Raw genomic sequence first — 46,778 nt, 5'->3', positions numbered from 1 at the left:
AACACCCAATCCTTTTCGATGCGCTTTTCTGTCAACATAGCGTCAAAAAGCGTATCGAAAGTGACACGATTCGGGATTTACGGCAACAATAGGGGTCAAGCCGTCGCGGCCGGCCGAGTTGGCCGCGGCCAACTCCCTGCCCTGCCCTTGCGGGCGGCCGTGTTTTTGGGCAAGACCGCTTGGACTCACGGGGAAGATCCGCTTGAAGCATATCAATATAATTGGAATCGGCACGGGCAATCCAGAACACGTCACCATACAGGCGATCAACGCCATGAACGCTGCCGACGTGATCTTCCTGCCGCTCAAGGGCGCCGGCAAGGAAGAGCTCGCCGAGATCAGGCGGGAGATCTGCGAGCTCTATATCACTCGGCCAGCTGTCCGGATCGCGGAATTCGAGCTACCGGAAAGACAGGCCGCAGACAGAAGCTACTCGCAAAGCGTCGATGCCTGGCACGGCGAGATCGCCAATATCTATGGAGAATTGATCTCGGGCCTCCCGGACGGCGGCACCGGCGCCTTTCTCGTCTGGGGTGATCCCAGTCTTTACGACAGCACGATCCGCATCATCGAACGAGTGCGGAAAGCAAACAGCATTGATTTCGATTACTGCGTCGTTCCAGGCATCACCAGTATCCAGGCTCTGGCCGCCAGCCACAAAATCCCGCTCAACCTCGTCGGCAAGCCGGTTGAGATCACCACCGGGCGGCGGCTGGCGCGGGATGGATTTCGAGGCGGCAGCGTGGTCATCATGCTCGATGGCGAACAGGCTTTTACGAAGATCGACGATCCTGACGCCGAGATCTTCTGGGGCGCCTATCTCGGCACCGCGGACGAAATCATCCGGTCGGGACGGCTCGCAGACATCGCGTCCGACATTCAGGCGCTCCGGACCGAGGCCAGACAGCGGCACGGCTGGATCATGGACATATATCTGCTGCGTAAGGGACGCGACTTCGAGGAATAGCCGTCGCCGTCATGTTTTGCCGCACCGGCCGCGATCATGTAAGAGATGATCAGAGGATTGAGAATGGGCACGAAGGCCGCCAAGGCAATCGACAGGACAGGCGAGGCGGATCTCGATGATCGGCCGACGGCGAAGCCACGCCCGCGCGGCGCCTGCCCGGCCCTTGCCGCACCGATGCCGACCGGCGATGGTTTGCTCGTAAGGCTGCGTCCGGCCGGTGGCGCCTTGACGCTAGCGCAATTCTCAGCGCTTGCCCGCTCGGCTGCAGAGCATGGAAACGGCATCTTGGAAATCACCGCCCGCGGCAACCTGCAGATCCGCGGACTGCGGGCTGAAACCGTCAAGCGGCTCGCCGCCGATATCGATGCCGCCGGGATCGCCGTGCCGGACGGGCCGGCAATCGAACTATCGCCACTGCACGGTATCGATCCTGAGGAGACAGGCGATCCGGCAGCACTGGAAAAGACCATGCGCAGCAAGCTCGCACAGTTGCTCGCCTCGCCGCGGCTCGCGCCAAAACTCTCCCTCATTGTCGACGGCGGCGGAGCATTCGGTTTGTCGGCGCTCTCGGCCGATATCCGTATCGTCGCACAGCCCGGCGCACAATGGCTCGTTGCGATCAACGGCGACGGCGAGACGGCAACGCCTGTCGCGAAGGGTGCAGCAGAAGCGGCGATATCGTCCGTTGGCGAGATTCTCGATCTGCTGGCGGTCAGGCAGAGCCTGCGAGCGAGAGATATCGATCCGGCCCTTCTGCGGGCGCGCTTTCCCGCTATGGACATCATCCGATTTCTTCCGCCACATCAAAGACAGACGCCGCTTTCCGGCTTGCACCGGCTGAAGGACGGAAAACACGTGCTTGGTGTGCGGCCGGAATTCGGCCAGATGCGGGCCCCCGATTTGACCGCCCTGCTCGACGACGCGACAGCTCACGGCGCAACAGCTATCCGACTTGCGCCCGGCCGCGGCTTCTTCTTCACCGGCTTTCCGGCAGGGACCGCGCCGGCTCTGCAGATAACTTCGAGCAAACATGGCTTCACCGTGCAACCCGGCGAGAAAAGCGAATATGTCGCTGCCTGCGCCGGCGCCGGCGCCTGCGGCTCCGCTTTCTACGAGACGAGAGCCCTGGCGCACCGCCTCATTACCGCAGCACCCGTTCTCTTCGACGGATCTCTGACGATCCATTTCTCCGGCTGTTCGAAAGGCTGCGCCCATCCCGGGCCGGCGCTGACGCTGACCGGATCGGCGGATGGTTTCGGTCTCATTCTCAACGGGCTTGCTTCAGATCTGCCGGATGAACGGATCGCTGGCGGTCGGATCGATTTCGCTATAGAGAGGCTCGCCCAGTCCATCGAAGACAACAGGAACGCTGGCGAATCGGCCGCCGCCTGCCTTACACGGCTTGGCGCAACCAGCGTTTCGAAGGCGCCGCGACAGGAATAGCAATGCCAGACTACGATTACATCCGCAGCGGCGACGCGATCTACGAGCGTTCCTTTGCGATCATCCGCGCCGAGGCCGATCTTTCGCCTTTCACCGAAGACGAGGCTGAAATTGCCGTTCGCATGATTCATGCTTGCGGGCTCGTGGAAGCGGCGAAGAATTTCCTCTTTTCCACCGGTTTCGTCAGCACCGCACGCGATGCGCTGAAGGCCGGCGCGCCGATCTTCTGCGATGCGGAAATGGTGTCGCATGGCGTCACGCGGGCGCGGCTGCCGGCGCTGAACGAGGTGATCTGCACGTTGCGCGATCCCGCAACGCCGGAGCTCGCACGCGAGATCGGCAATACACGCTCGGCCGCTGCCATGCATCTCTGGCTCGATCGGCTCGGCGGGAGCATTGTCGCGATCGGTAACGCGCCGACCGCGCTCTTCCATCTGCTCGAACTCCTGCGCGACGGCGCCCCGAAACCCGCGGCGATCCTCGGCATGCCCGTCGGGTTCGTCGGCGCAGCCGAATCGAAGGATGCACTGGCAGAAAATTCCTATGGCGTTCCCTTCGCCATCGTGCGCGGCCGGCTCGGCGGCAGCGCCATGACGGCTGCCGCCATTAATGCGCTGGCGAGGCCGGGCCTATGACGACCCCAGGCCGTCTCATCGGCGTCGGCACGGGTCCCGGCGATCCCGAGCTTCTGACCCTCAAGGCCGTGCGCGCCATCGAACGCGCGGATGTCATCGCATACTTTGCCAAGCAGGGCAGGGGCGGTAACGGCAAGGCGATCGTCGAGCCGCTGCTGAAACCTTGGGTCACTCTGCTGCCGCTCTACTATCCCGTCACCACCGAGATCGACAAGAATGACGAACGCTATCAGAGCCTGATCACCGAGTTCTACGACCGGTCTGCAAGAGATATCGCCGGGCATCTCGACGCCGGACGGACTGTCGCCGTTCTCAGCGAAGGCGACCCGCTCTTCTACGGCTCCTATATGCACCTGCATGTCAGACTTTCCACGCACTACCCCACCGAAGTGATCCCCGGCATCAGCGCCATGTCGGGCTGCTGGTCGCTGGCCGGCATGCCGATTGTCCAGGGCGACGACGTGCTTTCCGTACTGCCCGGTACGATGGCCGAGGGCGAACTGACGCGGCGCCTTGTCGATACGCAAGCTGCGGTCATCATGAAGGTCGGCCGCAATCTGCCGAAAATCCGCCGGGCGCTTTCGGCAGCCGGCCGGCTTGCGGACGCCCTCTATGTCGAGCGCGGCACCATGGCGAACGCGGCGATGGAAAAGCTTGCCGACAGGAGCGACGGCGATGCGCCCTATTTCTCGCTCGTGCTGGTGCCGGGCTGGGAGGGCAGCCGATGAGTGGCAGGCTTTTCGTCATCGGCACCGGTCCCGGCAATCCCGAGCAGATGACGCCGGAAGCGCTGGCCGCCGTCGATGCGGCGACGGATTTCTTCGGCTACGGACCTTATCTTGACCGGTTGCAGCTCCGCTCCGATCAGCTGCGGCATGCGTCGGACAATCGCGAGGAGCTCGACAGGGCAGGGACGGCGCTTTCCATGGCAGCGGATGGCGCCAATGTCTGCATCGTCTCCGGCGGCGATCCCGGTGTCTTCGCCATGGCTGCTGCCGTCTGCGAGGCGATCGAGAACGGGCCGGCGGCGTGGCGCGCCGTCGATCTCACCGTGCTTCCCGGCGTCACGGCGATGCTGGCGGTGGCAGCAAGAGCCGGGGCGCCGCTTGGGCACGATTTCTGCGCAATATCGCTATCAGATAACCTAAAGCCTTGGAACATCATCGAAACACGGCTTGAACTGGCGGCAAAGGCGGGCTTCGTCATCGCGCTCTATAATCCGATCAGCCGGGCGCGGCCGTGGCAACTCGGCGAGGCTTTCAAGCTGCTGCGCGACCATCTGCCGGCAACAACCCCGGTGATTTTCGGGCGCGCGGCCGGGCGGGCAAACGAGCACATCGCGGTGCAGCCACTATCGCAAGCGGATGCATCGATCGCCGATATGGCGACCTGCATCATCATCGGCTCCGCCGAAACGCGGATCGTCGCGCGTTCCGGCAAGCCCGACCTGGTCTACACGCCGCGTTTCATGGCGGGAGGAAAGAGGTGATCGACCGCCGCAAGCGCCGCCTCGACGGTTTCGACCGATGTGATGATCGGCGACGGCGCGCGCGCCACCATCATCACCTCGATGCCGAGCAGGCGCGCCGCCTCGATCTTCGCATAGGTGGCGGTGCCGCCGCTGTTCTTGGCAATGATGACATCGATATGATGCCGCCTCAGCAAAGTGCATTCGCTTTCCAGCGTGAAGGGGCCGCGATCGAGGATGTAGTCGACATTCGCAAGCCTAAGCGGCCGTTCGGCGGGGTCGACGCTGCGGATGAGATAGTGATGTTGCGGCGCCGCTTCCGCATGGTGAGCGCCCTGCCGGCCCGTCGCCAGGAAGACATGGCGGGGAGATTGGCCGAGTGCCGCGATGGCCGCCGGGATGCTCTGCACGTCCCGCCAGCGATCGCCCGGCAGGCTTTGCCATTCGGGGCGGCGCAGAGCGATCGCAGCGAGAGGGGCGGCCGCGGACGCGATGGCGGCGTTTTCGGAAATTCGTTCGGCGAAAGGGTGCGTGGCGTCGATAAGCAGCCCGTAGCCGCCGGCTTTCAAAAAGTCGGCCAGCGCCATGGCACCGCCGAAACCACCGATACGGACCGGAACAGGCTGCTCAGCCGGTTTCTCGGTGCGTCCGGCAAGCGACAGCAGAACATCGCAATCATCACGCGCCGCGAGCGCCCCGGCGAGCAGGCGCGCCTCGCTGGTGCCGCCGAGAATCAGGATGCGAAGTCTTCCCATGTCTGATGTCTTTCCCACTTGCAGCAAGCGCTGGCTGACTATTATCGGCATCGGCGAAGATGGTCCAGCAGGGCTGGGCGAGGAAGCGAAGATGCTGATCGCCACCGCACCCGCGGTGTTCGGCGGAGCGCGGCACCATGCGCTTGCCGCATCGCTGATATCGGGCGAGAAACTTGCCTGGCAGAGCCCGTTCGAGCGCTCGGTCGATGCCGTCCTTGAACGGCGCGGCACGCCTGTCGTCGTGCTCGCTTCCGGCGATCCATTTCTCTATGGCGTCGGCGCAACCCTCTGCCGCCGTGTCGCGGCGGAAGAGATGCGCGTCATTCCCGCGCCCTCGGCCTTCAGCCTTGCCGCCTCCCGGCTCGGCTGGCCGCAGCAGGACGTGACGACGATCTCGCTGCATGGGCGTCCGCTCGGCCTCGTTCGACCGTATCTGCACCCCGGGCGGCGGATCATTGCTCTGACCTCTGATGAAAATGGACCTGGCGAACTCGCTGCCTTGCTTGTCGCCATCGGCTTCGGTCAGTCGAGACTTACCGTACTCGAAGCGTTGGGCGGTGCGCGGGAACGACAGAGACACGCCGTGGCGTCGGATTTCGATCTCACTGACATCGATCCCCTGAACGTCTGCGCGCTCGAGGTTACGGCAGGGGAGGGGGCTCGCATCCTGCCTTTTGCCGCAGGTCTCGAGGATGATTTGTTCGAGCATGACGGTCAGATCACCAAACGGGAGATCCGGGCGATGACGCTTTCGGCGCTTGCGCCACGTCACGGCGAACTGCTCTGGGATATCGGCGCCGGCTCGGGATCAGTCGGCATCGAATGGATGCTGGCCGATCCATCGCTGAAGGCGATCGCCGTCGAGCAATCGCCGGAGCGGGCGGCGCGGATTGCCCGCAACGCAACCGCCCTCGGCGTGCCGCATCTGGCCGTTGTCGAGGGTTCAGCGCCCGATGCGCTGAGAGGCCTGCCGGAACCGGATGCGATCTTCCTCGGCGGCGGCGGCAGCGAACCTGATGTCATCGACACTGCCATCACTGCGCTGAAGCGGGGAGGGCGGCTCCTCGCCAATGGCGTGACGCTTGACATGGAGGCGGCATTGATCCGCGAACATGGCAAACGCGGAGGCTCCCTCACGCGGATCGAAATATCGCGCGCCGCGCCGCTCGGCAGCATGAGCGGCTGGCGGCCGGCGATGCCGGTGACGCAATGGCGCTGGACGAAAGGATAACGGGATGACGGTGCATTTCATTGGAGCGGGGCCGGGCGCCGCGGATCTGATCACAGTGCGTGGCCGCGATCTCGTCGCCCGCTGCCCGGTCTGCCTCTATGCCGGCTCGATCGTCTCGCCGGAACTGCTGCAATATTGCCCGCCTGGCGCGCGCATTATCGATACTGCCCCGATGTCGCTCGATGAGATCGAGGCGGAATATCTCCGCGCCGCTGCCGCCGGCCAGGATGTCGCCCGGCTGCACTCCGGCGACCTCTCCGTCTGGAGTGCCGTGGCCGAACAGGTGCGCCGACTGCAGAAGCACGGAATCGCCTATACGATGACACCGGGCGTTCCAGCCTTTGCGGCCGCGGCCGCGGCACTCGGACGAGAACTGACGATCCCGGCCGTCGCCCAAAGCCTGGTGCTCACCCGCGTTTCCGGCCGCGCCTCGCCGATGCCGAAAGACGAGACGCTGGCGAAATTCGGCGCGACGGGCGCCACACTCGCGATCCATCTGGCAATCCATGCGCTGAAGCAGGTCGTGGAGGAACTGACACCGCTCTACGGCGCCGATTGCCCGGTCGTCATCGTCGTCAAGGCCTCCTGGGCGGACGAGCGCATCCTGCGCGGTACGCTGTCCGATATCGAAGCAAAGGTTGCGGCCGAACCGATCGAACGCACGGCGATCATCTTCGTCGGACCGTCGCTCGCGGCGGCAGATTTTCGCGAGAGCTCGCTCTATGATCCGGCCTATCAGCGCCGATTCAGAAGCCGGGAATAGTGGCTTACGATCGACCGCTCGCCGGCGGCCGATCGTGAAGAGAAGCGTGCGTCGGGCCTCAGACCCGCGTGGTCAGATAATCCATGCTGGCGCGCAGCGCAGCGGCCGGGTCCTTGACCGCATGAACTTCCGCAGCAAAGGGTTCGAAGGAGAACGGACCCTTATAGCCCGCCTGCAGCAGCGCCTTGATCTGCCCGGCATTGTCGAGCCGGTCGTCGCCGTCCACGAGCACGCGATGGGAGTCACGCATATCGGCAATGGAAACCGAGGGATCGCTGACGCCGGAAATATGCACGAGACCGGCCAGTTCGGGGAAGGTCGCGGCTTCGCCGGCAAGGTGATGGTGGAAAGTGTCGTGAACGAGCTTGAAGGTCGATTGCGCGCCGAGCTCCTTGATCGCCTCGGCCGCCTCGGTCTTTGAGCGCAGCGAGCAGATCTCGAAACCGAGCGGCTCGACGAGGCCGATAATGCCGGCCTTATCCAGCATCGGCTTTAGTGCGGACAGAGCCTCGCGCAGATTCGCCTGGCGTTCGCTGTCGGCGCAGCCTGTGCCGTCGTTCTTCGGAACGAGGACGAGCGCCTTAGCGCCCGATGCGCTGGCATAGTCGATCAATTGCTGCGCTTCCCTGGCGCGCGTTTCATTCCATTCGTTAAAGCGCTGCAGGGCGTTGATCGAAATGATCGTCAGGCCGTGGCGGGCGGCGGCTTCTCTGATCGCTTCGGGCTTGGTGCCGTCGAGAATGGCATTGCCGGAAAGGTCGTTACGGATCTCGACCGAGTCGATGCCGAGCGACTTTGCCAGCGCGAAGAAATCATCGATAGCGAGGGACGGCGCAGCCATATGGTTCAGCGCAAAACGGATCGAAGTCATGACGGATATCTCCTCCTCATCTCCGCGACATAAGCGGAGCGGTATTCGTGAATGGGCGAGCGAATCTCTATCTCAATTTGTCGGGCAAACCATCCGTCATCGCCGGCGCTCGCCCTCATTGCTGAAAGAATTTCAGCCGAGATGAGAGAATTCCATCACTCCTCAGATATTCTCGGAAATGTAGATATCGAAAGGCAGGAAGGATTGGCCGGGAACGGCGGCCTCACCGTTCTCTATCGCGCCGAGCATCAGCGATAAAAGCTCCTTGCAGAGAGCGGGCAGAGGAGTGGCGACCACCATGGTGACGATGTCGTCGGCGAGGCCAGCCTTGCTCTCCGGCGTCAACTCATTGACGACAAGCACCACCCGGCCGCCGACACCCTCTTCACGGAACGCCGAAATTGCCCCCTCCATGCCGCCGCCGCAGACATAAAGGCCGACGAGGTCGGGATGTTTCTGCAGCAGCGTCAGCGTTGCCTCATGGGTGATTTCGGCGGTCTCCAGGTTGATCAATGTTTCGACGACATCGAATTCCGGCGCGTTCTCCCGGAAATAGGAGCGGAAACCGATCTCCCGCAGTTCATGGCCGTGGAAGCGATGACTGCCGACAAAACAGGCGACCTTGCCTGGCCTGTGCGCCGTGCGCGCAATCATCCACGCGGCGGTGCGTCCCACCTTGCGGTTGTTGACGCCGACATAGGCGTCGCGCACGCCGGTGGCGAGATCGGAGAGCAGCGAGAAGACGGGAATACCGCGCTCCTTCAATTCCTCCACAGCGGTCGTCACCGCGGGGTAGTCGGGGCCGACGACGGCTACGGCCTGGTTGCGGGCGCCGAGCGACTTGATCTTCTCGTTGATGGCGGCAGGAGTCGTCGAAGACGGGTATTCGATCTGGACCTGAAGACGGGCGGTGGTGACGGCGCGCGCCGCTGCTTCGATTTCGCGGGCGAAGGTCTGATAGAAGGCCTGCGTCGGCTTCTGCAGCAGAAAGGCGAGCTTGTATTGCGGCAGATCTTCGAAGACGCGCTGCCGGATTAGGCCAACGGCGTGATAACCGATCTCCTGCGCCGCATCGTAGACCCGCCGCGCCGTCTCCTCGCGCACACGATGACGAGCGTTGAGAACGCGGTCGACGGTGGCGACGCTGACGCCGGAGGCGCGGGCGAGATCGGAGATGGTGGGGCGGCGCATGGTATTCCTGATGTATTCGCTCACGGATGCGAGCCATTCATGATGGCTTTTGATAGATTACATCAAGCCTGCATTGAGCGTCGCCCAAAGTCAACCTATTCTCCCGACAACAACATAGGAGGCGGATAATGGCGAGCCAGACAAAGAAGCGTGACTACGACCTGCTCGGGGAAAGCGGCCGCACCGCGGTGGAGACGGGACTAGCGGCTGCCGAATGGTATCACACGGAGATTCCGCGCAAGGAGATGAAGGCGCTGATGCAGCGCTCCGATGCGCCGGCGATCCGTGACACCGCCATCTGGCTCGGCAGCATGGTCGTCTTTGCCGGTCTCGGCATCTATTTCTGGGGTTCTTGGATCGCGCTGCCCTTCTTCCTCGCCTATGGCGTGCTCTATGGCTCGGCCTCCGACAGCCGCTGGCACGAATGCGGCCATGGCACCGCCTTCAAGACGCGCTGGATGAACGATGCCGTCTACCAGATCGCCTGCTTCATGATCATGCGCAATCCGGTGACCTGGCGCTGGAGCCATACGCGCCATCATACTGATACGGTCATCGTCGGCCGCGACCCGGAAATCGCCGTCATGCGGCCGCCGGACCTTTTCCGGCTGATCCTCAATTTCTTCGGCATCCTCGATGTCTGGCATGCGATGGTCGATATGCTGCGCAACGCCTTCGGCATCATCAGCGCGGCGGAAAAGACCTTCATTCCGGAGATGGAGCAGCCGAAGGCGATCCGCTTCGCCCGTATCTGGCTGGCGATCTATCTGGCGACGATCGCCGTCGCGGTCGCCACCGGCTCGATCCTGCCGCTGATGCTGATCGGCCTGCCGCGCCTCTACGGCGCCTGGCACCACGTGCTGACCGGGCTCCTGCAGCATGGCGGCCTAGCCGACAACGTCGTCGATCACCGGCTGAACAGCCGCACGGTCTATATGAACCCGATCAGCCGTTTCATTTATTGGAACATGAACTACCACGTCGAACATCACATGTTCCCGATGGTGCCCTATCACGCGCTGCCCCGGCTGCACGCAATGATCAAGCACGATCTGCCGGCGCCGAACCGATCGATCTGGTCGGGCTACCGCGAGATGATTCCGGCTTTCCTGCGCCAGTTGCGCAACGAGGATTATTTCTTGAAGCGGGAACTGCCGGCGACCGCGCGGCCCTACCGCGAGGAATTCCACAACGAACTCGCCCCGGCGGCGCAATAATCACAATCGAGGAAAATGAAAGATGAGCGGAAACTGGATCGAAGTTTGCGGCAAGGACGAGATCGACGAAGAGGATGTCATCCGCTTCGATCATGGCGGGCGCACCTTCGCGGTCTACCGCAGCCCCGACGACGAATTCTTCGCCACCGACGGGCTCTGCACGCATGAACATATCCATCTTGCCGACGGGCTTGTCATGGATGAAATCATCGAATGCCCGAAACATAACGGCCGCTTCAATTACAAGACGGGCGAGGCCAAGGGTGCGCCGGTCTGCGTCAATCTCAGGACCTATCCCGTAAAGGTCGAAGGCGGCTCCGTCTTCATTTCGGTCTGAGGGAGGCTGATGTGGCTCATTTCGTCATCCTCGGTGCGGGCGAATGCGGTGCCCGCGCCGCTTTCGCTCTGCGGGAAAAAGGTTTTGCCGGCGAGATAACGCTCGTTGGCGCCGAACCCCTTCACCCCTATGAGCGGCCGCCCCTTTCCAAGGCGTCTGCTGCCGATGCCGGCGATCCGAAATTCATCGCCGCTGCGGAAAAATACGCCGAAAGCGCCATCCGGCTACTCACCGGCATTGAGGCCAAGGATTTCGATCCTGCCTCGCGGACCGTCATGCTTTCGGATGGCACCGCGCTCTCCTACGACAAACTTCTGCTGGCGACGGGTGCTGCCGCCCGATCGTTCCCCGGCGCCCCGGAAGGCAATCCGCATATCCGTTCGCTTCGGACCCACGATGATGCGGCCGCCCTGCGCGAAGCAATGAAGCCGGGGCGGCATATCGCCATTATCGGCGGCGGCTTCATCGGGCTGGAACTTGCCGCGACGGCGCGGCTGCTTGGCGCCGACGTCACGGTGATCGAGGGGCTGGAGCGCGTGCTGAAACGCGGCGTGCCCGAGGAGATCGCCCATCTGCTCACCGAACGCCACCGCGCCGAAGGTGTCGATATCCGCTGCGGCGTCTCGATCGAGACATTGACCGAGGAAAGCGGGAAAGCCGTCGTCAAACTATCGACTGGCGAGGTGGTAGAGGCCGATCTCGCCCTCGTCGGCATCGGCGCACGGCCGAATGTCGATATCGCCGAAAGGGCGGGGCTTGCAATCGAAAACGGCATTGCCGTCGACACCTATCTCCGGACCTCGGCGCCTGATGTTTTTGCCGCCGGCGACTGCTGCTCCTTTCCGCTGCCGATCTATGGTGGCCGGCGGGTAAGGCTGGAATCCTGGCGCAATGCCCAGGAGCAGGGCACGCTGGCCGCCGCCAACATGCTCGGCCTCGGCGAAGCCGTTTCATCCGTGCCGTGGTTCTGGTCGGATCAATATGACATGACGCTGCAGATAGCAGGCCTCGCCGAAGGGGCGGTGCTGCATCTGCGCCGCGACCTCGGCCCAGACGCGTTCATTCTCTTTCACCTCGACGCCGATGGCCGGTTGGTCGCCGCCAGCGGCATCGGACCAGGCAATGCCGTGGCGCGCGACATCAGGCTTGCGGAAATGCTGATCGCGGCTGGCGCCCATCCAGACCCGGCTGCGCTGACATCAAGCAACGTCAAGCTGAAATCCCTTCTGGCCGCCTGAGCCCCCGATATTTTCAAAGGAAATGATGATGAAAAAACATAAGCGTGCAACCGTTGCCGACCTGCTTGCGGAAAAGGGCAGGCGTCAATTGACCATGCTGCGCGTCACCTCGCTCGACGAGGCCGAAGCCGCCGAAAAGGCCGGGATCGACATCGTCTCGGTGCCGCCGTCGCTGCTCGGTCCGGTCTTCCGCGAGATCGCCCCCACGCCCTTTGCCATTCCGGGTCTCGAATATGGCGACCATGTCTCGGCCGAAGACTATCTGCGCGCCGCCTTTGCGGCGCTGAAGGCCGGCGGCGATGCGGTCTATTGCGCCGCGAGCCTGCAGACGATCCGGCGCCTGCGCGACGAGGGCATCCCGGTCTGCGGCCATCTCGGGCTGATCCCCTCGAAAGCCACCTGGACCGGCGGCTTCCGCGCGGTCGGCAAGACGGCGGCAAGTGCGGCCGAGATCTGGCGGCAGACCAAGGCGCTGGAAGAGGCCGGCGCCTTCGCCGCCGAAATCGAAGTCGTGCCGGGGGATGTCGCCGCCGCCATCAGCAGCAACACCTCGATGCTGATGATCTCGATGGGGGCAGGCAGCGGCTGCGACGCCCAATATCTCTTCGCCGACGACGTGCTCGGCGCCAATCGCGACCACTATCCTCGCCATGCCAAGGTCTATCGCAACTTCGCCGCCGAACATGATCGGCTGCAGCGCGAGCGCATCGCCGCCTTCACCGAATTCGCCGAGGACGTAAGGACCGGCGCCTATCCGGAAAGGCGTCATTGCGTCGGTATCGACGAGGCCGAACTGAAGATTTTCCTCGACCGGCTGACCAACGAGACGGGCAAGCGCTGACGCCTGCCCGGCGACTCCCTTCTCCCCAGCGAGGCCCAGCGGGAGAGGGGGAAAGTTGCATTGGCTTCCGTCGCCGCCTGTGGCAGGAATGATCCGTTCGATTCATTTAGAACGGAGTATTCGGCCCCTGTGACGATCGGCTTTGCGCATGCGGAACTGATTGCAGTGCTCGTCTCGGTGACGGGGGATGAGCCGCGCGTCATGACCATCCGCTCCGGCAACGCGCTGCCGTCGGGCCCATTCGAAATGGGCCATCGAACCCTGCAATCGGGCCTGCGCGAATGGGTGCAGGAGCAGACCGAGCACCCGGTTGGTTATCTCGAACAACTCTATACCTTCGCCGACCGCGACCGGAACAACGAGATCCTTGGCGGGCGGACGATCTCGATCAGCTATCTTGGCCTCGTCAACGAGCAGGCGGGCGCCGGCCGGCCCGGATGGCATGGCTGGTACGACTATTTTCCCTGGGAAGACCATCGGCAGGGCCGGCCGGCCGTGCTGGATGAAATCGTGGCACGCCTGAAAAGCTGGGCGGATGCCGATCCGGCCCGGCAGGACCATCGCCATCGCCGCGCCGACTTCACCTTCGGCCTCGACGGCGGCGGCTGGAATGAGGATCTGGCCCTGCAGCGCTACGAACTGCTTTATGAAGCCGGCCTTGTGGCTGAAGCCGGATGCGGGGCGGAAGCCAATCTTGGGCGAGCGATGTTTGCCGATCACCGCCGCATTCTGGCGACTGGGATCGCCCGGCTGCGCGCCAAAATCAAATACCGCCCTGTCGTCTTCGAACTGATGCCGGAGAGTTTTACGCTTCTGCGGCTGCAGCGCACGATCGAGGCCCTGGCCGGACTGACGCTGCACAAACAGAATTTCCGCCGCCTCATCGAACAGCAGGAACTGGTCGAGGAAACCGGTGGAACGGAAAGCGAAACCGGCGGCCGGCCGGCCAAGCTCTTCCGCTTCCGCCACACCGTGCTCGAAGAACGGGCGCTCGCAGGAACGAAATTACCGCTCTCCCGCAATTGACATATGCTCACAGCGAGGATATGTCTTTGCCTATGATATGCTCATATCGAGCATAATTGGGAGCCGGTCATGAATCACGCAGTTTCCGCATCCTCGCTCTACAACCGCGTCAGCCGCGTCATTCCCAAAGCCGAATGGATGTCGTTCGAGGATGACATCAACGCCATTCTCGAGCTCAAGCGCCGCCGCCACGCCGTCATTCTCGCCCACAATTATCAGACGCCTGAGATTTTTCACGGCGTGGCAGATATCGTCGGCGACAGCTTGGCGCTAGCCCGCAAGGCTGTCGAGGTCGATGCCGATGTCATCGTGCTGGCCGGCGTGCATTTCATGGCCGAGACCGCCAAGCTTCTCAATCCTGAGAAAACCGTGCTGATCCCCGATCTCGGCGCCGGCTGCTCGCTGGCGGATTCGATCACGCCTGAGGATATCGCGCTGCTGCGCCAAGCCCATCCCGGCGTCCCCGTCATCACCTATGTCAATACCTCGGCCGCGGTGAAGGCGGCCTCCGACATCTGCTGCACCTCGGGCAATGCCAAACAGGTGGTGGAGTCGCTCGGCGTGCCGAAGGTGCTGATGATCCCCGACGAATATCTCGCCCGCAATGTCGCCCGCGAGACCGATGTCGAGATCGTCGCCTGGCATGGACACTGCGAAGTGCACGAACTCTTTACCGCTGACGATGTCCGCCAGCTGCGTGAAAACCATCCCGGCGTGACGGTGCTCGCCCACCCGGAATGCCCGCCCGACGTGGTGGCAGAGGCCGATTTCGCCGGCTCCACCGCTGTCATGTCCGATTATGTCGGCAGGCAGAAGCCGGCACGAGTGGTACTGCTGACGGAATGCTCGATGAGCGACAACGTCGCCGTGCACCATCCTGACGTCGAGTTCATCCGCCCCTGCAATCTCTGCCCCCACATGAAGCGGATCACGCTTGCCAATATCCGCGCCGCACTTGAGGAAAATCGCCATGAAGTGACGGTCGATCCGGCCATCGCCATGGCCGCCCGCCGCGCCGTCGAGAGAATGCTGGCGATATGACCGAGATCCTCGAACAGTTGAGCGGCCGCACCGTCATCGTCGGCAGCGGCCTCGCCGGGCTGATGACGGCGCTGACGCTGGCGCCGGAACCTTCCGTCATCGTCACACGCGCCGCGCTCGGTGCTGAGACCTCGAGCGCCTGGGCACAGGGCGGCATTGCCGCCGGCATCGGCGCCGACGACAGCGCCGCGCTGCATCTGGTCGATACGCTTGCGGCCGGCGACGGGCTCTGCGACCGGAGCATTGCCGCGGGCATCACCGCCGACGCGCCGGCAGCCATTGCCGCACTGGAGCGCGCCGGCGTTCGCTTCGACCGCGATGACGCCGGACAACTCTCGCTCGGGTTGGAGGCCGCCCATAGTCGCCGCCGCATCGTCCATGCCGAAGGCGACGGCTCGGGTGCGGCGATCATCGCAGCGTTGGTGCGGGCGGTGGCGCGGACGCCCGCCATCACCGTGCTCGAAGGCTTCGAGGCGCGGCGTATTCTGATGGACGGCGAGCGCGTCGCCGGCCTGCTTTGCGCGACCGCAAGCGGCGGGGCCGCCGTCCTTCCGACTGCGAGGCTCGTGCTCGCCACCGGCGGGATCGGCGGGCTTTATGATGCGACCACCAATCCGATGGGCAATGTCGGTCAGGGGATTGCGCTCGCGGCAAGGGCGGGTGCCGAGCTTGCGGATATGGAATTCGTGCAGTTCCATCCGACGGCGCTCGATTCACGTCGCAGGCCCCTGGCGCTTGTCAGCGAGGCGGTGCGCGGCGAGGGGGCCTTGCTCGTCAACGAACGCGGCGAACGGTTCATGGCCCGCATATCGGGCGCCGAACTCGCGCCGCGCGACGTGGTGGCGCGCGCCATCAGTGCCGAGATCGCCCGCGGCGGCCGCGTCTTCCTGGACGCCCGCAAGGCGCTCGGCAGCCGCTTTGCCGCACGCTTCCCCGTCATATCATCTCTTTGCGGCGAGGCCGGCATTGATCCGGTCAAAGACCTCGTGCCGGTGCGCCCAGCCGTTCACTACCACATGGGCGGCGTCGCGACGGATGACAATGGCCGCAGCTCGGTTCCCGGACTCTGGGTCGCCGGCGAGGCTGCGTCGACCGGTCTGCACGGCGCGAACCGACTTGCCAGCAATTCGCTGCTCGAGGCAGCTGTCATGGGCATGCGGGCGGCGCGCGACATATCGGCCATGCCAGCAGACCGCACCGGCGCCATCCTCGCAGAACAGCTACCGGCGCCGGCCGACGCATCCTCCATCCGCATGACTGTCTCGCGTCATCTCGGCGTGCTGCGCAATGCCGATGCCCTTCACGGTGCAATCGCCGCATTACTGCCACTTGTCGAGGCCGACGGTCCTGCCTCCGATCCGGCCATCGTCGCATTGCTGGTCGCCGTCTTTGCCAGCCTGCGGATGGAATCGCGCGGCGCCCACGCCCGCACCGATTTTCCCCTGAAGCTCGCCGATGCGCAGCGCCGCCGGATGCGCCTTTCCCAAGCGCTGGAGATTGCCCGCGCCACACCACCCTATTCGCTTGCCAGGAGCGCCTGACATGAGCCTAGCCCCCCTTCCGCGCCTGATTATTGAACCCTTGGTGCGGGCAGCCCTGCTCGAAGATCTCGGCCTTGCCGGCGACATCACCTCGGCGTCGGTCGTTCCCTCGGATCACCGCTCCACGGTGGTGATGGCCGCCCGCCAGCCCGGCGTGATCGCCGGCCTTGATGCGGCCGGCCTCGCCTTCACGCTCGTCGATCCCGAAATTGTCATGCGCCGCCACATCGAGGACGGCGATGCGGTCAAATCAGGTGACGTCATCGCCACCATCGAGGGCCCTTCGCGCGGACTCTTGACCGGTGAGCGCACCGCGCTGAATTTCCTCAGCCATCTCTCGGGCATCGCCACCGTCACGGCCGGGATTGCCGCCGCTATCAGCGGCACCAGGGCCTCAGTCGCCTGCACGCGCAAGACGACGCCCGGGCTGCGGGCGCTGGAGAAATATGCAGTGCGGGCCGGCGGCGGCATGAACCACCGTTTCGCGCTTTATGACGCGGTGCTGATCAAGGATAATCACGTGGCCATATCAGGCGGCGTGGCCGAGGCGATCCGCCGGGCGCGGGCTGGCATCGGCCATCTGGTAAAGATCGAGGTCGAGGTGGACAGGCTCGATCAGCTGCAGGAAGCGATGGCGGTCGGTGTCGATGCCGTTCTGCTCGACAATATGAAGCCGGATCAGCTGCGCGAGGCCGTCGCCATCGTCGCCGGGCGGGCGATCACCGAGGCTTCGGGCCGGGTGACGCCAGCAACGGCCGCGGCAATCGCCGCTTCCGGAGTCGACCTCATTTCGGTCGGTTGGCTAACGCACAGCGCGCCCGTGCTGGATATCGGCCTCGATTTCGTCGAGGCCGCCAGCGCGGCGTAAACCAGCACCAAATAGATCGCGCCGAATACTGTGATCGCTTAGGCTCGCTTGCTATTGGTTGCGGGTATGGAGGCCGCAGCGGAAATAACTGCGCCAAATCAGGTCCGGGGGCAAAGTGTTGGCAAGCATTCCCGGCCGGCTAATGTGAGAAAATGCAAATATTCGGTGTAAAAACCTCTTTTTGCGCTATGCGCGGGCCAATTAACGCTCTAACATGTTCCTGCGCGGCCGGTGTGCATGCGCGCCTGGTCTTCAGGGGTGAGAAGCGGGATGCAACGGACATCCGGACAGATGTCGGCGAACAGGCTCTGCCTGCTCGGAAGACCGCGATTGCTGGCAGCGGGGAGGGAACTCCCTTTGCCGGAGAAGTCTTATTTTCTTTTCGCCATGCTCGCCGCCGAAGCCGATCTCGAACTCGACCGGGAAACCGTCAGGCGGCAGCTCTGGCAATCGGAAGCGCCGGAAAAACGCGCAGGCAGTTTGCGCCAGTTGCTGGCGCGCATCGAGCAAAGCATTCCCGCCGGCCTTCCGCCGCTGCTGAAAGCGACCCGAACCCATATCGGCCTTGCCGAAGGCTGGGAAGTCGATATCCATATACTCAAACAGAAAGCGCCGCTCGCAGCCGAAGACGGCGACATTCTGAATGGCGAATTGCTAGAAGGCGCCAAGTCGCCGACGCAGGGCGCCGAGGACTGGCTGACCTTCGAACGCCAGCGTATCGATGAACTGCGCGCCGCCCATCTGACGCGGCTGGTCGAAACTGCTGACGACAGATCGGACGAAGAGCAGGTGGCCTTTGCCCGTCGCCTGCTGGAGCTCGACCCCGCCAGCGAGACGGCCTATCGGGCCCTGATGCGCATTTATGTCAGGATGAACGACCCGGCCGCGGCCCGGCAGTCCTATCTGAAGTGCAAGAGCCAGCTGAAGGACGAGTTCGAAACCGAACCGGAGGAAAGCACCACCGCGCTTGCCCGCGAACTCGGCCTGATCCCGGCAGCTCAGCCCGCGGCCGCCGAACGTCCATCGCCAGCGCCCGGCGCCTTCGCCGATCTGCTCGGCCAGCCGCGGATCATCATCCTGCCGCCGGAAAGCATTTTCACCGATCCGCTGATGGAGCGCGTCGGCAGGGCGCTGCTTGAAGACGTCACCATCGGCCTCAGCCAGCAGCGCGGCTTCAAGGTGATCGCGGCCCATACGAGCCTCGAAATCCTCAGCCGTTCGGTCGATCCGGCCCGAGCTGTGCCCCGTGCGCTCGACCTCAGCTTCGATTACGCGGTTTACGTCACCATCCAGGGCCGCGAGGAGGATGTCTATGCGACCTGCCGTCTGACGCGGACGACGACATCGGAGGTGATCTGGGCTCTGGAACTGCCGCTGGTCATGCAGAAGATCAGCGAATCCTTCGCGCATCTGACGCGGCGCATCGTCTCCTCGCTCGCCGACACCGTCGAACGCCACGAGCTGGCGATGCCGATCGGCGAGGCGCCGCCATCCGCTTACCGTCTCTATCTCGAAGGCAAGCGGCTGATCGCCCAGACCGATCTGCAGCATCTGCGCCAGGCGCGCAAATGGTTCAGATCCTCGCTCAATCGTTATGAGAATTTCTCGGCTGCCCATGCCGGCGTGTCGCGTGCGCTCGGCATGGAATGGCTGATCCGCGGCATGCAGGACACCGAACTGCTCGACGAGGCGAATGGCGCCGCCCGGCTGGCGCAACAGTCCGACCCGAACAGCGGCCGGGCCTATCGCGAGCTCGGCTTCGTGGCGCTGTACCGCCGCCGTTTCGACGAAAGCCTGGACTATTTCCAGCAGGCCCAGGATCTCAATCCCAACGACGCCGACATCCTCGCCGATTACGCCGACGCGCTTTGCCACAACGGCGACTTTGACAAAGCGCTGGATCTGAACAATGCGGCATTCAAGCTCAATCCGCTGCCGCCGGATTATTACTACTGGAATCGTGGCGGCATCCACTTCGACCGAGGCGAATATAATCAGGCGATCGAGGCGCTTGAGCCGGTGCAGTCGAAACAGGCGACCGCGCGACTGCTGGCAGCCGCCCACGCCATGGCGGGCGATATGAAAAAGGCCGGCAAATACGCTAACGTCGTCCTGGAAAATTTCCCGGATTTCCGCAGCGAGGACATCCGCCATTTCGTTCCCGACCGCGATCCCCGCTATACGGAAACGCTGATTCATGGCCTCCAACTGGCCGGACTTCCCTGATTGCATGGCCTTTTAACGAAGCCTGTAACGGTTAAATGACGCAGACAATGTTCCTCTGCAATGGTTAACGGCAGCCGGCTGCCTATCCCATTGGAGATGGACAATGAAAACCACTGTTGAAACCCATGCAGCAATGCCTTCCCAGCCGCGCTTCTCGGCCGCAGCCAAGGCTGCGATGAAGCAGGACGAACTCAATGTCACGGCAAATGCTCTCGAAAATCTGACCCATGCGCTGAAGTTCCGCTAAAGAGGCGAGATCGGTATGTCCGCCTTCGCCGATCTTGAATCGCTAGCCGATGATCTCAGACGATCATCGGCCGGCGTCAGCGACTATCACGACCGTGCAATCACGCCGGCGCAGACACTCGCGGCCATTAGGCCGAATCTGCGCGAATTCGGCATCACGCGCGTCGGCCTGCTGACCGCTCTCGACGTGCTGAGCATCCCCGTCGCCTTCGCGACGAGGCCGAACAGCCACACGCTTTCGGTCTTCCAGGGCAAAGGCATCGACAATGATGCCGCCATGGCCTCGGCCGCCATGGAGGCGATCGAGACGCGGATCGCGGAAATTCCGCCCGCCGACCTGACGCAGGCGACGGTGGAGAGCATGCGGGCGGAAGGCGCCGCCATGATCGATCTCGACAATGTCGCACGATGCGCGCCCGATGAAATCGGCGGTGACCCCATCCCCTGGTGCTCCGGCCTCGACATTCTGTCCGGCAGCAGCGTCTTCGTCCCCTGGTGGCTTGTCGGCCTCGACCATCGCGGCGAGCGGCCGCCGGGCTTCGAGCAATCGAGCGATGGGCTTGCCTCCGGCAATGCGCCGTCCGAAGCGGTCCTGCACGGACTTTGCGAGCTGGTCGAGCGCGACGCCTGGGCTCTGACCCAGTTGAAATCACCGCAGCGCCTGAAGGAGAGCCGCATCGACCCCGCCTCCTTCGGCGATGCGGTCATCGACGTCATGACCGACCGGGTCACACGCGCCGGCATGCGGCTGCTGCTGCTCGACATGACCACGGATATCGGCGTTCCGGCTTTTCTGGCCGTCATTATGCCGGGCAATCTTTCCGACCGCGCCGATGCGCGCTGGTCGCATGTCTGCGGCGGCTGCGGCTGCCATCCCGATCCTGTGCGCGCCGCACTGCGCGCCATCACCGAAGCGGCCCAGAGCCGGCTGACGGCGATCGCCGGCAGTCGCGACGATTTCTCGCCGCGCATCTACCAGCGGCTCGATCGGAGTGCGGCGATGCAGCAGCTGGTCGAACTCTGCGAGAGCGACGGCCGGATGCGCGCCTTTCAGAACCGCCATCGCCGTGCGTCGACGATCCAGGAGACCATCCGCCACATAGCCGACCGGCTGGTGGCGAGCGGGATCGAACAGATCGTCGCCGTGCCCTTTGCCCATCCGGCTTTGCCGGTCTCGGTCGTCAGGGTGATCGTGCCGGGCCTGGAGGTCGATATATCAGGCCAGTACGTCCAGCTCGGCCTGCGCGCCGTCAACACCATGAGAGGAGCCCAATCATGAAGGTTCTGTTCGTCGGTCCGAGCCTTGGTGGCGGTCTTGCCGCAGCGAGAAACATGTCTCCCTGCATTGATTTCCGCCCGCCTGCCGCCCGCGGCGACATCCTGAAGGCAGTAGAAGACGGCGCCACCGCGATCGGCCTTGTCGACGGCTATTTCGGCGAGCTGCCATCGGTCTGGCACAAGGAAATTCTCTACGCGCTCGAACATGATGTCGCCGTAGCCGGCGGCGCCAGCATGGGCGCATTGCGGGCTGCAGAATGCGCTCCGTTCGGCATGGTCGGGCTCGGCTCGATCTTCGAGGATTACGAGTCCGGGCGGCTGCTCGACGATGAGGCCGTCGCACTCGTGCATGCGCCGCAGGCGCTTGGCTGGCTGCCGCTTTCCGTACCCTGGGTCGATTTCGAGCCCACGGTTGATGCGCTTCATGCCCGCGGCGAGATCTCCACGGCCGAGCGCAAGAAACTACTGCTCGCCGGCCGCTTCCTGCATTTCTCCGAGCGCACCTATGCGCGCGTGGTCGACGAGTGCCATTTCCGCAAGCCGCGTCGTGACCTCCTCCTCGCCGCTCTCCGCAAGAATAGGGTCGAACGCAAACATGACGACGCGCGGCTAGTGCTGGAGTGGCTGCACCGCGAGCAATTCACACCTGTCAACCGTGACTGGCGCTTTGCCGCAACCTCGCATTGGGAGCTTTTGCACGCCGAAGTCACCCGCAACGTGACTCCTGTAACGCTTGAATAACGGTCTCGGCTAGATGATGCAGGGGTGATGGAATCTGAGGCTTCACGGCCAAAGGGGCGGGAACAATGTTTGAACAACGTAACGAAGGTACAGGCAGCGAATACGCAAGGATCTTCCGGCTGCTGTCGGCAGCCAAGGAGGAGGCTGAAAAGCTTCAGCTGCGTAATCTGATGCACCTGACGAACATGGCACTGCTGCAGGTCGTAATCGATTGGGACGGCATAGATCCGGACAGGGAACTTGACGTCAACCTCGAGAAACTGCTCGGCAGCAAGGCCAAGATCGCAATGAAGGACGCTAGCGAGAATCTAATCCTGATCGATCGCCATTGACCTTCATGCCGTCCGTTAGAATCGCGTGAAGGAGATCCGGCCTATTCGGCCGCTTCACCCTCGACCTGTTCGGTGTGGGCGATTGCCTGAACAAGCTTCAGGATCTTCTTGCGAAGAGCTTCGTTTTTGATCGAGAAGAACGCCGCATTCAGAAGCACACCCTCGCGCGAAATGACGAATTCCTCGCTGGGAGCGGGGTTGTCGTTAGCCGTCTCGGGCGTTGAGAGGTCGTCGAAGAACGTCCTGACGTCGACGTTCAGCGCGCCGGCGATTTCAACCAGCATGCTGGCGGAAACGCGGTTGGAGCCTTTTTCGTATTTCTGGATCTGCTGAAACGTTACGCCGACACGATCGCCCAATTCCGTCTGCGAAACTTTGCGCAGCAGACGCTGTATGCGGATCGTCTTTCCGACATGAACATCCACTGCGTGCGGTTCTTCTTTCATTTGTTTCCCTCCTGAGGACACGGACATGAGGTTATTCGCCATATCCGTGTCTGACACTTTTAACTGAGACACACAAAGCTAGCAATTGTCTGGCTGAAAGTCGTCCCAAACCGAAACATCGCATCGCTTCATATTAGCAGCAGCAAAAAACATGCCAAAGTAGCACTTTTGGGGGGTTACATCATCCGATTTCAGGGTGCCGAGCATGGTAGTTTGCTGCGGACCTTTCAGCCGAAGGATTGGCACGGCGTAAACAAAAAGTTACAATGACCAGAGGCGCTGGGCATTGGCGAAGAGCAGCTTGGAACGCTCCGCCTCGCTGCTGCCGGCGAGCACGGCATGGGTCGCTGCAACCCAGGTGGAAAGGCCGCCGCCGAGCGTGCAGACCGGCCAGTCGCTGCCCCAGATGACACGATCCCAGCCGAAACTTGCGATCACATGTTCGATATAGGGCATCAGCGTCTGTGCTGTCCATGTCTGCGCATCCGCATAGGCGACGACGCCTGATATCTTGCAGATCACGTTCGGCCGGCGGGCGATCTCCGATATGCCGGCCTTCCATGGCTCGAAGGCATCGGAGCGGATATCCGGCACGCCGCAATGATCGAGGACGAACTGAACGTCGGGCGCGAGATCGACGAGAGCGGTGACGCGACCAGCCTGATGCGGCAATGTGCAGAGGTCGAAGGTCAGGCCGCTGCCACCGATGCGCCGGATGTTGTCTCGAAACAGGACGCCTTCCGAGACGGTGTCGGGCACGACATGCAGCACGCGGCGGAAGCCCTTGACGAAGGGATCGGCCTTTTGCAGCTCGAGATAGGCGGCAAAACCTTCCTCCTCGGGACGGCAGGAGACAATCGCCCCGGCAATCAGGCTGCCTTGCCTTTTGGCGATCGATGCAATGTGGTCGGTCTCGGCCTGCATGACGGCCGGATCGACATCGACCTCCATATGCAGCGCCGTCATAATGCCGCAGCGCCGCGCCTCGGCCGCATAGGTCTCATAGAGAAAGTCATGGTCGAGAGCCGGCACGCCGGAGAGCCAGGGATAGGAAAGCGCCGACCGGTCGATGATATGCAAATGGGTGTCGATGAGCACGTTTTCCTCCTCCTAGGAATGGTCTTTGCCGCAAACCTATTTCTCGTGAATGGATTATTCAAATAGAAATTTCTGCTGCCCGGGCATGGCTGCCTCACCCTGGCATGCCGTAAAGCCTGCCCTTCATCCTAACCCTCTCCCCGTAAAACGGGGCGAGGGGAGAGAGGGACGGAGAGGCCGCGGCATATCCTCTTCGCCCGCCTGCGGGGGTCCGAAGGACGGGTCGAGACCCGTGGCTCGACCCCGGTCGGTGGCGCAGCCGGATAAGGGGCAGCGGCGCGATGGTCAGATCGGGCCGACATCCGCCCCGGCCAGCAGCGAAAGCTGAGCGGCGGTCTTCTGCACCAGCGTGATCGTTTGGGTGATGTCGGGGGCGGACGGCGCATTGACAAGGGCGATAAAGGGGCAGGTCAGGGCGGCGATACAACGCCGGTCCGGCCCAAGAACGGGCGCCGACAGATTGTAGACGCCTGATGTCTGGGCGCTCGCCATCATCTCGTAGCCGCGCTCGCGGATCTGGTCGAGGCGATCGTAAAATTCGGCGCCAAGGTCGATCTCGGCGCGGTTGCGCGCATGTTCCGATATCATCATCTCCCGCTCCTCGTCGCTGCGGAAGGCGAGCAGCACATGCCCCGAGCCGGTGTCGAACAGGCTGATATGGGCGCCGATGCGGATCGAGAAGCCCCAATAGTCCGGCGCTTCCTGTTGGGCGATGACAACGGCGGCGCCACGGTCAAAGACGGCGAGATGATTGGCCTGACGGGTGCGCTGGGCGAGGTCGCGCATCAGCGGCGTGGCATAGGAGGCAAGCCGGCGCACAGGCGCATGCAATTGCGCAAGGCCAAAGAGCTTCAGCGTCAGCGAGTAGCGATCGCCATCCAGCCGGGTGACGTAACCGCGACGCACCAGCCGGTCGAGCATACGATAGAATTCATTGGGACTGCGGTCGAGCCGCTTGGCAATCTCCGCCTGGGTGAGGCCGCTGTCGACGCCGGCGAGCAGCTCCAGGATATCGAGGCCCTTGTCTAAAGCAGGAGCGCGATAGCGGTCTGACTCGTCGGTCTCCATTCCTTCCTCCTGTGAATTTTATTCTGCATATACGCAGAACCATGGCCGGAAAAGGAAAATTGCGCGCTTGACCCTTGGCCAATCGTCTGTTTGTCTATAAACAGACAAATCATAATTGAAGACACCCAATCAGCAGAAACGACGAAAGGCGGGGCTTCGCGCCTTGCCCTACGCCGGCCGAAAGGCGCAAAGAGAGAAAATGGCAGGCCCCGATGGACGTCCTATTCCATCACCGCGCGGCCTTCGGCAAGATAACCGCATGCATCGTCTCATGTAGACAATCCAGAAGAGGCCCGTGACATGACAAACAGACTTTCCGGCAAGACCGTTCTCATTACCGCCGCCGGCCAGGGCATCGGCCGGGCGACGGCGGCAGCCTTTGCCGCGGCCGGCGCCAAGGTCCATGCAACCGACATCAACACCGATGCGCTGGCAACCCTTGCCGCGGAAACCGGCGTCTTCACCCATAAGCTCAACGTGCTCGACGGGGATGCGGTCACCGCGCTCGTCGCCGAAATCGGCACTGTGGACGTTCTGTTCAACTGCGCCGGCTTCGTCCATGCCGGCTCGATCCTGGAAATGCCGGATTCCGATCTCGAATTCGCTTTCGACCTCAACGTCAAGGCGATGATCCGCACCATCCGGGCGGTGCTGCCCGGCATGCTCGAACGCAAGGACGGGTCGATCATCAACATGGCCTCCGTCGCTTCCAGCATCAAGGGCGTGCCGAATCGCTTCGCCTATGGCGTCACCAAGGCGGCGGTCATCGGCCTTACCAAATCGGTCGCCGCCGATTATGTTGCTCAAGGCATCCGCTGCAATGCCATCTGCCCCGGCACGGTGGAAAGTCCGTCCCTGCAGGACCGCATGCGCGCACAGGGCGATTACGATGCGGCCCGCGCCGCCTTCATCGCCCGCCAGCCGATGGGCCGGCTCGGTTCGCCGGAAGAGATCGCCGATCTCGCCGTCTATCTCGCCGGCGCCACCTACACGTCGGGCCAGGCGATCGCCATCGACGGCGGCTGGACGATCTGACGTCGGCTTCGTGAGGCGGCCGGCAGAGTGCCGGCCGCTCCCGGCTATCGCAATTGGCCCCATAAATCGGGAGGAACAACATGACCCGCATCACCGACCTTCGCGTTTTCGATCTCCGCTTTCCCACCTCGCAAAGCCTTGACGGATCCGATGCGATGAACCCCGATCCCGACTATTCGGCCGCCTATGTCATTCTCGACACGGATGTCCCGGGCCTTGCCGGCCATGGCCTGACCTTCACCATCGGCCGTGGCAACGACATTTGCTGCATGGCGATCGAAGCGATGCGCCACCTCGTCGTCGGCGCCGATCTCGGCGAGGTGCTTGCCCATCCCGGCAAATTCTGGCGGCATCTGACCAGCGACAGCCAGCTGCGCTGGATAGGCCCCGAAAAGGGCGCCATTCACCTGGCGACCGGTGCGGTCGTCAACGCCGTCTGGGATCTGCTCGCCAAACAGGCCGGCAAGCCGGTCTGGCGGCTCGTCGCCGAGATGTCGCCGGAAGAGATCGCCGATATTGTCGACTACCGCTACCTCACCGATGTGCTGACGCACGATGAAGCCATCGCCATTCTCAAGAAGGCGGAAGCCGGCAAGCCGGAGCGGATCGCCATTCTCGAAAAGGAAGGTTACGCCTGCTATACGACGTCGGCCGGCTGGCTCGGTTATGAGGACGAGAAATTGCGCCGACTCTGCCAGGAGGCGATCGATGCCGGTTTCAACCATATCAAGATGAAGGTCGGCCGCGATCTGGAAGACGATATCCGCCGCCTTCGGATCGCCCGCGAGGTGATCGGCCCCGATCGTTATCTGATGATCGACGCCAACCAGGTCTGGGATGTCGGCCAGGCGATCGACTGGGTCAAGGCACTTGCTTTCGCCAAACCCTTCTTCATCGAGGAGCCCACAAGCCCCGACGATGTCGCCGGCCACCGCAAGATCCGCCAGGCAATCAGCCCGGTGAAGGTCGCGACCGGCGAGATGTGCCAGAACCGCATCATGTTCAAGCAATTCATCGCCGAAGCCGCCATCGACATCGTCCAGATCGATTCCTGCCGCATGGGCGGGCTGAACGAGGTCCTTTCCGTCCTGCTGATCGCCGCCAAGTTCGGCCTGCCGGTCTGGCCGCATGCCGGCGGCGTCGGTCTTTGCGAATATGTGCAGCATCTGTCGATGATCGACTACGTCGCCGTATCGGGCACCAAGCAAGGGCGCGTCATCGAATATGTCGATCACCTGCACGAACATTTCCTCGATCCCTGCCGGATCGAGAACGCCGCCTATATGCCGCCGACCCTGCCGGGCTTTTCCATCGAGATGAAACCGGCGTCGATCAGCAACTATACGTTTCGCGGCTAGACACTTGATCCCAGGCTTTAATGGACATCCGACTCCGGTCCCTTTTCAAGCGACGCAGGCAAAGCGGCTTCGCTCCGCCTTCTTGGCTTGATAAAGGGCCAATCGGCCCGTTCCATCATCGTATCGGCCGAGTTTCAATACTTCGCGGCCGAGAGCTTTCTGCGATCTTTGCCAGATTTTCGATCTCCAGCGTCGAACACATTCCTACACAATCCGACGGCACAAGGATTGTCTGGACGACTGCGGTATTTTTGTGCCACCCCCTTGTTCAGAGGCGATAATTGTTTAAGAAATCAAACTTGGATTTAAGATATCTTTAATTGCAACCTAGCTCTCGTTTCCAGATTTTTTCCATTTGCCGCATACTGTTTATTTATCCAGATGCTTTCCCTTCACCGTCCAAACACCATCATCAGACCGGGCCAGTCGTCGAGCAGCGACGCGTGCCGGCCAAATCAACAATGACAACAGAGGTTCCAATGAGGAAAGCATTCCTTCTATCGATCGTAGCGATGTCGTTCAACGCAGTATTGGCTGGTTGCACGACAGTAACTGCCGATGGTTTGACGCGCTATGAAAAGAACGTCAGCGTGGCGAGTGGCGAGCGTACTAGGTTGGGTGTCGCCTTCCTCATCAATCCTGACTGCAGCATGAGAGCAGTGCCCGAGGTCCGCATCCGCGAGGCGCCGAAGCACGGCAAGGTGGAGAGTGTGCGCGAACTCGCGTTCCCCAATGGCAAGGGCGAATATAAGAAGTGCAATGGCACAAAGGTACCCGCCACCGTAGGCTACTACACGCCTGACGAGGGCTTTGTCGGTAAGGACAGGGTTGTCGTTCGCACGTCCTATAAAAACGGCGTTGTCGACGAAGGGGTCCTGAACATTACGGTAGTCGAATAGTCATGCGCTGATGGCGACCGGCATCGCGAGCTTTGACGCCGCCGCCCCAGAATCCAACCTCCAGGCTGGGAACCTCCCATGAACATGCGATACGCACTTTTTTATTCGGCGCTCCTTCTCCTTGAGGGAGGGCACGCTCAAGCTCAGGAGATCACGAAGGAGAGTACCTCCGCTACGGTCATCTCAGGCAGTCGAACCGTCATTTACCAGTCGTCATTCGTGCATCCTGACTGCACGTCTGCTGCCCTGCCGCGCCTAAAGATTCTGGACGGCGGCAAACATGGAAAGATTCAAATCGTCCATGAAAAGGTGTTTCCGAATTTCGAACGAAGCAATCCTCGCTTCAAATGCAATGGCCGCAAGGTCGACGGAGCGGTGGTTTACTATACGCCCGGCGCCGGCTTCACTGGATCCGATAAAGTAAGGTTGCGAGAGTCAAGCGAGTCGGAGGCCGGCGTTTGGGAGATCACAGCACGCATAACTGTCGTTGATTGACAGGATTTTCGACTAGCCGATCGATCACAGGGGCGCGCAACTGCAGACGGCGCCTTCTGGATCGGCGGCGAGAGAAAACGGGCATTTCGAGCAAGCGTCGCAGTGACCCGCGCGAGGGAACAGCGCGCGGTCGATGGTGGTGTTACGCGCCGCTATCCTTTTCGGCGCTCGCCGCCATATGCTTAAGCTCGTCCCAGAGGCTTTCGGCGAAGCTGCGCAGGACCGTGAGCTCGAAGCTGTCATCGCCGGTGCGGGCGATCTGCACGGAAATGTGACCGACCATCGTCATCGCAGAGCTGCCTTCCGCAAATATGCCGGCGTCGAGATCGACCGCCGTGCCTTTGGAAAGAAGCAGCCTTGAGGAGCGGCCGGAAATGCCGATGCGGATGCGGCCGTGGCTCTGGTCTGTGACGAAGGCTTTTCCGGCGAGCGCCGCCGTAAGAGCCGCAAGACCGGCCGGGGCAAGCGGCTCGTCGCCGGCAACGAACCATTGCCGGAAGCCCGCCTGGCGGATCGAACTTGTGGCAAGGCCCGCTTTCGCCAATTCCGCGGCAAGCGTGGCCGGCTCGATTGCGCCAAGCACATGCAGCAGGTGGCCTTCCGGCTGGGCTTCCAGCCGGATGTCTGCCTCTGAGATACCGGTATATCTAGCCCCGGCAAGAACCGGTCTGTGTTGCGGAAGATCAGGCATGGAGCTTCTCGTTTTCGGGATCGATGAAGACGGGATGGCAGAGCACCGCCTCGGTGAATTCATTGCGCAGGCCGTTCCAGACCGTCACCTTCTCGCCGATGCGGTCGGGCCCGCGCCGGACGAGCGCCAGGCCGATCGTATGGCCGAGGCTCGGCGAAAACGCGCTCGACGTGACATAGCCTTGATCGTTTTCGAGCGTCGCCGCAGCGCCCTCGGCAAGGATATGCGAGCCGGTGCGGAAGCCGCTTGCCGGATTGAGCGGCTTGACCCCGACGAGGCGCGGCCGCTCAGGATCCTGCAAGCCTTCGCGGGCGAGCATCGCCTTGCCGATGAAATCCGGCTTGGTCGATGAGACCATGCGGCCGAAGCCGAGATCGCCCGGTGTGACCGTGCCATTGATCTCGGCATGGGTGACGTGGCCCTTTTCGATGCGCATGACGCCGAGCGCTTCCGCGCCGTAGGCGCAGATGCCGTGTTTTTCGCCTGATGCCATGATGGCGTCGGCAACGCTTTCGCCGTAGCCGGCCGGGACGGCGAGTTCGTAGGCAAGTTCACCGGAGAAGGAAATCCGGAAGAGCCGGCCTTCAAGGCTGCCTGCGAATAGCGACACTTTGCGGGCACTCATGAAGGGGAAGGCCGCATCGGAAAGATCCTCGTCGACGATTTCCGAGAGGATCGCGCGCGACTTCGGCCCGGCAACCGCAATCTGCGCCCATTGATCGGTCGAGGAGGCGAAGCAGACGTCGAGTTCCGGCCAGAGCGTCTGTGCGCAGAATTCGAGATGGGTGAGCACGCCGGCGGCAAGCGCTGTCGTCGTCGTCATGAAGAAATGGTCGTCGCTGAAACGGCTGGTGGTGCCGTCGTCATAGATGAAACCGTCCTCGCGCAGCATAATGCCGTAACGGGCCTTGCCGACGGCCAGCTTGGCAAAGCCGTTGCAATAGATGCGGTCGAGGAAGGCTGCGGCATCGCGGCCGAAGATCTCGATCTTGCCAAGGGTCGAGACGTCGCAGAGGCCAGCATTCTTCCGGATGTTCAGCACCTCGCGATCGACGCTTTGGCGCCAGGTCGTTTCGCCGGCGCGCGGGAACCAGGAGGAGCGGTACCAGAGGCCGGTTTCGACGAAGACCGCGCCGTTCTTTTTCGCCCAGCCGTGCAGCGGCGATTTGCGCGCCGGCTGGAAATGTTTGCCGCGGGACGCCCCGGTCAAAGCGCCGAAGGAGATCGGCGTATAAAAGGGCCGGAAGGTCGTCGTTCCCACCTCGGCGGGCGACACGCCGCGCGCCTCGGCAAGAATGCCGATGGCGTTGACGTTGGAAAGCTTGCCCTGATCGGTCGCCATGCCTGATGTGGTGTAACGCTTGGCAAGTTCGACATGGCCGTAACCTTCGCGGACGGCGAGGCCGAGGTCCTTGAGATGCACGTCGTTTTGGTAATCGACGAAAGCCTTGCCCTTCGAGCCTTTGACCGACCAGAGCGGCTTCGCGCGCTGTGCCGTCTCGGTGGCTGAGGCAAAGGCCGGTTCCGCTGCAATGCCGATTGCCTTCAATGCGGCGGCAGCCTTTCCCGCTCCATCGCCGAGGCAGGCGGCAATCTGCGCAAGGCCGGCAGCCGAGCCGGCAACGGCCAGACCATCCTGCGCAGCCGGCGCCAGGAATGCCGCGGCCTCCCGCGACCATTGCGGTTTGCCGCCGCGATGGCAGGCAAGATGGATGATCGGGCTCCAGCCGCCCGACACGGCAAGCGCATCGGCTTCGATCCGGCGAACACCCTCTTCGGTTTTGACGCTGACGCCGCGCAGACGCCTGCCGCCATGGGCATCGATAATCCGCGCGCCCCTCAGCACCTCGGCGCGGCCCGGCCAGCTCTCGCCGCCATCGGCTCGGCTGTCGACGATCGCCGCAACTCGAAGGCCGGCGGCTTCAAGGTCGCCGGCGGTGTGATATCCGGTATCGTTGGTGGTGAAGATCACCGTGCTTTGGCCTGGCGCGACCGCCTGCCGATTGAGATAGCTGCGCATGGCGCCTGCCATCATCACGCCGGGAATATCGTTGCCGCCGAAGACCAGCGGTCGTTCCTCGGCCCCCGTCGCAAGAATCGCCTGCCGGGCAATGATGCGCCACAGCCGTTCCACCGGACGATCCGGATCGGGCAGCGCTAAATGCTTTTGGACGCGCTCGACGGCTCCGAAAACACTGTCGTCGTACCAGCCGAAAACAGTCGTGCGTGGCAGGCGGCGCACATTTTCCAGGCCCTCCAGCTCGGCAAGCAGCTCGCCGAGAAGGCTCCCCTCCGGCTTGCCGTCAACTGCGCCGCTTTCGCAAAGCAGGCTGCCGCCGAGTTCGGATCCCTCATCTGCAAGAATGACACGTGCGCCGGCGCGGCCGGCGGTCAGCGCTGCAGCAAGGCCGGCAGGGCCGGCGCCGATCACCAGTAGATCGCAATGCGCCCAGCATTTCTCATAGGAATCGGGATCAGCCTCGTAAGAGGCTCTGCCGAGGCCCGCAGCCTTGCGGATTACCGGCTCGTAGAGCTTTTCCCAGAGCGCTGCCGGCCACATGAAGGTTTTGTAGTAGAAGCCGGCGCTGAGGAAAGGTGAGAGCAGGCCGTTGACCGCGCCGACATCGAAGCCGAGCGACGGCCAGCGGTTCTGACTCATGGCCGTCAGCCCCTGATAGAGTTCGATCATCGTCGCGCGCGTATTCGGTTCGGTGCGCCCACCGCTGCCTGTCGTCACCAGCGCGTTCGGTTCGGCGGCCCCCGCCGTCAGAATGCCGCGCGGGCGGTGATATTTGAAGCTGCGTCCGACGAGCTGGATACCGTTGGCAAGCAGCGCCGAGGCGAGCGTGTCGCCCGGATGGCCTTGCAGCGCCTTGCCGTCAAAGGTGAAGCCGAGTGTCTTGTCGCGGTCGATGCGACCGCCGGAGGAAAGACGGAAGCTCGTCATACCGGTTCTCCGCCGAGCTTGGCAAGGGCGGCATCCCTGACGCCGTGGACCGCATGGGTGACGGTGTCACGCTCGACGATCAGCCAGCGGCGGCATCCGGAGGAATGGTGCCAATATTCGCTGTGGCGGCCCTTCGGATTGTCGCGCAGGTAGACGTACTCGTACCAGGCATCCGCCCCGGCATCCGGCGCCGGCCGGACAAGGTTCGCATCGCCGCGGATCGAGAATTCCTCCTTGGGCCGGACGCCGCAATGGGGACATGAAATCAGGCTCGCCATCGTTTAAATGTCCTCAGTGCAGATTGGGCTGGGCGCCAACGCCCTTTTCGTCGATCGGATAGCCGCGCGCGAAACGATCGAGCCGGAAGGCGCGGGCCGTCTGGTGCGGCGTGTTGCGGGCGATCAGATGGGCGTAGCAGAAGCCGGAGGCGGGCGTGGCCTTGAAGCCGCCGTAACACCAGCCGCTATTGAGGTAGAGATTGTCGATATGGGTGCGGTCGATGATCGGCGAGCCGTCCATGCTCATATCCATCACCCCGCCCCAGGAGCGGAGATAACGCACGCGCGACAGCGACGGGATCATCGCGACCCCGGCTTCGGCGACATGCTCGACCGAAGCGAGATTGCCGCGCTGCGCATAGGAATTATAGCCGTCGATGTCGCCGCCGAAGACGAGGCCGCCCTTGTCGGACTGGGAGACGTAGAAATGACCGGCGCCGAAAGTGACGACATTGTCGATGAAGGGTTTCAGCCCTTCGGAGACGAAGGCCTGCAGCACATGGCTTTCGATCGGCAGGCGAAGGCCGGCCATATCGGCGACCACGGTGGAATTGCCGGCCGCCGCCAGCGCCAGCTTGCCGCAGCCGATGAAGCCTCTGCTAGTCTCGACGCCTGTGACTTCACCATTTTCCGTGCGAATGCCGGTGACCTCGCATTGGGTGATGATATCGACGCCGCGGCTGTCGGCGCCGCGGGCATAACCCCAGGCGACCGCGTCATGGCGCACCGTGCCACCGCGCGGCTGGTATAAACCACCCATGACCGGGAAACGGGCATTGTCGAAATCGAGAAAGGGCAATTTCCTGCGCACGGCCTGCCGGTCGAGCAACTCGGCATCGACGCCGTGCAGCCGCATGGCGTTGCCGCGACGCGTATAGGCGTCACGCTGCGCGTCGGAATGGAAGAGGTTCAACACGCCGCGCTGCGAGACCATGGCGTTGAAGTTGAAGTCCTGCTCCAGCCCTTCCCAAAGCTTCATCGACAGTTCGTAGAAGGGATTGTTGCCAGGCAGCAGGTAGTTGGAACGGATGATCGTGGTGTTCCTGCCGATATTACCGGAGCCGAGATAGCCCTTTTCCAGGACGGCGACATTGGTGATGCCGAACTCCTTGGCAAGATAATAGGCAGTGGCCAGACCATGACCGCCGCCACCAACGATGACGACGTCGTAATGCGGCTTCGGCGCCGGATCGCGCCAGGCGGGCGCCCAGCCCTTGTTGCCGCGAAGGCCGTTCAGAAAAATCGAAAGAGCGGAATAGCGCATGTGTCACCCGGAAAGAACAGCTGCATGATGCCAGAAAGAATCGGCGAGACTTGCACAAAACGGACATATGTCGCTAAGAAAGGGACATGTCCTCACTTGATAGCAGAAATGTTCAGACGATCGGCTTCATGCTGATTCCGGGATTTGCGCTGATGTCCTATGCCTCGGCGACGGAGCCGCTGCGGGCGGCAAATCTGCTGGCTGGCCGCGAGATCTATCGTGTCTCCACCTATTCGCCGGATGGGGCGCCGGCCCTTTCCTCCTCCGGCGTCAGCGTGCCCGCCGATCCCCTTCCCATGAGGGGATCGGGCCTTAGTACCGCCTTCGTCTGCGCCGGCGGCTTGCCTCGGGATTGGCGATATCCTAGCGTGCTTGCCTGCCTGAGGCAGTTGTCGCGCGAAGGCATGCGGATCGGCGGCATTTCCGGCGGCCCCTATCTGATGGCCGCCGCCGGACTGCTTGGGGGCCGCGACTTCACTATCCATTGGGAGCATGCGGCCGCCCTTCTCGAAGCCTTCCCGGATCTCACGCCGCGCCAGGCGCGCTTCGTGATCGACGGCAACAGGATCACCTGCGGCGGCGGTGTCGCTCCACTTGACATGATGCATGTGCTGATCGCCGAGCGGATGGGGCCGGATTTCGCCCGCCGGGTCAGCGACTGGTATCTTCACACCGAGGTCAACGAACCCGCTGCTCCGCAGCGTGCGTCTCTCGCCGAGCGATACGGTGTCCACCACCCTGGCCTGCTCAGCGTTCTCGAACGGATGGAGGAGACGATCGAGATGCCGCTCGAGCGCGCCGCAATGGCGCGAATCGCCGGTGTCACCACCCGCCATCTCGACCGGCTCTTTGCGGCCCATCTCGGCACCAGCTTCCTCGATCAATACCGCAGGATCAGGCTTCAGCATGCCCATCGCCTGCTGAAGCAGAGCCCGCTTTCCGTCTCGGAGATCGCTGTTGCCACCGGTTTTTCCAGCCTCAGCCATTTTTCCCGGATGTTCCGTGTCGTCTACGGCATCGCCCCGCGAGAGGCGCGGCGGGAATAAGTTTTCTTCACGGTTGAGAAATTTTCACTATGGCGATAAGCGTTGCCTTGACCCAAAAGAGAAGGCAGCAGTAAATCCGATGAAAGCCAAAGGTGAAGCGGCAGACCAACCGGAACAGGCGCAGGGCGGACGCACCCCCTTTTCCCAGGACCCGCACGCCGTTCGCGAACCGAAGGAAAACAACCTCGAAATGGCGATCGGCCATGAGGTGCGGGCCTACCGCAAGAAACTCGGCATCACCGTCACCGATCTCGCGGCTGCGACCGGCATTTCGCTCGGCATGCTGTCGAAGATCGAGAACGGCAACATCTCGCCGTCGCTGACGACGCTGCAGTCATTGTCGAGGGCGCTCGGCGTGCCGCTGACGGCCTTTTTTCGCCGCTACGAGGAGCCGCGCAATGCCGTCTTCGTCAAAGCGGGGCAGGGCGTCGAGCTGGAACGGCGCGGCACCCGCGCCGGCCATCAATATAATCTGCTCGGCCATATCGACAACAACACCAGCGGCGTCATCGTCGAGCCTTATCTCATCACGCTGACGGCCGATTCCGATGTTTTCCCGACCTTCCAGCATGAGGGCATGGAGTTTCTCTACATGCTCGAAGGCGAGGTCATCTACCGCCACGGCGACCAGCTTTTCCAGATGCAGCCGGGCGACAGCCTGTTCTTCGACGCCGATGCGCCGCATGGGCCGGAGCAACTGGTAAAACTGCCGAGCAGGTACCTCTCGATTATCAGCTATCCCCAGCAGAACTCGCGAAGCTGAGTTGCCTTAGAAGAAAAGTTTATTCCTACCAGTTGAAGTCCATACATAGACCTGCTAGTCCTTTCTCAACATGAAAGGAGGCACAGGCGATGTGCGGCATTGTTGGATTGTTCCTCAAGGACAAAAGCCTTGAGCCTCAGCTCGGAAACCTGCTTTCGGATATGCTGATCACCATGACGGATCGCGGGCCGGACTCGGCTGGTATCGCGATCTATGGCGGCTCCGCAGAGGGCAAGGCGAAAATCACTATCCAGTCCAGCAATCCAGGCGCGGACTTCGAGGGCCTCGCCACTGACCTCGAGGCAGCCGGCATCAAGGCCCATGTGTGGATCAAGAGCACGCACGCGGTCATTGAGCTTGATGCCTGCAAGCTTGGAGCAGTGCGCGAGGCGCTCGAACGGATTCGCCCGGCAGTCCGCCTTATGGGCTCGGGTGAGAGCGTCGAAATCTACAAGGAAATCGGTCTCCCAAAAGATGTCGTGGCGCGGTTTGGCGTCCGCGCGATGAGCGGGACCCACGGCATCGGCCATACCCGCATGGCGACCGAATCCGCGGTCACCACCCTCGGCGCCCACCCATTCTCAACCGGCGCCGACCAGTGCCTTGTGCACAACGGCTCGCTGTCCAACCATAACAACCTGCGTCGCGAGTTGGTCCGCGAGGGCATGACTTTCGAAACGCAGAACGATTCCGAAGTCGCCGCCGCCTATCTGACGGCCGAAATGGCCAAGGGCAAGGATCTCGGCCAGGCGCTGACCGGCGCGCTCGACGACCTCGACGGCTTCTTCACCTTTGTCGTCGGCACCAAATCCGGCTTCGGCGTGGTGCGCGACCCGATCGCCTGCAAGCCCGCCGTCATGGCCGAGACGGAGCAATATGTCGCCTTCGGTTCGGAATACCGCGCGCTGGTCAATCTTCCCGGCATCGAGAATGCCCGCGTCTGGGAGCCGGAGCCGGCAACCGTCTACTTCTGGGATCACGACAAGGCCGCCTGAGGGCGCGCCTGAACGCCAAGAGGCGGCGCAGGCCGTCTCCCGGACCAACGAGGATTCAATGCCGACATTCGATCTTTCCAACACGCCTCTGCGCGAACTGAACAGCGCGCTGCACGCCCTTTCCAAAGGCGCCAACGACACTCAATTCGAGGTCATCAACCCGCGCGGCAGCCATGCCGTCGCCGTCGGGATCGACAGCCCGGTGACGGTCGCTGTCAGGGGATCTGTCGGCTATTACTGCGCCGGCATGAATGACGGCGGCAAGATTACGGTTCATGGCTCGGCTGGACCGGGTGTTGCCGAAAACATGATGTCCGGCACCGTCGTCATCGAGGGCGACGCCAGCCAGTATGCCGGCGCGACCGGCCGGGGTGGCCTGCTCGTCATCAAGGGCAATGCCGCCTCGCGCTGCGGCATTTCGATGAAGGGCATCGACATCGTTGTACACGGCAGCATCGGCCACATGTCGGCCTTCATGGGTCAGTCCGGCCATCTCGTCGTCCTTGGCGACGCTGGCGATGCGCTCGGGGATTCGCTCTACGAAGCCAAGCTGTTCGTCCGCGGTGAGGTCAAGAGCCTCGGCTCCGACTGTATCGAGAAAGAGATGCGGCCGGAGCATCTGGAAAAGCTTGCCGAACTGCTCGACAAGGCAGGCGTGACGGACGTCAGACCCGAAGAGTTCAAACGCTACGGCTCCGCCCGCAAGCTCTACAATTTCAACATCGACAACGCAGACGCGTACTGAGGCGAGGGACACTCATGAGCTATCACAACCCCTATACCCCGCCACGCAAGTCCGCGACTTTCGACGACTATACGCTCGCCGAAATCCGCCGCGCGGCCGCCACCGGCATCTATGACATCCGCGGCGCCGGCACCAAACGCAAGGTTCCGCATTTCGACGATCTGCTGTTTCTCGGCGCCTCCATCTCGCGCTATCCGCTCGAAGGCTACCGCGAGAAGTGCGATACGACAGTGGTGCTCGGCTCGCGCTTCGCCAAGAAGCCGATCACGCTCAAGACGCCGATCACCATCGCCGGCATGAGTTTCGGCGCGCTTTCCGGCAACGCCAAGGAAGCGCTCGGCCGGGGTGCGACGATCGCAGGCACGTCGACCACGACAGGCGACGGCGGCATGACGGATGAGGAACGCGGTCATTCGCAGACGCTGGTCTACCAATATCTGCCGTCGCGCTACGGCATGAACCCGAAGGACCTGCGCCGCGCCGACGCAATCGAAGTCGTCGTCGGCCAGGGCGCCAAGCCCGGCGGCGGCGGCATGCTGCTCGGCCAGAAGATCTCCGACCGCGTCGCCAATATGCGCAACCTGCCGAAGGGCATCGACCAGCGCTCGGCCTGCCGCCATCCGGACTGGACGGGCCCCGATGATCTGGAAATCAAGATCATGGAGCTGCGCGAGATCACTGACTGGGAAAAGCCGATCTACGTCAAGGTCGGCGGCGCGCGTCCGTATTACGACACCGCTCTTGCCGTGAAGGCTGGCGCCGACGTCGTGGTGCTCGACGGTATGCAGGGCGGCACTGCGGCGACCCAGGATGTCTTCATCGAAAATGTCGGCATGCCGACGCTCGCCTGCATACGTCCGGCCGTCCAGGCGCTGCAGGATCTCGGCATGCACCGAAAGGTGCAGCTGATCATTTCGGGTGGCATCCGCTCGGGCGCCGACGTGGCGAAGGCGCTGGCGCTAGGCGCCGACGCGGTCGCGATCGGCACGGCGGCGCTCGTCGCCATCGGCGACAACGATCCACGCTGGGAAGAGGAATATCAGAAGCTCGGCACCACGGCCGGCGCCTATGACGATTGGCATGAAGGCAAGGATCCGGCGGGCATCACCACCCAGGACCCAGAACTGGCACAACGCCTCGACCCGGTTGCGGCCGGCCGCCGCCTCGCCAACTACCTCAAGGTCATGACGCTCGAGGCTCAGACTATCGCACGCGCCTGTGGTAAGAACCACCTGCACAATCTCGAGCCGGAAGACCTCGTTGCATTGACGATCGAGGCATCGGCCATGGCGCAGGTGCCGCTCGCCGGTACCAACTGGATCCCTGGCAAGGGAGGCTTCTGATTTCTACCGGCCGGGCAATATCCCGGCCGTCTCATATCCATAACCAAAGTGTCTCGAAGAAATCCAAAGGGGAACGAGAATGACACTGGACCTTGCTGCTTTTGCGAGAGACAAAGGCATCAAATATTTCATGATCAGCTATACCGACCTGTTCGGCGGTCAACGCGCCAAGCTGGTCCCCGCGGAAGCCATCGCCGACATGCAGAAGGATGGCGCCGGTTTTGCAGGCTTTGCAACCTGGCTCGATCTGACGCCGGCCCATCCGGACCTGTTTGCTGTTCCCGATCCTTCCTCCGTCATCCAATTGCCCTGGAAGAAGGACGTCGCATGGGTCGCCGCCGACTGCGTCATGGACGAACGGTCTGTCGAACAGGCACCGCGTGTCGTGCTGAAAAGACTGGTGGCTGAAGCTGCGAAGGAAGGACTTCGGGTAAAGACCGGCGTGGAGCCCGAATTCTTTCTCATCTCTGCTGACGGTTCGGTGATTTCAGACCAGTTCGATACCGCCGAGAAGCCTTGCTACGACCAGCAGGCCGTGATGCGTCGATACGATGTCATCGCCGAGATCTGCGACTATATGCTGGAGCTCGGCTGGAAGCCCTATCAGAACGACCACGAGGATGCGAACGGCCAGTTCGAGATGAACTGGGAATATGACGATGTCCTGAAGACCGCCGACAAGCACTCTTTCTTCAAGTTCATGGTCAAATCGGTCGCCGAAAAGCACGGCCTTCGCGCTACCTTCATGCCGAAGCCCTTCAAGGGCCTGACCGGAAACGGATGCCATGCGCACATCTCGGTCTGGGACGTCGATGGCAGGGTAAACGCCTTCGCGGACAAGGAAATGGCCTTTGGGCTGTCGGCTCAGGGTAAAACCTTCCTCGGCGGCATCATGAAGCATGCTTCGGCGCTGGCCGCGATCACCAATCCGACGGTCAATTCCTACAAGCGCATCAACGCGCCGCGCACCACCTCGGGCGCGACATGGTCGCCGAACACCGTGACGTGGACGGGCAACAACCGCACTCACATGGTGCGCGTGCCGGGACCGGGGCGCTTCGAGCTGCGCCTGCCGGACGGCGCGGTCAATCCATACCTCCTACAGGCGATCATCATTGCGGCCGGCCTCGACGGCATCCGCAGCCAGGCGGACCCAGGCCAGCATTATGATATCGATATGTATGCCGAGGGCCACCTGGTGAAGGATGCGCCGCGCCTGCCGCTCAACCTGCTCGATGCGCTGCGCGCCTTTGATGCCGACGAGGGCTTGAAGGCGGCAATCGGGGCTGAGTTTTCCTCCGCCTATCTCAAGCTCAAGCACCTGGAATGGAATGCCTACTGCTCGCATTTCACCCAGTGGGAACGCGACAGCACGCTCGACATCTGAGCAGCCGGACCGACGTCTTCGCCATGCCGGGTTGGACAGCTCGGCATGACCGGACTCTCTGTACCTGAAAGGGCGAAGGAAGAGACAGCATGAAGAGCTTCATACTTACCGTATCCTGCAAGTCGACGCGCGGCATCGTCGCAGCGATTTCGAGCTATCTGGCCGAGAAGGGTTGCAACATCATCGACTCCAGCCAGTTCGACGATCTCGATACCGGCAGGTTCTTCATGCGCGTCAGCTTCATTTCCGAGGAAGGACTTTCCGGTTCCGCAATCAGCGCCGATTTTGCCGCCGTCGCCGCGCCCTTCGAGATGGAATACGACTTCCACGACAGCGAGAGCCGCATGAAGGTGCTGTTGATGGTGTCGCGCTTCGGCCATTGCCTCAACGACCTGCTCTACCGCTGGAAGATCGGCGCCCTGCCGATCGACATTGTCGGCGTCGTCTCCAACCATTTCGACTACCAGAAGGTTGTGGTCAATCACGACATCCCCTTCCACCACATCAAGGTGACCAAGGAGAACAAGCCGCAGGCCGAAGCCCAGCTCGTCGACCTCGTCGAGCAGACCGGCACCGAACTGATCGTGCTTGCCCGCTACATGCAGGTTCTCTCCGACCAGCTCTGCAAGCAGATGTCGGGCAAGATCATCAACATCCACCACTCCTTCCTGCCGAGCTTCAAGGGCGCCAACCCCTACAAGCAGGCCTATCAGCGCGGCGTCAAGCTGATCGGCGCGACCGCCCATTACGTCACCGCCGACCTCGACGAAGGCCCGATCATCGAGCAGGACACCGCCCGCATCACCCATGCGCAGTCGCCCGACGACTATGTCTCGATCGGCCGCGACGTCGAAAGCCAGGTGCTGGCGCGCGCCATCCACGCCCATATCCATCACCGCACCTTCATCAACGGCAATCGCACAGTCGTCTTCCCGGCCAGCCCCGGAAGCTACGCCTCAGAACGCATGGGCTGAGAGATGGTCGAGGTCATCGACGGCAAACTTGTTGCTGCATCGGTCATTCAGACCGTCAAGAGTGCGACAGCAGCGTTGGAAAAGATGAGTGGCGTTACCACCGGCCTCGCGGTCATCATCGTCGGCGACGATCCGGCGAGCCATGCCTATGTAGGGTCCAAGAGCCGCATTGCCAGGGAGTGCGGTTTCAAGTCCGTTCAGCACACGCTGCCGGCGGACACGAAGCAGGAAGAGCTCGCAGCGCTTGTCGCCACGCTTAATGCCGATCCGTCGATCCACGGCATCCTGGTGCAGCTGCCCTTGCCGAAGCCGCTCGACAGTGAGCCGATCATCCAGTCGATCCTGCCCGAAAAAGATGTCGATGGCCTCAGCGTCGTCAATGCCGGCAAGCTCGCCACCGGCGACCTGAAGACCGGGCTGGTCTCCTGCACGCCGGCCGGCGCCATGGTCTTCGTCCGCCGCACCCATGGCGAGGATCTCTCCGGGCTCAACGCCGTCGTCATCGGCCGTTCCAATCTGTTCGGCAAGCCGATGGCGCAATTGCTGCTCAACGCCAATGCGACGGTGACGATGGCTCACTCCAGAACCAGGAACCTCGCCGAGGTCTGCCGCAATGCCGATATTCTGGTCGCCGCCGTCGGCCGGCCGGAGATGGTCAGGGCCGACTGGGTCAAGCCCGGCGCGACGGTGATCGATGTCGGCATCAATCGCGTCCCGGCTCCTGAGAAGGGCGAGGGCAAGACCCGGCTCGTCGGCGACGTGGCCTTCCGCGAAGTCTCCGAGATCGCCAGCACCATCACGCCGGTTCCGGGCGGCGTCGGGCCGATGACCATCGCCATGCTGATGGCCAACACCGTCATCGCCGCTCACCGCGCTGCAGGGCAGGTGACGCCAAAGTTTTGAGTGGAATGCCGTCTGGCGGGCTTGCCATGACGCGAAAGATTTATATAGTCAGGAAATAAATATTCCGTAGAGGAAATAAGAGGGAACGGAAATGGCTCTATCATGGCGTTTCTCCGCCTTGGCGGATCGGCATCGCGCTCTGGGATCGAAGCTCGAAGACTGGAGCGGTATGGGAACCGCCTGGACCTACGAGAAGGACATGTCGGAAGAGCATGTCGCGGTCCGCACCAAGGCCGGCATCATGGATGTCTCGGGGCTGAAGAAGGTGCATCTGGTCGGCCCGCACGCCATCGCCGTCCTCGACTACATCACGACCCGCGACCTGACGAAGATCTATCCCGGCCGCTCGGTTTACGCGACCATGCTGAACGACCGCGGCCACTTTACCGACGATTGCATTGTCTATCGCACCGGCCCGAATTCCTGGATGCTTGTGCATGGATCCGGCTCCGGTCACGAGGAAGTCGTCAAGCAGGCGGCGGGCCGCAATTGCGCGGTACTCTTCGACGACGACCTGCATGACCTGTCGCTTCAGGGTCCGCTTGCGGTCGACTACCTCGCCAAATACGTGACCGGCATCCGCGACCTCAAATATTTCCACCACATGCAGACGACGCTGTTCGGCGCGCCCGTGATGATCTCGCGCACCGGCTATACCGGCGAGCGCGGCTACGAGATCTTCGTGCGCGGCCAGGACGCCGTGATGGTCTGGGACAGGATCGTCTCGGAAGGCAAGGAGATGGGCATCATCCCCTGCTGCTTCTCGGTCCTCGACATGCTGCGCGTCGAAAGCTACCTGCTGTTCTACCCCTACGACAATTCGCAAATGTATCCTTTCGCCGACCAGCCGCCCGGCGACAGTCTCTGGGAACTCGGCCTCGATTTTACCGTCAGCCCCGGCAAGACGGGCTTCCGCGGCGCCGAGGAACATGCGCGCCTCAAGGGCAAGGAGCGCTTCAAGATCTTCGGCATGCTGATTGACGCCGACGGACCGGCCGATCTCGGCGACGAGGTCTTTGCCGACGGCAAGAAGGTCGGCGTCATCACCTGCCCAAGCTATTCCTCACTGACCAAGAAATCCATGGCGATCGCTCGCCTCGACGTTGACAAGGCGGTGCACGGGACGAAACTCGAAGTCCGCGGCAAGACCGTCAAGGCAAGCGCCACCGCCCATACGCTTCCCTTCGACGATCCGGAGAAGAAGAAGAGGATTGCCGTAGGTTAGGGAGCACGCCAATGCTCGTTGCAGGCATCAAGAGCCGACCAGTCTATAGGGGCCTGACCATCCAGCCGCGCGCCCGGCGGCACATTTTCGCACTCGAAGGGGAGGGCGCCAAGGCTCTCCTCGATCAGCAACCCGCGCTTGACGACACGGCTCTTTCCCGCAGCGAAATCCTCTATGTCGCCCGCGGTTCTCAAGGGTCCGGCCTCGATGAGTCCCTGCGCCGGCTCGGCGCCGACATGTTCTTCACGGCGCCGACGATCGCAACGCTGCTCTTCCGGCTGAAGGGCTCGCTTGGGACGGCCCATATGGGCACCCGGCTTTATATCTCCGGGACGGAAGGCTTCATCGGCCAGGCGATGCTCGTGGCGCTTGATTACGGCATGGATCACGCCTCCATCGTCACCGAGCATCGCGGCTCGCTGGCCAGGCGGGTACAATGCGTCCATTGCAAGGGCATCACGGACGACGTCACCACCAGCCCCTTCGCCTGCAGCCATTGCGGGCTGACGCTTCTCGTCCGCGATCACTATTCGCGGCGGCTCGCCGCATTCCAGGGCGTCAACATCGACGCTGAAGAGCCAGGCAGCGCGCCTCAGCCAGAGGAGTTGTTCCTTTGAGCGGCGGCACTGAAATTCCCGTGCGCGTAGCGCGGATCACTCCGATCGCCGAGCGTGTCAAGCGTTTCCGCTTCGAGCGACTGGATGGCAAGCCGATGCCGTATTTTTCAGGCGGCGCCCATATCATCGTCTCGATGAACGATGGCGGCCATATGCGCCGCAATGCCTATTCGCTGATGTCGCCGCCGCATGATTGCGCGGCCTATGAGATCAGCGTGCTGCATGTCGAGGATTCACGCGGCGGCTCCACCTTCATGCATGAGAAGGTCAACGAAGGCGACGAGCTGAAGGTCAGCTATCCCGTCAACCTGTTCCAGCCCGACTGGCGCGGGCGCAAGCATCTTCTGATCGCCGGGGGCATCGGCATTACCCCTTTCATTGCGATGATGGAGCAGTTTTCCCGCGAAGGCGCCGCCTTCGAGCTCCATTACGCCATCCGAACACGCGACCGCGGCGCCTACTGGCGGGAACTCCTGGAGCGCTACGGTCCGCATCGCATCAAGATCTATTGCGACGCGGAAGGCAGCGCCATCCCGCTGACGCGTCTGCTCGAGTGCCAGCCGCTCGGCACGCATCTCTATGTCTGCGGCCCCTCCGGCATGATCGACGGCGTGATGAAAGCGGGGCTCGATGCCGGCTGGCCGGAGCAGAACCTGCATTCGGAACGGTTTCTTTCCTCTCTGCCCGGGAAACCCTTCACGATCGAGCTTCTACGCTCCGGCAAGACCGTGAGGGTCGGCCATCACGAAAGCATGCTGGAAGCGATCGAGGCGGCCGGCGTCGACGCCCCCTTCCTCTGTCGCGGCGGCGCCTGCGGTCAATGCGAAACGGCGGTCGCCGTCTGCGAGGGCAAACTGCTGCACAACGACGTCTATCTGACAAGCGAAGAAAAGGCATCCGGCAGCAAGGTGATGATCTGTGTTTCCCGCTTCGAGGGAAACACGCTGCATCTTGATCTCTGACGGCATTGGAAAAAGGAGACCGGACATGGCAATCGCCTTCAAGCAAGAAACATTCCGGGACGATTTCAGTTATCGGAACAGCCCCGGAAACATCCGCCGTTTCCCGTTTCCGTTCGACCGCGACGAATACATGTATTCGGTCAACATGGAGCCGCATGTGCGCGGCCGGGCGGGCACCGTCTACGAAAACCTGATCGATGTTGACGAGCATTACGTCGCCGAGATGCAGGATCGGGCGCTGGTGCTGAAGGAAGATCCGTTGCGCTACCAGGCGCTGCCGCACATGATGAGTGCGCAATGGGATACGCTCGAACTTCTGATGGAAGAGCAGGCGGCGGGTTATCCCGACCACTTCACGCTGATCCGCAAGGGCGACCAGTGGCGCTGGATCAACCGGCCGCTCGGCATCGACGACAGCTTCACCTTCGGCGATGCCTCGACGCTGCCCTATGAACCCTTCGAATATATCACCCGCCAGGCCCAGGGCGATTTCTGCATCGTCGACCAGCGCGACGGCAATTTGTGGATGGATGCCGGCATGGTGACGACGCAGGCCGATTGGTCGCTCGATTTCGACATCGGCATGAACTTCATGGAATGGCACGGGCCGGTGCCGCTCGCCCATCAGATCGGCGTCTTCGACCGGGCGCTGAAATTCCTCCTGAACCTGCAACAGGGCAAGCCGACACGGCGCTTCAACTGGACGATGACGATCAATCCGCGGCTCGACACCAGCCCGGAGAATTATCACAAATGGGGCCCCGACCGCACGACGGTGACGCCGGACAATGTCGGTGAGAAGGTGCATCTGCGGGTCGAGCTGCAAAGCCTCTGGCGCCTGCCGCGCTCCAACGCCATCCTTTTTGTCATCCGCTGCTACCTGATGAACATGGAAGAACTCGTCACCGTGCCGAAATGGGCGCGGCGCTTCCCGCGGGTGCTGAAGACGCTGCCGCCGGAACTCATCGACTATAAGGGCCTCACCCGCTACCGCGAGACCACGATCGACTGGCTTTCCAAATATGACGACGGGGCTCCGACCAGCCCCGGTATTTATCCGGACTGAGAGAAATGCCTTAACATCCTGAATTTCTGGATAATTACATCCTCCTTCGATTTTAATTCGAGGAGTTATCCAGGAGACGATGCTATATAATCAAGAGGGGAATGCTTCATGACAAGAGTAGCCGTGATCGGTGCCGGTCCTTCCGGGCTTGCGCAGCTGCGCGCCTTTCAATCGGCTGCCCAGAAGGGCGCCGAAATCCCGGAGATTGTCTGCTTCGAAAAGCAGTCGGACTGGGGCGGGCTCTGGAACTATACATGGCGCACCGGCCTCGACGAATATGGCGAACCGGTCCATGGCAGCATGTATCGCTACCTATGGTCGAACGGTCCGAAGGAATGCCTCGAATTCGCCGATTATTCCTTCGAGGAACATTTCGGCAAGCCGATCGCCTCCTACCCGCCGCGCGCTGTGCTCTGGGACTATATCAAGGGCCGCGTCGAGAAAGCGAATGTCCGACACTGGGTGCGCTTCAGCACGCCGGTGCGCATGGTCCGCTTCGATGAGGCCACGAAGAAATTCACGGTGACGGCGCATAACCGGATCGAGGACCGGATGTATGACGAGGAATTCGATTATGTCGTCGTCGCGACCGGTCACTTCTCGACGCCGAACGTGCCCTATTTCGAGGGCGTGAAGACCTTTAACGGCCGCGTCCTGCACGCCCATGATTTCCGCGACGCGCTTGAATTCAAGGGCAAGGACATTCTGATCGTCGGCCGCAGCTATTCGGCCGAAGACATCGGTTCGCAATGCTGGAAATACGGCGCGAAATCGGTGACGACGAGCTACCGTTCAAAGCCGATGGGCTTCAAATGGCCTGAGAATTTCGAAGAACGGCCGCTGCTGACCAAGCTCGAAAACCGCACGGCGCATTTCCTCGACGGCTCGACCAAGGAGGTCGATGCTCTGATCCTGTG

47 protein-coding genes (1 of these 47 running past the window's edge) are annotated in these 46,778 nt (G+C 62.4%); 37 read left to right on the top strand and 10 right to left on the bottom strand.

The features are described 5' to 3' along the window. Positions 1–202: 202 nt before the first annotated feature. The 5 genes from cobF (at position 203) to NMA58_RS29465 (ending at position 4,534) form a co-directional block, all read left to right on the top strand. Complete coding sequence (gene cobF, locus NMA58_RS29485) at positions 203–967, top strand: precorrin-6A synthase (deacetylating) (RefSeq protein WP_434714629.1); 765 nt, start codon at positions 203–205, stop codon at positions 965–967. Between the two features lie 63 nt (positions 968–1,030). Beyond that, positions 1,031–2,410 carry a precorrin-3B synthase gene (gene cobG, locus NMA58_RS29480; RefSeq protein WP_434714628.1) on the top strand — a complete coding sequence of 460 codons (1,380 nt, stop codon included), beginning with the start codon at positions 1,031–1,033 and terminating at the stop codon, positions 2,408–2,410. Between the two features lie 2 nt (positions 2,411–2,412). Next, positions 2,413–3,045 carry a precorrin-8X methylmutase gene (locus NMA58_RS29475; RefSeq protein ID WP_430958965.1) on the top strand — a complete coding sequence of 211 codons (633 nt, stop codon included), beginning with the start codon at positions 2,413–2,415 and terminating at the stop codon, positions 3,043–3,045. Then, positions 3,042–3,773, top strand: a complete 732-nt coding sequence (locus NMA58_RS29470; protein ID WP_430958964.1) for a precorrin-2 C(20)-methyltransferase — start codon at positions 3,042–3,044, stop codon at positions 3,771–3,773. The genes NMA58_RS29475 and NMA58_RS29470 overlap by 4 nt, the downstream gene beginning before the upstream one ends. Beyond that, the gene (locus tag NMA58_RS29465) at positions 3,770–4,534 is read left to right on the top strand and encodes a precorrin-3B C(17)-methyltransferase (RefSeq protein WP_434714627.1); all 765 of its coding nucleotides are present in this window, start codon (positions 3,770–3,772) and stop codon (positions 4,532–4,534) included. The genes NMA58_RS29470 and NMA58_RS29465 overlap by 4 nt, the downstream gene beginning before the upstream one ends. On the opposite strand, the gene NMA58_RS29460 is transcribed toward NMA58_RS29465, so the two are convergent. Next, complete coding sequence (locus NMA58_RS29460; RefSeq protein WP_434714626.1) at positions 4,498–5,268, bottom strand: cobalt-precorrin-6A reductase; 771 nt, start codon at positions 5,266–5,268, stop codon at positions 4,498–4,500. The two genes, NMA58_RS29465 and NMA58_RS29460, sit on opposite strands and share 37 nt — an antisense overlap. On the opposite strand from NMA58_RS29460, the gene cbiE reads away from it, so the two are divergent. Beyond that, complete coding sequence (gene cbiE / locus NMA58_RS29455) at positions 5,267–6,499, top strand: precorrin-6y C5,15-methyltransferase (decarboxylating) subunit CbiE (RefSeq protein ID WP_434714625.1); 1,233 nt, start codon at positions 5,267–5,269, stop codon at positions 6,497–6,499. The two genes, NMA58_RS29460 and cbiE, sit on opposite strands and share 2 nt — an antisense overlap. A gap of 4 nt (positions 6,500–6,503) precedes the next feature. Continuing rightward, the gene (cobM, locus tag NMA58_RS29450; protein WP_434714624.1) at positions 6,504–7,262 is read left to right on the top strand and encodes a precorrin-4 C(11)-methyltransferase; all 759 of its coding nucleotides are present in this window, start codon (positions 6,504–6,506) and stop codon (positions 7,260–7,262) included. Between the two features lie 58 nt (positions 7,263–7,320). On the opposite strand, the gene NMA58_RS29445 is transcribed toward cobM, so the two are convergent. Together NMA58_RS29445 and NMA58_RS29440 are read right to left on the bottom strand one after the other, a co-directional pair. Next, the gene (locus NMA58_RS29445; protein WP_434714623.1) at positions 7,321–8,133 is read right to left on the bottom strand and encodes a TIM barrel protein; all 813 of its coding nucleotides are present in this window, start codon (positions 8,131–8,133) and stop codon (positions 7,321–7,323) included. Between the two features lie 162 nt (positions 8,134–8,295). Continuing rightward, complete coding sequence (locus NMA58_RS29440) at positions 8,296–9,324, bottom strand: LacI family DNA-binding transcriptional regulator (protein WP_434714622.1); 1,029 nt, start codon at positions 9,322–9,324, stop codon at positions 8,296–8,298. A 128-nt stretch (positions 9,325–9,452) separates the two neighbouring features. Between NMA58_RS29440 and NMA58_RS29435 the strand changes: the two genes are divergently transcribed. The 13 genes from NMA58_RS29435 to NMA58_RS29375 all read left to right on the top strand — a co-directional run bounded on the left by NMA58_RS29435 (position 9,453) and on the right by NMA58_RS29375 (position 22,256). Continuing rightward, positions 9,453–10,541 carry a fatty acid desaturase family protein gene (locus tag NMA58_RS29435; RefSeq protein ID WP_434714620.1) on the top strand — a complete coding sequence of 363 codons (1,089 nt, stop codon included), beginning with the start codon at positions 9,453–9,455 and terminating at the stop codon, positions 10,539–10,541. Positions 10,542–10,563: 22 nt separating this feature from the next. Further along, the gene (locus NMA58_RS29430; RefSeq protein ID WP_097598764.1) at positions 10,564–10,878 is read left to right on the top strand and encodes a MocE family 2Fe-2S type ferredoxin; all 315 of its coding nucleotides are present in this window, start codon (positions 10,564–10,566) and stop codon (positions 10,876–10,878) included. A gap of 11 nt (positions 10,879–10,889) precedes the next feature. After that, positions 10,890–12,116, top strand: coding sequence for an NAD(P)/FAD-dependent oxidoreductase (locus NMA58_RS29425; RefSeq protein ID WP_434714619.1), 1,227 nt, complete (start codon positions 10,890–10,892; stop codon positions 12,114–12,116). A gap of 25 nt (positions 12,117–12,141) precedes the next feature. Beyond that, entirely contained in the window at positions 12,142–12,957 is an 816-nt protein-coding gene (locus tag NMA58_RS29420; RefSeq protein WP_430958955.1) for a 3-methyl-2-oxobutanoate hydroxymethyltransferase, read from the top strand. A 129-nt stretch (positions 12,958–13,086) separates the two neighbouring features. After that, positions 13,087–13,983, top strand: a complete 897-nt coding sequence (locus NMA58_RS29415) for an NUDIX hydrolase (RefSeq protein ID WP_430958954.1) — start codon at positions 13,087–13,089, stop codon at positions 13,981–13,983. A 69-nt stretch (positions 13,984–14,052) separates the two neighbouring features. After that, positions 14,053–15,024: a quinolinate synthase NadA gene (gene nadA / locus NMA58_RS29410; protein WP_430958953.1), complete on the top strand. Its 972-nt coding sequence runs from the start codon at positions 14,053–14,055 to the stop codon at positions 15,022–15,024. After that, positions 15,021–16,565 carry an L-aspartate oxidase gene (locus NMA58_RS29405; RefSeq protein WP_434714618.1) on the top strand — a complete coding sequence of 515 codons (1,545 nt, stop codon included), beginning with the start codon at positions 15,021–15,023 and terminating at the stop codon, positions 16,563–16,565. Before nadA ends, NMA58_RS29405 begins: the two co-directional genes overlap by 4 nt. Before the next feature lies 1 nt (position 16,566). After that, on the top strand, positions 16,567–17,433 hold the full coding sequence (nadC, locus tag NMA58_RS29400) for a carboxylating nicotinate-nucleotide diphosphorylase (protein WP_430958951.1): 867 nt from the start codon (positions 16,567–16,569) through the stop codon (positions 17,431–17,433). A 270-nt stretch (positions 17,434–17,703) separates the two neighbouring features. Continuing rightward, entirely contained in the window at positions 17,704–19,659 is a 1,956-nt protein-coding gene (locus NMA58_RS29395; RefSeq protein WP_434714617.1) for a BTAD domain-containing putative transcriptional regulator, read from the top strand. Positions 19,660–19,762: 103 nt separating this feature from the next. Beyond that, the gene (locus NMA58_RS29390; RefSeq protein WP_176536271.1) at positions 19,763–19,906 is read left to right on the top strand and encodes a hypothetical protein; all 144 of its coding nucleotides are present in this window, start codon (positions 19,763–19,765) and stop codon (positions 19,904–19,906) included. A 15-nt stretch (positions 19,907–19,921) separates the two neighbouring features. Then, on the top strand, positions 19,922–21,184 hold the full coding sequence (locus tag NMA58_RS29385; RefSeq protein ID WP_434714615.1) for a YcaO-like family protein: 1,263 nt from the start codon (positions 19,922–19,924) through the stop codon (positions 21,182–21,184). After that, complete coding sequence (locus NMA58_RS29380; RefSeq protein ID WP_183702086.1) at positions 21,181–21,924, top strand: TfuA-like protein; 744 nt, start codon at positions 21,181–21,183, stop codon at positions 21,922–21,924. Before NMA58_RS29385 ends, NMA58_RS29380 begins: the two co-directional genes overlap by 4 nt. A 65-nt stretch (positions 21,925–21,989) precedes the next feature. After that, positions 21,990–22,256, top strand: a complete 267-nt coding sequence (locus NMA58_RS29375; protein WP_003594963.1) for a hypothetical protein — start codon at positions 21,990–21,992, stop codon at positions 22,254–22,256. 41 nt (positions 22,257–22,297) lie between these two features. On the opposite strand, the gene NMA58_RS29370 is transcribed toward NMA58_RS29375, so the two are convergent. From NMA58_RS29370 to NMA58_RS29360, 3 genes are all read right to left on the bottom strand, one after another. Then, positions 22,298–22,702: a helix-turn-helix domain-containing protein gene (locus tag NMA58_RS29370; protein ID WP_085781220.1), complete on the bottom strand. Its 405-nt coding sequence runs from the start codon at positions 22,700–22,702 to the stop codon at positions 22,298–22,300. 261 nt (positions 22,703–22,963) lie between these two features. Further along, entirely contained in the window at positions 22,964–23,800 is an 837-nt protein-coding gene (locus tag NMA58_RS29365) for an amidohydrolase family protein (RefSeq protein WP_434714614.1), read from the bottom strand. A 285-nt stretch (positions 23,801–24,085) separates the two neighbouring features. Beyond that, positions 24,086–24,868 (bottom strand): IclR family transcriptional regulator, encoded by a 783-nt coding sequence (locus NMA58_RS29360; RefSeq protein ID WP_434714613.1) that lies wholly within the window; start codon positions 24,866–24,868, stop codon positions 24,086–24,088. 300 nt (positions 24,869–25,168) lie between these two features. On the opposite strand from NMA58_RS29360, the gene NMA58_RS29355 reads away from it, so the two are divergent. The 4 genes from NMA58_RS29355 (at position 25,169) to NMA58_RS29340 (ending at position 28,655) form a co-directional block, all read left to right on the top strand. Further along, positions 25,169–25,903: an SDR family oxidoreductase gene (locus NMA58_RS29355; protein WP_085781217.1), complete on the top strand. Its 735-nt coding sequence runs from the start codon at positions 25,169–25,171 to the stop codon at positions 25,901–25,903. 80 nt (positions 25,904–25,983) lie between these two features. Then, on the top strand, positions 25,984–27,261 hold the full coding sequence (locus NMA58_RS29350; RefSeq protein ID WP_434714611.1) for an L-fuconate dehydratase: 1,278 nt from the start codon (positions 25,984–25,986) through the stop codon (positions 27,259–27,261). 479 nt (positions 27,262–27,740) lie between these two features. Then, positions 27,741–28,160, top strand: a complete 420-nt coding sequence (locus tag NMA58_RS29345; RefSeq protein ID WP_434714610.1) for a hypothetical protein — start codon at positions 27,741–27,743, stop codon at positions 28,158–28,160. 78 nt (positions 28,161–28,238) lie between these two features. Further along, positions 28,239–28,655, top strand: a complete 417-nt coding sequence (locus NMA58_RS29340; RefSeq protein WP_434714609.1) for a hypothetical protein — start codon at positions 28,239–28,241, stop codon at positions 28,653–28,655. 142 nt (positions 28,656–28,797) lie between these two features. On the opposite strand, the gene NMA58_RS29335 is transcribed toward NMA58_RS29340, so the two are convergent. Genes NMA58_RS29335 through NMA58_RS29320 form a run of 4 tightly spaced genes read right to left on the bottom strand, consistent with a single transcriptional unit; the run spans position 28,798 to position 33,835 of the window. Beyond that, positions 28,798–29,346, bottom strand: coding sequence for a sarcosine oxidase subunit gamma family protein (locus tag NMA58_RS29335; protein ID WP_430958942.1), 549 nt, complete (start codon positions 29,344–29,346; stop codon positions 28,798–28,800). Continuing rightward, positions 29,339–32,293 (bottom strand): sarcosine oxidase subunit alpha family protein, encoded by a 2,955-nt coding sequence (locus NMA58_RS29330; RefSeq protein WP_434714608.1) that lies wholly within the window; start codon positions 32,291–32,293, stop codon positions 29,339–29,341. The genes NMA58_RS29335 and NMA58_RS29330 overlap by 8 nt, the downstream gene beginning before the upstream one ends. Beyond that, positions 32,290–32,571 (bottom strand): sarcosine oxidase subunit delta, encoded by a 282-nt coding sequence (locus tag NMA58_RS29325; protein ID WP_434714607.1) that lies wholly within the window; start codon positions 32,569–32,571, stop codon positions 32,290–32,292. The genes NMA58_RS29330 and NMA58_RS29325 overlap by 4 nt, the downstream gene beginning before the upstream one ends. 13 nt (positions 32,572–32,584) lie before the next feature. Continuing rightward, positions 32,585–33,835 carry a sarcosine oxidase subunit beta family protein gene (locus tag NMA58_RS29320; protein WP_221114407.1) on the bottom strand — a complete coding sequence of 417 codons (1,251 nt, stop codon included), beginning with the start codon at positions 33,833–33,835 and terminating at the stop codon, positions 32,585–32,587. Between the two features lie 86 nt (positions 33,836–33,921). On the opposite strand from NMA58_RS29320, the gene NMA58_RS29315 reads away from it, so the two are divergent. The 13 genes from NMA58_RS29315 to NMA58_RS29255 all read left to right on the top strand — a co-directional run. Then, positions 33,922–34,881 carry a GlxA family transcriptional regulator gene (locus NMA58_RS29315; protein ID WP_434714606.1) on the top strand — a complete coding sequence of 320 codons (960 nt, stop codon included), beginning with the start codon at positions 33,922–33,924 and terminating at the stop codon, positions 34,879–34,881. Positions 34,882–34,960: 79 nt separating this feature from the next. Beyond that, positions 34,961–35,644, top strand: coding sequence for a helix-turn-helix domain-containing protein (locus tag NMA58_RS29310; protein ID WP_085781211.1), 684 nt, complete (start codon positions 34,961–34,963; stop codon positions 35,642–35,644). A gap of 89 nt (positions 35,645–35,733) precedes the next feature. Then, positions 35,734–36,639, top strand: coding sequence for a class II glutamine amidotransferase (locus NMA58_RS29305; RefSeq protein WP_434714605.1), 906 nt, complete (start codon positions 35,734–35,736; stop codon positions 36,637–36,639). Between the two features lie 58 nt (positions 36,640–36,697). After that, entirely contained in the window at positions 36,698–37,384 is a 687-nt protein-coding gene (locus tag NMA58_RS29300) for a protein GlxC (RefSeq protein WP_434714604.1), read from the top strand. Between the two features lie 14 nt (positions 37,385–37,398). Then, entirely contained in the window at positions 37,399–38,727 is a 1,329-nt protein-coding gene (locus tag NMA58_RS29295) for an FMN-binding glutamate synthase family protein (RefSeq protein ID WP_285195083.1), read from the top strand. Between the two features lie 79 nt (positions 38,728–38,806). Then, complete coding sequence (gene glnT, locus NMA58_RS29290; RefSeq protein WP_434714603.1) at positions 38,807–40,114, top strand: type III glutamate--ammonia ligase; 1,308 nt, start codon at positions 38,807–38,809, stop codon at positions 40,112–40,114. Between the two features lie 89 nt (positions 40,115–40,203). After that, entirely contained in the window at positions 40,204–41,088 is an 885-nt protein-coding gene (purU, locus tag NMA58_RS29285) for a formyltetrahydrofolate deformylase (protein WP_434714602.1), read from the top strand. A gap of 3 nt (positions 41,089–41,091) precedes the next feature. Continuing rightward, positions 41,092–41,991: a bifunctional methylenetetrahydrofolate dehydrogenase/methenyltetrahydrofolate cyclohydrolase FolD gene (folD, locus tag NMA58_RS29280; RefSeq protein ID WP_434714601.1), complete on the top strand. Its 900-nt coding sequence runs from the start codon at positions 41,092–41,094 to the stop codon at positions 41,989–41,991. 91 nt (positions 41,992–42,082) lie between these two features. Continuing rightward, positions 42,083–43,216: an aminomethyltransferase family protein gene (locus NMA58_RS29275; RefSeq protein WP_434714600.1), complete on the top strand. Its 1,134-nt coding sequence runs from the start codon at positions 42,083–42,085 to the stop codon at positions 43,214–43,216. Positions 43,217–43,227: 11 nt separating this feature from the next. Beyond that, a complete protein-coding gene (locus NMA58_RS29270) occupies positions 43,228–43,833 on the top strand; it encodes a dimethylamine monooxygenase subunit DmmA family protein (protein WP_434714599.1) in 606 nt (201 codons plus the stop codon). After that, entirely contained in the window at positions 43,830–44,795 is a 966-nt protein-coding gene (locus NMA58_RS29265) for a PDR/VanB family oxidoreductase (RefSeq protein WP_434714598.1), read from the top strand. The genes NMA58_RS29270 and NMA58_RS29265 overlap by 4 nt, the downstream gene beginning before the upstream one ends. 25 nt (positions 44,796–44,820) lie before the next feature. Next, a complete protein-coding gene (locus NMA58_RS29260) occupies positions 44,821–45,861 on the top strand; it encodes a heme-dependent oxidative N-demethylase family protein (RefSeq protein ID WP_434714597.1) in 1,041 nt (346 codons plus the stop codon). A gap of 108 nt (positions 45,862–45,969) precedes the next feature. Then, a protein-coding gene (locus tag NMA58_RS29255; protein ID WP_434714596.1) for an NAD(P)-binding domain-containing protein crosses the window boundary here: on the top strand, positions 45,970–46,778 show its 5' portion. 529 nt of this gene lie beyond the right edge of the window; 809 of the gene's 1,338 nt are visible here — the first part of the coding sequence; its start codon is at positions 45,970–45,972; the stop codon falls past the right edge of the window.

This window comes from Rhizobium sp. YTUHZ045, from assembly GCF_051124255.1.
In the GTDB taxonomy this organism is placed as follows: domain Bacteria; phylum Pseudomonadota; class Alphaproteobacteria; order Rhizobiales; family Rhizobiaceae; genus Rhizobium.
This window is presented reverse-complemented; position numbering and strand designations above follow the sequence as displayed.

Excerpts from the sequence above, each read along its gene's own strand:
- cobG (WP_434714628.1), top strand. The coding sequence starts at position 1,031 with ATGGGCACGAAGGCCGCCAAGGCAATCGACAGGACAGGCGAGGCGGAT.
- NMA58_RS29475 (WP_430958965.1), top strand. The coding sequence starts at position 2,413 with ATGCCAGACTACGATTACATCCGCAGCGGCGACGCGATCTACGAGCGT.
- NMA58_RS29470 (WP_430958964.1), top strand. The coding sequence starts at position 3,042 with ATGACGACCCCAGGCCGTCTCATCGGCGTCGGCACGGGTCCCGGCGAT.
- NMA58_RS29465 (WP_434714627.1), top strand. The coding sequence starts at position 3,770 with ATGAGTGGCAGGCTTTTCGTCATCGGCACCGGTCCCGGCAATCCCGAG.
- cbiE (WP_434714625.1), top strand. The coding sequence starts at position 5,267 with ATGTCTGATGTCTTTCCCACTTGCAGCAAGCGCTGGCTGACTATTATC.
- NMA58_RS29460 (WP_434714626.1), bottom strand. The coding sequence starts at position 5,268 with ATGGGAAGACTTCGCATCCTGATTCTCGGCGGCACCAGCGAGGCGCGC.
- cobM (WP_434714624.1), top strand. The coding sequence starts at position 6,504 with ATGACGGTGCATTTCATTGGAGCGGGGCCGGGCGCCGCGGATCTGATC.
- NMA58_RS29445 (WP_434714623.1), bottom strand. The coding sequence starts at position 8,133 with ATGACTTCGATCCGTTTTGCGCTGAACCATATGGCTGCGCCGTCCCTC.
- NMA58_RS29440 (WP_434714622.1), bottom strand. The coding sequence starts at position 9,324 with ATGCGCCGCCCCACCATCTCCGATCTCGCCCGCGCCTCCGGCGTCAGC.
- NMA58_RS29435 (WP_434714620.1), top strand. The coding sequence starts at position 9,453 with ATGGCGAGCCAGACAAAGAAGCGTGACTACGACCTGCTCGGGGAAAGC.
- NMA58_RS29430 (WP_097598764.1), top strand. The coding sequence starts at position 10,564 with ATGAGCGGAAACTGGATCGAAGTTTGCGGCAAGGACGAGATCGACGAA.
- NMA58_RS29420 (WP_430958955.1), top strand. The coding sequence starts at position 12,142 with ATGATGAAAAAACATAAGCGTGCAACCGTTGCCGACCTGCTTGCGGAA.
- nadA (WP_430958953.1), top strand. The coding sequence starts at position 14,053 with ATGAATCACGCAGTTTCCGCATCCTCGCTCTACAACCGCGTCAGCCGC.
- NMA58_RS29405 (WP_434714618.1), top strand. The coding sequence starts at position 15,021 with ATGACCGAGATCCTCGAACAGTTGAGCGGCCGCACCGTCATCGTCGGC.
- nadC (WP_430958951.1), top strand. The coding sequence starts at position 16,567 with ATGAGCCTAGCCCCCCTTCCGCGCCTGATTATTGAACCCTTGGTGCGG.
- NMA58_RS29395 (WP_434714617.1), top strand. The coding sequence starts at position 17,704 with ATGCAACGGACATCCGGACAGATGTCGGCGAACAGGCTCTGCCTGCTC.
- NMA58_RS29390 (WP_176536271.1), top strand. The coding sequence starts at position 19,763 with ATGAAAACCACTGTTGAAACCCATGCAGCAATGCCTTCCCAGCCGCGC.
- NMA58_RS29385 (WP_434714615.1), top strand. The coding sequence starts at position 19,922 with ATGTCCGCCTTCGCCGATCTTGAATCGCTAGCCGATGATCTCAGACGA.
- NMA58_RS29380 (WP_183702086.1), top strand. The coding sequence starts at position 21,181 with ATGAAGGTTCTGTTCGTCGGTCCGAGCCTTGGTGGCGGTCTTGCCGCA.
- NMA58_RS29375 (WP_003594963.1), top strand. The coding sequence starts at position 21,990 with ATGTTTGAACAACGTAACGAAGGTACAGGCAGCGAATACGCAAGGATC.
- NMA58_RS29370 (WP_085781220.1), bottom strand. The coding sequence starts at position 22,702 with ATGAAAGAAGAACCGCACGCAGTGGATGTTCATGTCGGAAAGACGATC.
- NMA58_RS29360 (WP_434714613.1), bottom strand. The coding sequence starts at position 24,868 with ATGGAGACCGACGAGTCAGACCGCTATCGCGCTCCTGCTTTAGACAAG.
- NMA58_RS29355 (WP_085781217.1), top strand. The coding sequence starts at position 25,169 with ATGACAAACAGACTTTCCGGCAAGACCGTTCTCATTACCGCCGCCGGC.
- NMA58_RS29350 (WP_434714611.1), top strand. The coding sequence starts at position 25,984 with ATGACCCGCATCACCGACCTTCGCGTTTTCGATCTCCGCTTTCCCACC.
- NMA58_RS29345 (WP_434714610.1), top strand. The coding sequence starts at position 27,741 with ATGAGGAAAGCATTCCTTCTATCGATCGTAGCGATGTCGTTCAACGCA.
- NMA58_RS29340 (WP_434714609.1), top strand. The coding sequence starts at position 28,239 with ATGAACATGCGATACGCACTTTTTTATTCGGCGCTCCTTCTCCTTGAG.
- NMA58_RS29335 (WP_430958942.1), bottom strand. The coding sequence starts at position 29,346 with ATGCCTGATCTTCCGCAACACAGACCGGTTCTTGCCGGGGCTAGATAT.
- NMA58_RS29330 (WP_434714608.1), bottom strand. The coding sequence starts at position 32,293 with ATGACGAGCTTCCGTCTTTCCTCCGGCGGTCGCATCGACCGCGACAAG.
- NMA58_RS29325 (WP_434714607.1), bottom strand. The coding sequence starts at position 32,571 with ATGGCGAGCCTGATTTCATGTCCCCATTGCGGCGTCCGGCCCAAGGAG.
- NMA58_RS29320 (WP_221114407.1), bottom strand. The coding sequence starts at position 33,835 with ATGCGCTATTCCGCTCTTTCGATTTTTCTGAACGGCCTTCGCGGCAAC.
- NMA58_RS29315 (WP_434714606.1), top strand. The coding sequence starts at position 33,922 with ATGTCCTCACTTGATAGCAGAAATGTTCAGACGATCGGCTTCATGCTG.
- NMA58_RS29310 (WP_085781211.1), top strand. The coding sequence starts at position 34,961 with ATGAAAGCCAAAGGTGAAGCGGCAGACCAACCGGAACAGGCGCAGGGC.
- NMA58_RS29305 (WP_434714605.1), top strand. The coding sequence starts at position 35,734 with ATGTGCGGCATTGTTGGATTGTTCCTCAAGGACAAAAGCCTTGAGCCT.
- NMA58_RS29300 (WP_434714604.1), top strand. The coding sequence starts at position 36,698 with ATGCCGACATTCGATCTTTCCAACACGCCTCTGCGCGAACTGAACAGC.
- NMA58_RS29295 (WP_285195083.1), top strand. The coding sequence starts at position 37,399 with ATGAGCTATCACAACCCCTATACCCCGCCACGCAAGTCCGCGACTTTC.
- glnT (WP_434714603.1), top strand. The coding sequence starts at position 38,807 with ATGACACTGGACCTTGCTGCTTTTGCGAGAGACAAAGGCATCAAATAT.
- purU (WP_434714602.1), top strand. The coding sequence starts at position 40,204 with ATGAAGAGCTTCATACTTACCGTATCCTGCAAGTCGACGCGCGGCATC.
- folD (WP_434714601.1), top strand. The coding sequence starts at position 41,092 with ATGGTCGAGGTCATCGACGGCAAACTTGTTGCTGCATCGGTCATTCAG.
- NMA58_RS29275 (WP_434714600.1), top strand. The coding sequence starts at position 42,083 with ATGGCTCTATCATGGCGTTTCTCCGCCTTGGCGGATCGGCATCGCGCT.
- NMA58_RS29270 (WP_434714599.1), top strand. The coding sequence starts at position 43,228 with ATGCTCGTTGCAGGCATCAAGAGCCGACCAGTCTATAGGGGCCTGACC.
- NMA58_RS29260 (WP_434714597.1), top strand. The coding sequence starts at position 44,821 with ATGGCAATCGCCTTCAAGCAAGAAACATTCCGGGACGATTTCAGTTAT.